This window comes from Sphingomonas sp. 1185 (assembly GCF_040544655.1).
Classification (GTDB): Bacteria; Pseudomonadota; Alphaproteobacteria; order Sphingomonadales; family Sphingomonadaceae; genus Sphingomonas.
Genome location: NZ_JBEPKL010000008.1, coordinates 55,151 through 112,821, shown reverse-complemented (window position 1 = coordinate 112,821; position 57,671 = coordinate 55,151). Strand labels below are relative to the sequence as shown.

The following is a 57,671-nucleotide window of genomic DNA, read 5'->3' as shown; positions in this document are numbered from 1 at the left end:
GCGCCGCAACGACGAGGGGCACCAGACCGGCCCGCGCGCGCCACAGATACCAGAGATGCGCGAGGCCGAAAAAGGCGCCCTCGACCAGCGGGGTATATTTGATCTGGATGGCGATCCCGGCCAGCAGGCAGGCGATCACCCCGCTGACCATGATCGCGCCGACCGCCCGGCGCTCGGCCAGGCGCGGCAGGTCCAGCGTCAGGACCGCCGCCGCCGTCATGGCGAGATTGTAGAAGACCGGCGACTGGCCGCTCCCGCCGCTGAGCAGCGGCATCCAGAGGATATAGGCCGCCCCCGCCGCCAGACCGGCGGGCCAGGCCAGCGCCATCCGCCGCGCCGCCAGCCAGATCAGCCAGCCGGTCGCCGCGACGCAGGCGGTGCCGACCAGCTGATAGGCGAGGAACCCGTCGCCGGGCAGCAGGCGGAACCCCGCGAACAACAGGAACAGCCCCGGCGGCTTGCGATCCCACAGGTCGATATAGAGCCGTGCCCCGTGGAGGATACGGTCGCCGACCAGCAGATAATATTGCTCGTCGACATGCGCGACCGGATTGCCGAAATCGCGGGCGCGGACCAGCACCGCAAAGACCAGCAGCGCGAGCGCGGCGCCGAGCGGCCGGTTCAGGAAGGCCGCGATGCCGGTCGCGTGTGGCGTGGCGGCGGGGCGGGGAAAGGAAGGCGTCATCAGGGGCTTGTCCGGGCAGGCGGGCATGGCCCGACCGGGCCGTTGCACCGCCGCCGCATGTCACCGATCGAGGCGCGCGCGCAAAGGAAATCGTGACGGTTCCCATCCGGATCAAAAATTTATGTTGGGCCATGTCCGGATGGCGGGCCCCGGCATCGTCCTAAGCCATGGAGCAATCAGGCGTCGGTCCGAAACGGTCGATCCGGTTGCGACGGGGGTGGGTTCGAATTTCTTGAGTGGGGTGGGTTGATGCTGCTCGATGCGGAAGGCGCGGCCTGGCGGAACGCCAGGGCCCGGGCCGATGCGGGGATGATCGAGGACAGGGGGGGCTATACGGCGTCCTGCTGGACCATCGTCGTTCCCTTCTTCAACGAAGAGGCCGTTCTGGCCGCGACGCTGGAGAGTCTGGCGGCGCAGACGGTTCGGTTCCGGCTGGTCCTGGTCGACAACGGGTCGGTCGATGCCAGCGCGCGGATCGCGACCGAGACGTGCGAGCGGCTGGAGCTGGATCATGTCCTGCTGCATCAGGGGATGCCGGGCAAGATCAACGCGTTGCGGATGGGGCTGGACCATGTCCATACCCGCTTCGTCGCGACCTGCGATGCCGACACCTGGTATCCGGCGCATTATCTGGCGGAGGCGCAGCGGCTGCTGGAGCGGCCGGGCTGCGTCGTGGCGGGGGCCTATTTCATCGCGCCGGGCGACGGCGAGGTGGAGCGTCGGCGCGAGTCCGCCAATATCCGGCTCGCCGCGCGGATGCTGCCGCGTCAATGCCATGCGGGCGGCGCGGGCCAGGCTTTCCGGACCGAGGCGCTGAAGGCGGCGGGTGGGTTCGATCCGCGCCGCTGGAACTATGTGCTGGAGGATCACGAGGTCATCCACCGCGTCCTGCGCCACGGCACGATGCGCTATGCCGATGCGCTGTGGTGCGTCCCCTCCGATCGCGAGCGGGATCGGGAATCGATCCGCTGGACGCTGGTCGAACGGCTGGTCTACAGCGCGGCGGCGCCGGTTGCGGGGGACTGGTTCTTCTATGATTTCCTCGCCCGGCGGCTGAAGGCGCGGGCGCTGACCACCGAACGGATGCGCGAGCGCGCCTATCAGCATCTGGCAGGAGTGGTGGGTGAACCAGCTTATTCTGTGCGCTGACGATTTCGCCTTTTCCACCGAAGACAGTCTGGTCATCGCCGAGCTGCTCCGCACGGGCAAGCTGAACGCCACGAGCTGCATGACCGTCCGGCCCAACTGGATGGCGGACAGCGCGATGCTGCACGACGTGCCCGACACGGCGCAGATCGGGCTGCATCTGGTGCTGACCGAGGAAGCGCCGATCCACCCCAATGGCTTTACGCAAGGCGGCGTGATGCCGGGGATCGATCCGCTGACCCGGCTGGCGGCGCGCGGCAGGCTGGACCTTGCTGAAATCGCGCGCGAGGTCGAGGCGCAGTTCGACCGGTTCGAGACGGCGATGGGCCGCCCTCCCGCCTTTGTCGACGGGCATCAGCATTCGCACGCGCTGCCCGGCATTCGCCCCATCGTGCTGGCCACCGCCCGCCGCCGTGCGCCCCAGGCCTGGGTGCGGACCTGCGAGGATCGGGTCGCCGCTCTGCTCGGGCGGCCATGGCGCGGCAAGGCGATCGGCAGCGCCTATCACTCGCGCGGGCTGCGGCGCGCGGCCGAGGCGGAAGGGCTGCGCTGCAATCGCGGCTTTGCGGGGCATTACGGCTTTGACGGCCGCTTTGCCGAGGCGCTGCCGCGTTTTCTCGACAAGGCGGGGACGCAGCATCTGGTGATGTGTCATCCGGGGGCGGGCAAGCGGGCGGGCGACACGATCGCGGCGGCGCGGCGCGACGAGGCGGATGTCTTGCGTGCGGTTTCGGTTTCGGACATGGCAAGGGAGCATGGGCTGGCCTTCGCGGCCTGATATGAGGGTGTCCGGTTGGGTAGCGAGGCTTTGGAAAGCCAATTCCTGGAGGCGCGGCCCCTGCTGCGTCGCCTGTTGGCCGCCCGGCTCGGCTCGGTCGAGGAAGCCGAGGATGCCCTTCAGGACCTCTGGCTGCGGGTCGCGGCGCTGGAGGATGTCGAGATCGTCCAGCCCATTCCCTTCTTCTGCCGGATGGCGACCAACCTGGCGACCGACCGGCGGATCGCGGCCACACGGCGCGGATCGCGCGACGGCGCCTGGGAAGAGGTCCAGCCCCAGTCGGACGAATATGCCGATCCCGAACGGATCGTCGGCGCGCGCGACGAACTGGCGCGGGCGCATGCCTTGATCGCGGCCATGCCCGACCGGATGCGCGAGGCCTTCACCCTGTTCCGCTTCGAGGAACAGCCGCAGCGCGTCATCGCCGAGCGGATGGGGGTGACGATCAGCGCGGTCGAGAAGCTGCTGCGGCGGGCCTATCATTATTTGCAGGAAAATCGTGACGGGGGTGCGGATCGGTCGGGCCGGTGTCGTCAACATGGTGAAGGGAGCAGGGGGGCGTGACGCGGGACGAACAGGCGATCGATTGGCACATCCGGCAGCGCACGATGGACGCGGCCGATTGGGAGGCCTTTGCCCAATGGCTGGAGGAAAGCCCGGCCAATGCGCGCGCCTATGACGCGGTGGCGATGGCCGACCATGTGCTGACCGCGCCCGCCATGGCCGAGCCGGTCGCGCCCCTGCCCGAGCCGGTCCTGCCCGCGCCGGTCCTGCCCGAGCCGGTCGCGGAGATCGAATATGCACCGGCGGCCGCCAACGACAATGGGGGCTGGGGGCGCTGGTGGCTGATGGGCGGCGTCGCGGCGGCGGTCGCGCTGGTCGCGGGGCCGATGCTGATGACCGCGCGGCCCGATATCCGGATCGAGCAGACCGCGCCGGGCGAGCATCGCAGCATCGCGCTGAACGACGGGACGACGGTGGAGATGGCGGGGGGATCGCGTCTTCGCTTCGACCGGAACGATCCGCGCGTCGCCACGCTGGAAACCGGGCAGGCCCTGTTCCGCGTCCGCCACGATCCGTCCGCTCCCTTCGAGCTGCGTTCGGGCGACGTCACGATCCAGGATGTCGGGACCGTCTTCGATGTCCGCCGCACGGGCGCGCGGCTGGACGTGTCGGTCGCCGAGGGCGCGGTGTCGCTGGCGCCGAAGGGGCAGCGGATCGCGCTGGCGGCCGGGCAGGGGGCCAGCCTGGACGAAGCCGCGCATAGCCTGCGCCTGACGCGGGTCGATCCGGCCCAGGTCGGCGACTGGCGCGGCGGCACGTTCGATTTCGATCGCGAGTCGGTGGGGGCGATTGCCGGACGATTGCAATCCGCCTATGGCGTGCGCATCGCGGTGGAGGGGCCCCTGAGCGATCGCAACGTCACCGGGGTGATCCGGATGACGGGCGATGCCGATCGGGATGTTCCGCGGCTGGCGAAGCTGATCGGAGCGGAGTGGCGCCAAAGCGGTGGGAATTGGATTTTGCGGGCGTCGGAGGGGAATCGCTGACCATGGCCTGATGGCCCTGGCAGCCCTTGCCATGCCCGCCGCCGCCCGCGCGCAGCCGCAGGGCCATGGCGGTGCGGCGACCGCCCCGCGCCGGATCGTGCTGGCCCCCGCGACGCTGGATTTCGCGCTGCGCGAACTGGCGCGGCAGGCTGGAATCACGATCGTCGCGACCGATGACCGGCTGAACCGCGTCCGCACCGCGACGCTCCATCTCACCGCCACCCCCGCCCGCGCGCTCGACCGGCTGTTGCGGGGCACCGGCTATCGCGCGGTGGCGATCGATCCGACCAGTTTCCGGATCGTCGGGGCGCCGCGTATCGCGCGACCGGCGAAGATCGCGCATCCCAAAACCGTGCCTCCGCCCGCGACCAACGGGCAGGACATCATCGTCACCGCCAGCAAACAGGGCACGGCGCTGGCCCGCTATCCGGGCAGCGTCTCGGTGGTCGGGCGCGGTGTCACCCTGCCCGCGGGTTCGATCAACCTTAGCGACGTAGCGGCGCAGACCCCGATCCTCCAGACGACCGCACTGGGGCCGGGCCGCAACAAGCTGTTCATCCGGGGCATTGCCGACAGCAGCTTCAACGGCGCGACCGAGTCGACCGCCAGCCTGTATCTGGACGATGTCCAGATCGCCTTTGCCGGGCCCGATCCGGGACTGAAACTCTATGACATCGGCACCGTCGAGGTGGCCGAGGGGCCGCAAGGCGCGCTGCACGGCTCGGGGGCGATCGGCGGCATCATCCGGCTGACCTCCAACCCGGTGTCGCTCGATCGCGACGGCGGGCATGTCGAGATCGGCGGCGCCCTGACCGCGCATGGCGCACCCAGTGCGGATATGGCGCTGGTCGCCAATCTGGTGGCGATCCCGCAGACGTTGGGACTGCGCGTCGTCGGCTATCGCGGGGTGACGGGCGGCTATATCGACAATAGCCGCACGAAGCGGAACGACATCAACCGGGTGCTGACCAATGGCGGCCGCGCGACGCTGCGCTTGGCCCCCGGCGACGGCTGGCGGGTGGAGCTGGGCGGCGGCGCCCAGTCGATCGTCGCGCGCGACGCGCAATATGTGACGCACGAGGACTCGCTGGTCACGCGTGCCGCGATTCCGCAACCGTCCTGGAGCGATATGAGCTTCGGCCGTATCCTCCTGTCGAAGGATTGGGCGAGCGGACTGCAATTCGTCTCCGCCACCGGGCTGGTGGACGGCGCGTCGTTCGAAAATTTCGACGCCAGCGCGGTGGGGGCGGTCGAATCCTATCAGCTGTCGAGCGACAAGACGCTGTTCTCGCACGAAAGCCGTTTGTCGCGGCGCCTGCCCGGCGGGGGATCCTGGGTGGTCGGCATCAACCTGGTGTCGGACCAGTCGGTGATGGGGCGCTCGCTGACCATCCGCCAGGGCGTGCGGCCGGTGATCGGCGTGACCAACGTCACCCGTAGCGGCGCGATCTTCGGCGAGGCGACGCATCCGGTGACCCGGGCGCTCTGGGTGACGCTGGGCGGGCGCGTCACCCTTGCGCGGGTCGATGGCGAGCCGTCGATCACGCCGCGCAGCGGCCAATATGTGCGGGGGCGGTCGACCGCGCGGGTCGATCCGACCCTGGGCTTCACCTGGCAGCCGGGCGGCGACTGGACCCTGTTCGGCCGCTATCAATCGGGTTTCCGCACCGGCGGTCTGGCCGTGGCGGCGGGGGTCGGGCGGGTCGCCAATTTCGACCCCGACTCGATCGCGATGGTCGAGCTGGGCCTGCGCCATCTGCGACGCGGCGATACCGGCCTGTCCGCCTCGGTCAGCGTGTCGCGCGCCAATTGGCGATCGATCCAGGCCGATCTGCTCGGGCGCGGCGGCCAGCCCGCGACCAGCAATATCGGCGATGCACGGGTCGACGCGCTGGAGGGCTGGGCCGACTGGGTGCCGCAGCAGGACTGGCATATCAACGCCGCCCTGTTCCTGACCGACAACCGGGTGACGGGATCGACCGCGATGCTCAGCCGGGCGCGCAATCGGCGCCTGCCGGAGACGCCCAGCATATCGGCGCGGCTGGGGGTGATCCGCGACCTGCGGGTGGTGCCGGAGCTGACGCTGTCGGGGCGGATCGATGCGGCCTTTGTCGGCCCCTCCGTGCTGGGGGTCGGGGATTTGCTGGACGTGCGGCAGGGGGGATATGGCGTCGTCGATGCCGGGCTGACCGCGCGCCATGGTCGCTATGCGCTGGCGCTGACGGTCGACAATCTGCTCGACGAGCGCGGCAACCGCTTCGCCTTTGGCAACCCGATCCTGCTCGGGCGGCACAATGTCTCGACCCCGGTCAGGCCACGGACGATGGGGTTGCGCCTGAGCGCCGACTTCTGATCGCCTCGCGGCCATAGCGGGCAAAGCCTGCGAGGATATGGCGCAGGCGAAAGGCGTGGAAATGCCGGATCTGCGGGACGGGCCCGGCGAACCGCGTCGCCAGGTTGCGCAGGTCGTCGCCGATCGTGCGGGCGATCCGGGCGTCCCGCCACAGATGCTTGGCATACAGCGCCCCGTCGCCATAGCCATAGCCCGCCAGCAGCGCGATCACCTCGTGCGCGGCTTTCCGGCCGTGATGATGATCCACGACGAAACCGGGATCGTACAGCACCGGAATATTCCGCCCCAGCGCGCGGAACAGGAAATCGGTATCCTCGGCCGCGCGGAAGGGGGCGCCCGCGCCGAACCGCTCGTCGAACGCGCCGACCTTCTCGCGGATATCGGCGGTGAAGGCCAGGTTGGCCCCCATCACGAAGCCGCCGGGAAAGGCATCGCGGCCCGCGATCATCGGATGATCCTCCAGCTTGACCGTGACCGGCAGGTCGGACGGATCGCCCAGCAGGATACGACCGCCGATGATGACCGGGCCGGGATGGCGCGCAAAGGCGTCGGCCAGCCGCCCGAAATAGTCGGCATGGAGCACGCAGTCGTCATCGGTCATCGCGACGATCCGCCCCCGCGCGGCCGCCATCGCGACGTTGCGCGCCCGCGCGAGCCCGGCGCGGGGTTCGACCAGCAGTCGCACCGCAAAAGCCTGTTCAGCGGCCCAGTGGCGGACGATCGCGGCGCTGTCGTCGGTCGACCCGTTGTCGACCACGATCACCTCCAGCCGCGTGGACCCCGCTGCCCTCGCGATCGAGGCGAGCGTGGCGGACAGGCTGTCGCGGCGATTGCGGGTGCAGATCAGCAGGCTGACGTCGATCATGCCGTCATCGCCGCACCGATCAGCGCCATCGCCTCGTCCGGGGTGGCGGCCTGACGGACCAGCGGCGAACCATGGGTCCATGCGCCGATATAGGCGGCGACCTTGCCATAGTCATTGTCGAGCACGACATGCGGCAGCCCGAGGAGCAGCGCCAGGATATGACCGTGCAGCCGGTCGGTGACGACCTGTTCCCCGCGCGACAACAGACGGAGCCCGCGCTCCACCCGCGCCCGCGCCCGTGCGGTGAAGTCGGCCTCGGTCGGGGGCGTCTCGTCCAGCCAGTCCAGCGCCACCGCATCCGGGCTTTGCCGCAACGGCCGGTCGTCCCGCGCGGCGCGTTCGGCATCGGTCCGCAACAGCATCAGGCTATGGCAGTCGGGCGTGCGGGGGCGCGGCAGCGACCCGAGCCCGAAGGCGGAGTCGGGGGACAAGGCGACCGGACAATCGAAATGCCGCCGCGCCAGTTCCAGGCTGGCGGCATCGCGGACGTGCAGGTGGAAGTCGCCATGCCCGGCGACCAGCGCGGCGAAGCGGTCGCGATGGGCGGGATCGCGGAAATGGATCGACTGGGGCAGCTGGACGATGCGGCGATCGGGGAAATCGCGGATCAGGCTTTCGCGGAAATGCTGATGGTGCGGCCAGATATCGCCCAGATTGCCGCCGCCATGGATCAGGATCGGCCCGACCGGGCAGGCGGCGACGAAGGCGTCCGCATCGAAATCGTCCCAGCGCGACCCATAGGCCGGATCGCCCGCGCCGACCGCATGGAGCATGGCGATCTCGCCCAGCCAGATCGCGCTGTCGCCGACATTGGGATGGTCGGGAAAGTCGACCAGCGCATAGGGCTCGCCGGGCGCGACATGGTGGCGATACAGGTCGCGCAACGCCGCCTGCTGCCGGGCGATGACGTCCTCGCTCATGCGGCGCACGTCACGCGCGCGCCGGCGCAGACCTCCGCATAGAGCGCCTCGCACCGGTCGAGCCAGCGGTCGCGGGCGAAATGCGTCTCGACCCGGTGGCGGGCGACCGTGCGGGGAATAGCCCTGGCCGTGTCGATCGCGCGGGCGAGCGCCTCCACATCGCCCGCCGGGGCCAGGCACCCCGCCTCACCGACGACTTCGGCCGCCGCGCCTTCGTCAAAGGCGGCGACGGGCAGGCCGCAGGCCATGGCCTCGATGGCGACCAGGCCGAAGGGCTCGTCCCAACAGGGGGTGAAGAGGAAGGCCGAGGCCCGCCCGAGTTCCCGCGCCAGCGCGGGGCCGTCGAGATGCCCGCCATAGCGGATGCCGTCGCCGAGCAGGGGCTCCACCGCCGCCCCCCAATAATCCGGGTCCTCGATGGCGCCGAACAGGGTGAGGGCGATGCCCGCCTTGCGCGCGGCGAGTGCGGCCAGATGCGGGCCCTTATTGGGAGTGATCCGGCCGCACCACACCGCCTCGCCATTGCCCTGCGCCACGAAGGGCCAGGCGGCGGGATCGATGGCGTTGTGCAGGACCGAGGCTTCGGGCGGTGCCCCCTGCGGCCACCAGGCGGCGAGCTGGCGCGCCGAAGTGACGGTCAGCCTGTGGGTCGGGCCTGGGCTGGCGGTGACGAAATAATGGAGCGCGTCATAGGGCGGAACGTGCAGCGAGGTCACGGTCGGCGTCGCGGCGGTGCGGCGCGGCTCCAGCGGGAAGCGGTGCAGGCTGTTGTTGTGCACCACGTCGAACCCGCCGCGCGCGATCCGGTCGCAGGCGGCGGCGTAACCGGCATCGACATGCGCGATCAGCTCGGGCTTGCCGCGATGCTCGGCCCAGGGGAACACCGCCTCGTAATGGACGGGCAGCACCGGATCGAGCGTGAAGCGCGGGTCGCTGTCGCCACTGGCGAACAGCACCACCTCATGCCCGCGTGCCGCCAGCCCCTCCGCCAGATACCAGCCATGCGCCTCCATGCCGCCGAGAAAGGGTTGGCGGATCGGCTGGCGGACATGGGCGAGCAGCGCGATCCTCATGCCGCGACGCGGGACCCGGCGGCGCGCTCCTCGAGCAGGCGGATGACGCTGGCGGTATTGGCATAGGGCTGGTGGCTCTGCTGGCCGGTCAGCGCCAGATCCTCGTCATCCGGGCGGCGCAGGATGCGGATCGGGCGGCCGGGCGTGTCATCGATCAGCCCCATCAGGCGAAAGGCGTGCAGCCAGTGCCCCATGGTGCGATAGCCCCATTTCGCCTCGAACAGCTCGGCATTGCGCACCACGCTGTCGATATGGTGGACGGGCGGCATGTGGTGCGGATGATATTGGTGATAGGCGAGCCCGCCCTTGATCCAGGCGATCGGCACGCCCGCCTTGTCGACCACCTTGCCGAAGTCGGTGTCCTCGCCGCCATAGCCCGCATAGCGTTCGTCGAAGCCGCCGGTCGCCAGGAAGGTCGCGCGCCGCATCGCGAAGTTGAGCGACCAGAAGCAGCGATAATCGGCGCAGCGCTCGATCCCCTCGGGCGGGGGGGCTCGCCGGTCGGAGTGGCGGACGGCGATGGCGGCGAAGTCCTCGTACCGCCATTCGCCCTCAGTCGCGCCGCCGGGCAGATACATCACCTCGCCCATCAATAGCCCGTCCATCTCATCGAGACAGCGGTCGTAATCGGCCAGCAGTTCGGGCGTCGGGATGCAGTCCATGTCGAGAAAGACGATCTTGTCGCCGACGCACGCCTTGGCCGCCGCGTTGCGCGCGGAGGCGAGCGGCAGGTGCGGGCCCGACACCATCATCTGGCGAATGGGAAAGGGCGCATCCGGTAAGTCATAGGGCGCGTCCTGGATGACCGCGACGATCAGTTCGGCGGGCATGGTCGTCTGGCGGCTGAGGCCGAGGACGACGTTGCGGAGATGATCGGGGCGGCCCCCGGCAAGCGTGACGACCGAGATCATGAATGGGCTCCGCTGGGGGTGGGGGTGGTAAGGGAAAGTTCGACCGGCCAGAGCCGCGCGGCAAGCGCCTCCAGCCAGTCGGCGGCGTCCTGTGCGGGCGTGTCGGCGATCATCGCGCGCTGGAGCGCGGGGCGGTGGGTGGCGCGCGTCTCGGCCAGCGCCGCCGTCCAGGCCTGGGCCGAGGAGGGCAGGTGCGGGCGGACGCACGCCGCCCCCGCCGCCGCCAGCGCCTCGGCCTTGCGGTGCTGTTCGTCGAAATAGCGCCATTCGGGAATGGCGAGCCAGGGCCGGGCGGCGGCCAGGATCTGCTGGCAGGTGGTGTTGCCGGTCGAGGCGATGACCAGGTCGGCGGCGGCGACATGGTCGGCCGGATTGTCGACCCAGCCGCGATGCTCGATATTGCCGGGCTCGGTCGCGTGCCAGTCGCGCACGACCGGGCCGATGGTGATCCAGCGCGCGCCCGGACGGCTGCGCGCGCCGACGCCCAGCGGGGCCTGCGCGAAACCGCCGCCGCCGCCGCCGGAGAGGATGAGGATGACCTCTTCCTCCGCGCCGACGCCGATCCGCTGGCGCGCCAGCTCGCGCTCGGGCACGCGGGTGTCGACGCCCAGCCCGCCCGCGAAACAGGTCTTGGACAGCATCCCATCGTCCCATTCGGGCTGGGCCAGCGCCTCGTCGAACGCCGCGAGCAGCCCCGCCGCGCCGTCATAGGCCGCGCGGTGCCCGGCATCGCCCCGGTCGCCATGCTGGAGGATCTTCACATGCGGCACCGAGCAGATGCGCGACAGCTGCGCGATTTCCGCCGACACGTCGCAGATCATCAGCGCGGGGTCGGCACGGTCGAACCAGCCCGCGATCACCGCCATGGCATGGCGGATGCCCGGCCAGCCGAGCGGCGCGCAATGCAGCGTCTCGGGCGTCGGGACCCAGTCCATCGTGCCCGCCTCGGCGCCCGTCGGCTCGAACAGCGACGGGATGACGATCAGTTCGACCTGCGGGGGGAGCGGCGGGAAGATGTCGTCGCGCGCGCAGAAGATCGTGACCGGGCGTTCGGGCGGCAGCGCGTTCAGGATGGCGGCGCAGCGTTCGGCATGGCCGCGCCCCTGATGATGGACGAAATAACCGAAGGGCCGCATCACGCCGCGCTCGCGCGCATCAGCATCGGCTCGGTCAGCCCCAGCCGCTCCAGCCCTTCCAGCACGCCATTGGCATGATGCCCGGCGACGCGCAGCAGCCCGTCGCGCGGGGCCAGCCCGTCCAGCTCGTCGCTGGCATTGCCGACGACGATGGCATGGCCGCACGCCTCCAGCATGTCGACATCGTTGCCGCTGTCGCCCGCCGCGATGCAGGCGCCGACCGGCAGGTCCAGCCGCCGCGCATAGGCCGCGACCGCCGCCGCCTTGCCGCCCAACGGAGCGAGCACGTCGATCAGCCGCCCGTGCGAATAGACGACCTTGGCGGCCAGCCCCTGTTCGGACAGGACGGCGCGGACCCGTGCGGCATCCTCGGCGGTGCCGAAGAAGCTGATCTTGTGCGGCCCCGCCGTGTCGCGGGGTTGCGGGCGCAGGCGCAGCGGCTTGAGCGCGGTCGCCACCGCCTTGCGGTTCCACCCCTCGTCCAGCCGTGCGGCATAGACCGGGCATTCCTGCCATCCGCGCTGGCCCTTCAGCATGATGCGGGTGCCGACATCGGTGATGAAGGCGTCGGGTTCGGGCAGGCCCCATTGCGACAGGATCATCCGCGCCATCGCGAAGGAGCGGCCCGTGGCGACGACGAAGGGCAGGTCGCTGCCCTGTCGCCACTGCGCAAAGCCATGCGCCCCCGCCGGACAGCCGGTCAGCGTGTGATCGATATCGCTGGCGAGCAGCCCCGGCGCGCGCGGCAGGCGGGCATAGAGCGCGACCGACTCCGCCGCATAACGGCCCCAGTCATAACGCGCCGCGCCCTCGCGTCCCGCCCGGCTCATCGCGGCATGGCGATCAGGAGAGGCGATGATCGACAGGCAGGCCTCGGCGATGGCCGCCTCGTCGCGCGGATCGACCAGCAGGCCATGGCCCAGATGGGCGACGATCTCGCTGGGGCCGCCATGCCGGGTCGCGACCACCGGCACGCCGGCGGCGGCGGCCTCGATCAGGGTCAGCCCAAAGGGTTCGTGCAGCGCGGGATTGGCGAAGACGCCCCCTTGCGCGGCGCGGTCGTACAGCGCGGCGACATCGTGTCCGTCATGTGCAGGCGGCAGCGCGACATGGCCGCGCAAGCCGGGTGCGTCGACCAGCGCCTGCAACTCCGCCAGGACCGCGCGTTCCTCGGCCGAGCCGGGGCCGTCATGCTGTCCGGCCAGGATGACCAGATTGGCCGCGCGCTGGAGCTTGGGAGAGGCGGCATAGGCGCGGGCCAGCGCGGCGAGGTTCTTCTTGGCGACCGGCCGGGCGATGGCGAGCACGATCGGCTTGGCCGGATCGTCGAGCCACTGGTCCAGCCGCGCGGCCAGCGACGGTCGCAACGATGGCCGCGAGTCGCGGCTGGGCACGCCGGGCGGGATGCAGTGGATGCGCCCCGCGACGGGCGTGTCATAGGCATGGACCTGCCGATCGGCCTCGTCGCGGGTCGACACGATGATCGCATCCGCCCCGGCGATCGCGGTCCGCTCGGCGGCGATACGGGCATCGAGCGCGGGGCAGGAGCCCTGATGCGTCTGCTTGTCGATGCCCAGCGCGTGCGGCGTATAGACGAAGGGAATGGCGAAGCGGCGGCGCGCTTCGGCCGCGATGGCGGCGGCGTCGGAGAAATGCGCATGGATGACGTCGGGAAGCCGGGGCAGCCGTGCCAGATGCGCGCAGAACGCCTCGGTAAAGGCGGACAAGTCTTCGGCCAGCGCTTCCTTTTCCAGATAGCCGCGATTGGCGGTCGCGATCCGGTCGATGGTCAGGCGGGGCGACAGGCGTTCGCTCGACAGGCCATGCTCGACGGCCAGACCTTCGCCCTCGAACAGCCGGGTGACGATCGAAACTTGATGCGTGTCAATATTGTCGGCCTGCGCGGCGGCGGCATCAAGAATATAGGCAATATGACCGCCCGTATCGGCGGTGATACCATAATGGACAGGTGGCGATTTCAGGCATCCGCCAAGCGCCAGATGAACAATGATCAAGCTCGCCCCTTTCGTTGTAGAGGGACAACGTCGGATATTTTGTTTGGCTCCCAGAACGATGATGGAAACATAAGCTAATTTTCACGGGGAGATGCGGCCCGGCGTCGATCTTGATATATATCTATATTACGGTCGTCAGCTGAGTGGCGGCTGGCCATTGGAGGCGCTCAGACCGCCATCCACGGGCAAATTGATGCCGGTGATGAACCGGGCATCCTCGCTGGCCAGAAAGGCGATGGCCCCGGCAATATCGTCGGGCTCGGCCCCCCGGCCCATCGGGATGCGCGCCTCGAACTTTGCGATCAGCTCGGGCTGTTCCTTCATGCCCTCGGTCAGCGGGGTGTAGGTCAGCGACGGATTGACCGCATTGACGCGCACGCCGTTCGCCGCCTCGTCCATCGCCAGCGCGCGGGTGAAGTTGGTGACCGCCCCCTTGGCGGCGCAATAGAAGCTGTGGTTCCAGTCGCCGCCCAGACCGGAGACGGAGGACATGTTGATGATGCACCCCTTTGCCGCGCGCAAGGGCGCGATCGCGGCGCGCGCCATCTGGACGACGCCGTACAGGTCGGTTTCGATGACCTTGGTGAAGGCCGAGAAATCGCCCTCGTCGAGCTTGCCGAGATGATCGATCCCGGCGTTGCTGACCAGGATGTCGACACGCCCGAACCGCTCGATCGCCAGCGCGACCAGCGCCTCGCAATCGGCCATTCTGGACACGTCGGTCGGCCGCGTCGCGACGGTCGCGGGGGCCAGCGCCTCGGCCAGCGTCGCCAGGCCGTCCTGGTCCGTGTCGCCGAGGACAAGGGTCGCACCCTCTTGCGCGAAGCGGCGCGCCGCGCCTTCGCCGATGCCCGAGGCCGCGCCGGTGACGATCACGATCTTGCCGTCGAAACGGGCCATGGCTGCATCTCCTGTCCTGTGCTCAGGCCCGGCTCAACCGCCCGGACCCCGCACTGTTCCGCATGACGGGACAGGAGGACGCCCCGCCGCGCCGGACGGTCCGGCCGCGACGGGGCGCAGGGAGGCTCAGCGCTTGGTGAAGGCGCCGATCCCCGCAATCGCCAGATTGGCGGCGGGCTTGGACATTTCGGCGAAGCTCAGCCGCAGATAGCGGACCGGCCGGACGCTGGTGAAGGGCAGGCGCTGGGTGGAAAGCGCATAGGCGATGTTGGAGAATTCGCCCGAGCCCGCCGGGGTCCAGTTCTTGCCGTCGACGCTCGTCTCCGCGACATAGCCGCGCGGCGGGGCGGCATCGACCATCACCTGGCGCGAGGGAGTCAGGCTGAAGCCCGCCACATCGCGGACCTGGCCCATGTCGACGGTGACGCTGGCGGGCTTGCCCGGCGTCGGCGCGGGCTGGATCCAGATGGTCTTGGCGTCATTGTCGAGCAGCTTTTCCGCGCCCGGCGCACTCGCCGAGACGATCGTCCAGTCGGTGGTCGCCAGCACCGTGGGATCGCTCGACACGATGGCGGGGACGGGGACCGGCGCGACGCTCCGGAACAGCGACACCTCGCTGATCGCCGGGCAGACCGGCGCGTCGACGATGCGCAGGCGGACCCGCTTGGCGGTGATCGGGGCGGGCAGGCGGATGATCCGCTGCGCGCTGATGCACTCATGCTCGGCAAGCTGCTGCCACTGGCCGTTCACCTCGGCATCGACCGCGAAGCGCGTGACCCGCACGCCGAGCGGCAGATATTCGCGGATTCGGATCAGGTCGAAGCTGCGGCCGGGCGGCAGGTCGAGCGTCAGGCTGGGGGTGGTCACACCATCGGGGGCCGACCAATAGGTGTCGCGGTCGCCGTCGAGGACGCGGGCCGCCTCGAACCCCTTGCCGCGCACATGGCTGGCGCTCGCCACCGACCCTTGCGCGAGGTCGGTCGCGAAGCTGGCGCGGATCGCATCGCCGAAGCTCTTCAGGATCTTGACGTCCTGATCGGGAATGCGGCCGCGCCGGTCGGGCGGCAGGTTCAGGTTCATGTTGGTGCCGCGCGCGACCGAGGTGTCGAAATAGCCGACGAGATTCTCGGGCGACCGGACCTTGGAATCCTCGTCGGCGTGATAGAACCAGCCGGGCCGGATCGAGGTGTTGGTCTCGGCGGGCCACCACAGCGCGCCGCCGCGCACGCCCGAATTGCCCTCCGACTGGACGTAAGGGTGGTCGGGCATGGTCGGCCAGCAGGGATCGCCCGCAATGCCGTCCTCATTGCCGACCCAGCGAATGTCCGCGCCCAGCGGGTCGAAGGTGCACGCCATGGGCTGATATTGATGGACCAGCGCGATGATCGAGGGCCAGTTGTAATATTTGGGCGCATCGATCTGCCGCGTCTCGCGCGCGCCGCCATAATAGCCGTCGCCGCCATTCGCGCCGTCGAACCAGAATTCGAACAGCTCGCCATAACCGGTGCAGAGCTCGACCACCTGCTTGCGATAATAGTCGATATAGGCGGGGGTGCCATAATCGGCGCGGTTGCGGTCCCAGGGGGAGAGATAGATGCCGAACGCGATCCCGCCGCGCTTGCACGCATCCGACATCTCGCGGACGATATCGCCCTTGCCGTCCTTGTAGGGCGAGTTGCGGATGCAATGCTCGGTCAGCCTGGTCGGCCACAGGCAGAAGCCGTCATGATGCTTCGCGGTCAGGATGATGCCCTTGAGGTTCCCCGCCTTGGCCGCCGCGACGATCTGGTCCGCGCTGAAGTCGGACGGGTTGAACATCTTGGGGTCTTCATCGCCGTAACCCCATTCCTTGTCGGTGAAGGTGTTCATGGCGAAGTGGACGAAGGCATATTGCTCGTGCTGGTGCCAGCGCCACTGACGCGCCGAGGGGACCGCGCCGTAAGGGGCGGGGGCACCGGCCCGCGCCTTGGCAAAGGCGGGCGTGGCGGACGCGACCAGGCCGGAGGCAAGGACGGCGCGGCGGGAGAAATCGATCATCTTCAACGTATCTCCGGGAGGGATCAGGCGGGCTTGTGGTCGAAGGACGGCGGCCGGTCCTTCGGATCGCGGCCGAAGGCGCGGTTCGGCCGCGCGCCCATGGTGAAGGACAGGGTGCCGCCCTTCGACAGGGTGGCATGGTCGATCCAGCTCTTCGTCCAGGGGCGGCCGTTCCAGGTCACCGACTGGACATAGGGCGTGTCGGGGCGATTGCCCTTCGCCTCGACGGTCAGCGTCCTGGTCCCGCCCAGCGACAGCCGCACCCGCTCGAACAGCGGACTGCCCAGGACATAGGCGCCGCTGACCGGATCGACCGGGTAGAAGCCGAGCGCCGAGAACAGGAACCACGCGCTCATCTGGCCGCAATCGTCATTGCCGATGATGCCGTCGGGCGCGTTCTTGTACATCTCGGTCAGCAGGCGGCGAACCATCGCCTGCGTCTTCCACGGCGCGCCGACATAGGCATAGAGATAGGCCGCATGCTGGTCGGGCTCGTTGCCATGGGCATATTGGCCGACCAGACCCGAAATATCGGGCGGCGCGTTCTTGGGCAGGGTCGAGGGCGCGTTGAACAGGCCATCCAGCTTGGCCTCGAACTTCGCGTCCCCCCCCATGTGGCGGATCAGGCCGTACACGTCATGCTGGTTCAGGAACGTCGCCTGCCAGCCATTGGCCTCGGTATAGTCGCGCCACCAGGGCTTGGGCATATGGCCGAGCTGGATGGGGTCGTAATCCTTCCACCAGCTGCCGTCGTTGAAGCGCGGGCGGGCAAAGCCGATCGCGCTATCGATGACGTTGCGCCAGTTGCCCGAGCGCTTGAGCAGCCGCTGGGCCTCGGCGGTCTTGCCCGCGTGCCGCGCGATATGCGACGCGGCCCAGTCGTCATAGGCATATTCCTGCGTCCGGCTGACGCTTTCCCACCAGATGTCGGCGGGGACATAGCCCTTGGCGTCGTACAGGTCGCGGCCCTTGCTATTGTCCATGTCGGGCGCCGAGAAGTCGAAGCTGCGCTTGGCGATGCCGGGCCAGGCGGCGGCATAGTGGGCGGGAATGCCCTTCACCATCGCCTCGGCCATGATCGGCGTGCCGTGCCAGCCGATCATGATCCCCGTCTCCTTGCCCTGGAGCGTCCAGACCGGCGGGCCATAGGCGCTCTGCTGGGTCTGGCGGATGACGTCGTCGATCAGCTTCTTGGCCTGGGCGGGCTGGGTCAGGATCAGCCAGGGGTGCAGCGCGCGGTACGTGTCCCAGGTGGAGTAGGTGCTATAGGCGGACTGCCCGGCGGGCAGGGTATGGACCTGTCCGTCCAGTCCGACATAGCGGCCGTCCACGTCGGAGAAGAGCGTGGGCGCGATCAGCGTGTGGTAATTGGCGGAGGCCATGATGACCTGCTGGTCGCTGGTGCCGCCTTCGACATGGATGCCGGAATTCTTCTCCCACCAGCGCGCCACGGCGGCCTTGCGGGTGCGCTCGAAATCCCAGTGATTTGCCTCGGCCGCCAGATTCGCCTTCGCCCCGGCCACATCGACCGCCGAGATGCCGCAACGGATCAGCAGCGGCGCATCACCCAGTTCGTCGAAGAACAAGGCGGCCTTCAGGCGGTTGCCCTTGACGGCGGTGCCGTTCGCGGGCGCGTCGCCATCGCCGTAAAGCTGGATGCGGCTGGGCTTCTTCGACAGCTGCATCGCAAAGAAGATGCGCCGCCCCTTGGCCCAGCGGAAAACGCGGCGCGTGCCGGTGATCGTGCCGTCGGGCTCGACGGTGATCTCGGCATCGGTGATCAGCGGCTTCTCGTCGCTCTTGTCGAGGACGAGGTGCGACAGGTCGACCAGGACATGGCCGGGCCCCTTGGGATAGGTGTAGCGGTGCCAGCCGGTCCGCTCCGTCACGGTCAGCTCGGCGAGCACACCGGACTCCAGCTTCACGCGGTAATAACCGGCTTGCGCCTGTTCGTCCGAATAACGCTGGCGATAGCCCGCATCCGGGTCCGACAGCGGCCCCGGCACCAGCTTCAGCTCCCCGCGCGTCGGCACGACCAGCACGTCCAGCATGTCGCCGATCCCGGTGCCCGACAAATGGGTGTGGCTGAACCCCATGATCGAGCTGTCGCCGTGGTGATAGCCCGAGCAGGTGTCCCAGCGCTCGACATCGGTGTCGGGGCTCAGCTGCACCATGCCGAAGGGCAGGACCGCACCCGGATAGGTATGGCCGTCGCCGCCCGTCCCGATGAACAGGTTCGGCAGAACGGGCGGGGTGTCGACGCGGGCGGCCAGCGTATCGAGCGGCAAGGTGGCGAGCGCGGTCCCGGCGAGGAGCGAGCGGCGGGTCAAAATCATGCGAACGTCTCCCGCAAAACTTCGGGCCGGGTGGCCGCGACATGGATGATCAGCTCGCCGAACAGGCCATTGGCCCAGGCGAACCAGTCGCGCGTGAACTTGGTGGGATCGTTGATATCGACCCCTTCGTGAATGAAGCCGGTATGGCCGTGCGACCGGCGGATCATCGTCAGACTGTCGCGCAGCAAGGCCGGATCGGTCGAGGTCAGCGCACGGGTGATGACCGACATCGGCCAGACCTGGCCCGGCCCGGTATGCGGGCCGCCGATGCCGCTGATCGCGGACCCCTCGAAATACCAGGGATTGTCCGTGCTCCAGCACGCCGCGAGCGTCCGTTGCCACAGCGGATCGGCCGGATCGACGCAGCCGAGATAGGCGAGGCCAGAAAGCGAGGGGACATTGGCATCGTCCATGAAGACGGCATTGCCATAGCCATCGACCTCATAGGCCCAGACCCGCTGTCCGTTGGGCAGCGTCATGGTGCCATGCTGCCGGAGCGCGGCCTCGACCTCGGCGGCCAGCGTGGTCGCATCCTGTGCCAGTGCGGGCTCGTCGACCGCGCTCGACAGCGCCGCGAGTTCGCGCAGCGTCGTCATCGCGAACAGATTGGCGGGCACGAACTGTTCGTACAGGCACGCATCGTCCGAAGGGCGGAAGCCCGAATGGATCATGCCGTTGGGACGGGTCGGCAGGCCATAGCCGCGATAGAGCGTCTCGGTCGGCTCCGGCGCGGAACGGCGGAAGCGATAGGGCCCCAGGCCCCCTTTCCGCTGCTGCTCGCGAAAGGTCTTCACGATCGACCGCGCCGAGGCCTTCCACTCCGCGTCGAACGGCGTCACGTCACCCGTCTCGCGCCAATAGCCATATGCCAGCCGGATCGCGTAGCAGAGCGAGTCGATCTCCCACTTCCGCTCGGCGACGCCGGGCTTCATCTCGGTATCGTCCTTCAGCGCCCAGCTCAGGTTCGTCCTGGCGTTCGGGTCCTGCATGAAGGCATTGGCGTACGGGTCGATCAGGATCGACCGCGCCTGCCGCCCGATCAGCCCGCGGAACAGCCGCCCGAGCGCGGGATCGCGCTTCACCAGATGCAGATAGGGCCGTAGCTGCGCCGCCGAATCCCGCAGCCACAGGCAAGGAATGTCGCCGGTGATGACGAAGGCGTCCGGCTTGCCGTTCACCTCGCCCAGCGACAGCACGGTGGTGTCGAGCGTGTTGGGATAGCAGTTCCCGAACATCCAGCGCAGTTCGGGATCGGCGATCATCTTGGAGATGCGGGTGATCTCCGCCTCGACCGCCTTCGATACGAAACGGCGCTCGGCGACCGGGGGACGCTTGCTGACGAAGCCGGGCGTGGCGGCGAAAGCGGGGGCGGCGGCGGAGGTGGCGGCGAGGGCGGCGGCCCCTGCGATCAGTTCGCGACGGTTCGGGGTCATTTCGGCAGGTCCTGCGCCGCGCCGGTCACGGTGAACTGGGTCCACTGGCCAGCGCCGTCACCCGGCTGACCGCCGCCGATATAGAGTTTGTACGTGCCCGGCAGGATGCGGCGCGTGCCGTCGCGCCACACCTGGCTCATCAGGCGCGGGTCGATGGTGAAGCGCGCCGTGCCCGCCTGGCCGGGCTTGAGCGGTATGCGGGTGAAGCCGACCAGTTGCCGCTGGAGCACGGGATCGGTCAGGACGAGCTTCTCGTCGGTGGCGGGCGGGACGAGATAGGCCTGCGCCACCTCTTCGCCGCTGCGCTGGCCGACATTGCGCAGCTGTACCGCGACCTCGACCGGCTGGCCCGCCGCGACGCTGGCGGTGATGGTCGGCTGGCCATAGTCGAACCGGGTGTAGCTCAGGCCATGGCCGAAGCCCCAGGCGGGCTTGCCGGTGAAGTAGCGATAGGTCCGCTCCTTCATGCCGTAATCGGCAAAGGCGGGCAGGTCGGCGGTCGAATGATAGATGGTGACCGGCAGGCGGCCCGACGGGTTCACGTCGCCCGCCAGGATCTCGGCCAGTGCGGTGCCGCCCTCGTTGCCCGGATAGAAGGCCGCCAGCGTGGCGGCGGGCTTGATGTCGCCCAGCGAGACGGCCGATCCCGAGACGATCACCGCGACGACGGGCTTGCCGGTCGCCTGGAGCGCGGCGAGCAGGTTGCGCTGCGGCTCGGGCAGGACGATCTCGGTGCGGTCGCCGCCCGCAAAGCCGGGGACCGAGACGCCCAGCGCCTCGCCCTCCAGATCGGGCGACAGGCCGATGACCGCGACCAGCACGTCGGCTGTCCCGGCGACCTTCAGCGCCTCGGCCTGAAGCGCCTCGGCGGGGGGCAGCCATTGCAGGCGGAAGCCCTCGTCGCCGCCCTTATGGTCGATCTCGACCCGGATGCGCCGGGGCGCGGTGCCGTCGATCATGGTCTCCAGGCCCTTGGCCCCGATCACGCCGTCGATGACCAGCCGGTCGTCGATCCACAGCTTGACCGGATCATGCGGCGGGCAGGCGTGCCAGCAGGCGGGGCCGTTGAGCTGGAGCTTGTACTGGCCCGGCCCCGGCGGGGTCAGCGTGCCGGTCCAGCGGCGGCGGAAGGGGGCCGTCTTGGTATAGTTGAAGTCGATGCGGGAATCCTGTCCGGCGGCGCTCCACTGGCCGTTCGCACCCATCGTCTCCACGGCCAGACCCGGCTTGCCGTTCGCCGACAAGGCGGTCTCGGGCACGTTGACGAACGCCCCCTCGGCCAGCACCGATCCTTGCGCATAGCGGATGTCGCGGCCGAACTTGCGGCGAATCCCCTCCAGCGGCGTCACCGGATCGATCGCCGACCCGTGATAATTGCCCTCCAGCACGCCCAGATCGTCGGCATTGGCCCCGAACACCGCCAGCCGCTTGCCCTTGAGCGGCAGCAGGTCGCCCGGATTGTCGAGCAGGATGATGCCCTTGCGCGCCGTCTCCAGCGCCAGCGCGCGGTGCGCGGGGGTGCCGAGCTGGCTGGGCTTGATCGCGTTCCACGGCGAATCGACCGTCAGCATCCGCCGCACCGCCAGCGCACGGGCGAGCGCGGTGTCGATCTCGCTTTCGGTGATCAGTCCGCGCTTCACCGCCTCGGGCAGCGCGCGATAGGTGTTGCCGCAATTCAGGTCGGTCCCTGCGCGCAGCGCCGCCGCCGCCGCCGCGGGCGCGTCGGGCTGGGCATGGTGGAACATCCAGATATTGCCGACCGCGTCGCAATCCGACACGACGAGGCCGTTGAAGCCCCAGTCGGTGCGCAGCCGCTGGGTCAGCAGCATCGGATTGGCGCAGACCGGCGTGCCGTGGATCGCGTTATACGCGCACATCAGCGACAGCGCCTTGCCCTCCGTCACCGTCGCGCGGAAGGCGGGCAGGTAGGTCGCCTCCAGATCGCGCGGGGACACCATCACGTCGAAGCTGTCGCGCCCGCCCTCGGGGCCCGAATGGACCGCGAGATGCTTAACCGTCGCGATGACCTTGGGATGCTTCAGGTCGGGGCCCTGGAGGCCGCGCACGAAGGCGATGCCGATCCGGCTGGTGAGGAACGGGTCCTCGCCATAGGTTTCCTGGCCCCGGCCCCAGCGCGGATCGCGGAAGATGTTGATGTTGGGCGACCAGATGGTCAGCCCTTCGAACAGGCCGCGATCGGCGTTCAGCGGCTTGGTGTTGAACTTGGCCCGCGCCTCGACCGCGACGACATCGCCGACCTTCTGGATCAGCGCGGGGTCCCAGGTGGCGGCCATGCCCATCGCCTGCGGAAAGACGGTCGCCGGACCGTTGCGCGCGATGCCGTGCAGCCCCTCGCTCCACCAGTCGAATGCGGGCAGGCCGAGCGCGGGTTCGGCCGGGGCCTCGTTGACCAGCTGCGCCGCCTTGCGTTCGACCGACAGCGACTGCGCGGCGGGGGGAAGGGCGGGAGCGGCGGCGGCCTGACCGGCGGCGGCGAGGAGGAGGAACGGGATCACTGGGCGTCCTTCGGACCGAGGGTATAGATGTTCAGCTCGCGCGCCAGGGTGGCCGCGTCCGCGTCGCTCTGGATGGTGAGCGTGATGCTCTCGCCGGGCAACAGGTCGAAGCCATCGTCGGACGGTTCGGCGGCGGTGGTGCCGAAATTGACCTGTACCTGTCGCGCGAGATGGCGCGCGGTCAGCGTCAGCTGCTTGCCCGCCCAGCGCGCGGTGATGCCCGGCGCCGGATAGGCCATGTCGCGCGGCACCTTCCGCTCGACGATCTGGCGGGCGATCACCTTGTCCCCATCGAACAGTTCGGCGACGGCATAGCTGCTCTCGGGCGCGGCACCGGCAAAGATCGCCGCATCGGGGATCGTCGCGACATCGCTCGCCGAGGCGGGGGCCATGGTCACGCTGCCCGATTGCGAGCCCAGCTTGCGCCCATCCATGGCATAGCCGGTGACGCGCCAGCCGAGCGGTTTGGGCGCCGTGGCGTCGGACACCAGCGCGATCCGGGTCGCGCCGGGCTTGGTCTCCGCCACGATCGTCTGGGGCGCGAAGAAGCGGCGCGCCTCGTGCTGGAGCATCTTGTCATGCCCGGTCCAGTCGATGCTCGACCAGCTGATCGCGGGCCAGCTGTCGTTGAGCTGCCAGTAGAGCGAGCCCAGCGTCACCGGACGGCAGGCCCGGTGATGCCGCGCCGCCAGGCCGATGGCGCGCGCCTGCATCGCCTGGCTCAGATAGACCAGATCGGCGAAATCGCGCGGGTCGCGCAGATTCTGCTTCAGGTAGAAGGTGATGCGGTCATTGCCTTCGCCCGCTAGGAACTTCTGGTGCGCCTTCATCACCGGGCTGTCGATACGGAAGTCCGCCGGGTCGGCGAAGGTCGCGATGGTCGACAGGTCGGGGAAGGCCTGGAAGCCATATTCCGACATGAAGCGCGGGCAGCTGTCGGTGTAACGCTCGACCGGCTTGGAGCCCGACCAGACGTCCCAGAAATGGCGGTCGCCGTCCTTGTCGGTGTCGGTCGGCCCCTCATAATCGGTCGAGGGCGAGCCGGGCCAATAGGGGATGCCGGGCGAATTCTTGATGACGGCATCGCGCAGCACGCGGTCGAACAGCACCGCCATGCCGGTGCCGATCCGTTCCTGCTCGTCGGGGCCGACCGCCTTCTTGAACGCCTTGCGGTCCGACCAGTTTTCCCAGCCCGACAGCACCTCGTTATTGCCCGCCCAGATGACCAGCGAGGGGTGCGACTGGAGCCGGGCGACCTGTTCCTCGGCCTCGACGCGGACATTTTCGCGGAACTTGGCGTCGGGGGGCGTCACGCTGCCGCCGAACATGAAATCCTGCCAGACCATCAGGCCCAGCGCGTCGGCGGCGTCGTAGAAGCTGTCCTCGGGATAATAGCCGCCGCCCCAGATGCGGACCATGTTCATGTTCGCCTTGACCGCCTTTTCCAGCATCTGGCGCTCGGTTGTGGCGGCCACGCGGGCGGGGAAGGCGTCGAAGGGGATGACGTTGCTGCCCTTGGCGAAGATGACGTTGCCGTTGATCTTCAGGCCGAAGCTGCCGTCCTTCCGGACAAGCTCGACGGTGCGCAGGCCGGTGCGCTTCTCGACCGCATCGGCCCCGGCCAGTACGGCTCCCACGGTATAGAGCGGATGCGCGCCGAAGCCGATCGGCTGCCAGCGTTGCGGCCGGGCGATCGAGACGGGGACGACCACGTCATTCTCGCCCGGCTGGAGCGCCACGTCGCGGCGGACGCGGATGCGGCGGCCGTCGGGGCCGGTGACGGTCACGTCCATCCGGCCGGTCTGCGCGCGGTCGGCCACCACCGAGGCGCGGGCGAGGATGCGCGCCTCGGCATCGGTCAGCGCCTCCTGCTCGATCCGCAGATTGTCGATCCGCGCGGCGTCCCACGCCTCCAGCCGGACTGAGCGCCAGATGCCGATATCGACGATGCGCGGCGCCCAGTCCCAGCCATATTGGTATTTGGGTTTACGAATATAGGGCGAGGTCTGCTTGCCCTTGGGCTCGTCGCCAAAGGGGGAGTCATATTCGCCGGGTAGCGGGTTCTTCTCGGCCAGCACCATCGGCTGGAGCGTCCTGATCGGCGAGGCGAAGCTGACCACCACCTCGTTCGCGCCCGCCTTCAGCAGCGGCTTGGCATCCGCCCGCCAGCGGCGATGCGCATTGTCGGCGGACAGGAGCGGCTGGCCGTTGACCGTGACGGTCGCGAAGGTGTCGAGCCCGTCGAACACCAGGTCCAGATGATCGCGCCGCAGCATCTCGGGCGTGACGTCCAGCGTGGTGCGATACTGCCAGCCGGTCAGGCCCGCCCACTGGATGGGGGCCTCGTTCGCGCCCTTATAGGGATCGGGCACGATCTTCGCGGCGATCAGGTCCTGCTGCACGCTGCCCGGTACGGTGGCGGCCAGCCAGTTCGCCGCCTGCGGATGCGCGCGCGCGGCGTCGGCGTCTTTGGGATCGATCCGCACCTGCCAGCGGTCGAGCGTCGCCACCGTCTTGGGCGCGGCGAGCGCGGGGAAGGGCAAGGCGAGCGCGGCCAGGATCAGGCCGAGACGATGTTTCAAGACGATTTCCCTGGAAGCTGCATCGGTGCGCGGACGAAGCCCCGCACGGCAAAGGACATGGAACCAAAAGGCCGGACCCGGCCGGACCGGCGGCGGGCACGCGCGACGGCGGCGGACATGGTCCCCGCTCGCATCAGGCTCTTTCTCGCCATCCGTCACCCCCGCAATCCACCGGCTTGTCGCGTGCCGGTATTCTCATGGTATGTTTTGGTATCATGGCAAGGCGGGAAGGGGGCGTCCACCCATTTTCTGGGGGGATCGCGAACCGGGCCGTGATGCAACCGATTGACGGGTCAATGCGCCATGCCGAGCGCCAGCAATGCGACGATCCAGATCAGCAGAACGGCCGCCGCCATCACCCCGACGACCAGCGTCATCACCAGCCCCGCCAGCGGACCCAGGCCATAGGCGCCGCGAATCTGGAGGAAGAGATGCACGGGAAAGGCGAGCATCAGCAATCCCAGGCCGGGCAGGTGGGCCAGCTTCGTCCAGAGGATCATGACGACCATCAGCAGGCTGACGAAGCTGAGCGAATAGGTGACGAAGACGGCATGGTCGAACATTGCCAGCCCGCGCTTCCACAGGAAGAACAGGCGCATGAACGGCATCGACAGCAGGATCAGCGCCCAGGAGAATTTATAGCCGTTCGCCTCCATCTTGAAGAGAAGGAATTCGGGATCGCGAACCGCATGGGCGATCTTTTCGTCGAGCGATTTCCAGCCGGTGATGACCTGGGCCTCCTGCGCGCCATGGCCCGACGCGGCCCCGCCGCCGCCCAGCGCCATGGCGGTGAATTCCAGATCATGCTGCCGCTTGACCAGGGTCGCGCGCTCGCCGTCGAGCGCCGCGGTATCGCGCTTTGCGGCGACGGCATCGGCGCGTTGCCGGTCGATCGCCGCGATCCGACGCTCGGTCGTGGCGACCTCGGCGCGGAGCTCGGTCGCGGCCTCCTGCGTGCCGGGGGCGTGGAAGGTCGCGAACCCGCCCAGCACCGAATAGGCGATGTAGAGCAGGAAGACGCTGAACAGATACAGCGCCAGCGGCGACAGGAAGCGACGGCGCTCGCCCGCGATATAGCGGCGGGTCAGCTCGCCGGGCCGGGTGACGAGCTTGGCCATGGTGCGCCACACCTGTCCCTCGATATGCAGGACGCCGTGGCTGAAGTCGTGCCACCAGGCGCCCAGCGTCCGGTGGATATGCGCCGACTGGCCGCAGTCATGGCAGTAAGGACCGACCAGGCTTGCCCCGCAATTCAGGCACTTGTTCGCGACGTCTGCGTGCATTCCACCCCCTGTCGATGCCGGACCCCGCCGACGAGACACGATAATTCGCCGCCCCGCGCAAGGGCAAAGATGCCCGGCCGAGCGGCCTCAGCCCTGCGTCGACAGGCGCGTGTCGATCAGGTCCAGCTCGCGACCCAGGCGCTGCGCGGTTTCCGACCCGATGGCGCGCGCGTTGAGCAGCTCGAACACCACCCGCCGCTCGGCACGGATCGCCGCCAGCCGCATCCGCCGCTCGACATCCTCCAGGCGGCGAGCGTCGGGATCGTCGTCGCCCTCCAGCGTGTCGATCCGGCTGCGATAGCCGTCCATCAGGCGCGAGGCGATCTCCACATATTGGTCGGCATCCTCGCGCCCCTCGGCCATTTCGTGCTGGAAGCGTTCCAGCTCGGCGATCGCGGCCTTGGCGGCGGCGACGCGGGTGCGGTCGAGCTCGCTGATCCCGTCCTCGCTGGGCAGCGCCAGCCCGCGCAACAGCAGCGGCAGGGTCAGGCTGGCGATCACCAGCGAACACAGGATGACCCCGCATGCCAGGAAGATCACCAGGTCGCGCGCCGGAAAGGGCGTGCCGTCGTTCAGCGTCAGCGGCAGGGTCAGCGCACCCGCCAGGGTGATCGCCCCGCGCGCGCCCGCGACCGACATGGCGGTGATGACCCGGCGCGGCGGGCTGGTCCGGTTGGGCAGATGCCGCTCGCGGAACAGCGTCAGGCGCAGCGCGACCCAGGTCCACAGGAAACGCAGCCCCGCCAGCCCGGAGACGATCGCGACGACGTACAGCCCCAGCCACCAGGGGCTGAGATGGCCGGTCAGCATCACCGTGTCGCGCGCGCCCGCAAAGACCTGGGGCAGCTGCTCGCCGAGCAGCACGAAGATGATGCCGTTCAGCGTGAATTGCAGCATGTCCCACACCGCCTGCCGCCGGATGCGCGTCGCGGCCTTGGCGCCCGAGGAGACGTTGGTGAACGACATGGCGATGCCCGCCGCCGCCGCCGCCAGCACGCCCGAACTCTCGACATGCTCGGCGACCATATAGGCGGCGAAGGGGATCAGCAGGCTGACCAGGATGTTCGAGCCGCTATCGTCGCCGAACCGCCGCGCGAAGACGCCCTTGGCGGTGACCGTGCCCCAGGCGATGGCGACGCCCAGCCCGACGCCCGACACCGCCATCCAGGCGAAGGTCAGCCCGGCATGGGCGAGCGAGAAGGTCCCGGTCAGCGCGGCGGCGACCGCAAAGCGCAGGCAGACCAGGCCCGAGGCGTCGTTGAGCAGCGACTCCCCCTCCAATATGTGCATCATCCGCTTGGGGATCGGCGCCTTTTGCGCGATCGCCGACACCGCGATCGGATCGGTCGGCGACACGACGGCGGCGAGTGCGAAGGCCACCGCATAGGGCACGGCCGGGATCATCCAGTGGATGAACAGCCCCATGCCCAGCACCGTCAGGAACACCAGCCCCAAGGCCAGCCCCAGCACCGCGCCCGCATCGCGAAACAGCTCGTCCTTGGGAATGCGCCAGCCATCGAGGAAGAGCAGCGGCGGCACGAACAGCAGGAAGAATATCTCGGGATCGAGTTCGACCCGGATCTGCGCGATCCCACCGATCACCGCGCCCAGCGCGATCTGGACCAGGGGGCGCGGCAGCGCGGAAGGCAGGATGCGCGAGACGACGCCGCTGATGACGACGGCGAGGAGAAGGAACAGGCTGAGCGTAACGACGTCCAATCGGGGACCTTTCGGGTGCAGCGGTTGGAGCGGCCGATGCGCGCCGAATGACGGACCGACCGAAGGATCAGCGATCGGCGGCCGATGGCCATGCCGAATCGCGCGAGCGGCGACCATGACATGGCGGGCAAGCCCGGTTCAACCCGTTAAACGGGGACGTCGGCCTGATCCATGTGCGATACCCGTCCGGAGGAGTCGGACGATCAGGCCGCCTCGCGCATCGTGCGGTCGATCCGTGCCAGCGCCGCCAGGAACTGCTCGGCGCTGCGCCGCCAGGAAAATTCCTGGCCGAATGCCGCACAGTTCGTCCGGTCGAGCGTCAGCGCCTGCGTGATCGCCTGCTCCAGCGCCTCGTCCATCACCCCGACCTCGGGGCTCAGCACGTCGAGCGGCCCCTGCACCGGCAGGGCGGCGACCGGCGTGCCGCAGGCCAGCGCCTCGATCATGACCAGTCCGAAGGTGTCGGTCCGGCTGGGGAAGACGAACACATCCGCCGAACGGTAGATCGCCGCCAGGTCCTCGCCGAACTTCGCGCCCAGGAAATGGACATTGGGATATTGGGCGGCCAGTGCGGCGCGCGCCGGGCCGTCGCCGACCACGACCCTGGTTCCCGGCACGTCGGTCGCGAGGAAGGCGGCGATATTCTTCTCGACCGCGACCCGCCCGGCATAGAGTTGCACCGGGCCGGGCAGGCCCGCGACAAAGCCATCGCGCGGACCGTCCGGCCGGAACAAGGCGGTATCGACCCCGCGCCCCCAATGGCGGCTCTGGGGCAGGTCATGCGCGGCCAGCGTCGCGGCCACGCTGGGCGTCGAGGCGAGGATCGCGGTCGAGGGCGCGTGGAACCAGCGAACATAGCGCCAGACGAATTCGGGATCGATCGCCCGCACCCGCGCGGCGACATACTCAGGGAACTGGGTGTGATAGGCGGTGGTGAAGGGCAGCCCCTGCGCCAGCGCCCAGCGCCGCGCCAGCAGACCCAGCGGCCCCTCGGTCGCGATATGGATGGCATCGGGCAGGAACTGTCCCAGCGTCCGCCCGACCACGCCGGGGCCCGGCAGCGCCAGCCGGATTTCGGGATAGGTCGGGCAGGGGACCGAGACATAGCGATCGGGCGAGACGATGCACAGCTCATGCCCCATCGCGCGCAGCTCGGCCGCGACCGATTGCAGGGTGCGGACCACACCGTTGACCTGCGGGCTCCAGGCGTCGGTGACGATCGCGATGCGCATTCGGTGTGTCCTTCCCCGGTCAGGCGGCGATGGCGGCGGCGACCGGCTGGTTGCGGCGCGCCTCCATCTCGTCACCCCAGTGCAGGATCTCCATCGTGCCGTCGAAATGCTCGACCAGCGCGGTACAGCCCTCCACCCAATCACCGTCATTATAATAGGTGACGCCGTTGATGTCTCGGATTTCGGCGGTGTGGATATGGCCGCAAACCACGCCATCGACGCCGCGCGCACCCGCCGCATGGGCGACGACTTCCTCGAAATGCGAGATGAAGGCGACGGCGTTCTTCACCTTGGCCTTGGCGTGCTTGGACAGCGACCAATAGGGGCGCTTCATCCACCGCCGGACGATGTTCACCCAGCGATTGACCTCCATCAGCGCGGTATAGGCGAAGTCGCCGACATGGGCGAGCCAGCGATGCGCCAGCGTGATCGCGTCGAACTCGTCGCCGTGCAGCACCAGCAGGCGGCGGCCGTCCGCCGTCTCGTGGATCGCCTTGCGGCAGATGGCGATGCCGCCGAAATCCATGCCGGTGAACTGGCGGAAGATCTCGTCGTGGTTGCCGGGGATATAGACGACACGGGTGCCGCGCTTGGCGCGCTTCAGCAGCCGCCACACCACGTCGTTGTGCGCGGCGGGCCAGTAGAATTTCTTCTTCAGCCGCCAGCCGTCGATCATGTCGCCGACCAGATACATGGTCTCGCTGTCGACATGGTCCAGAAAGTCGATCAGCATTTCCGCATTGCAACCGCGCGTACCGAGATGGACGTCGGAAATCCAGATCGTGCGATAGCGGCGGCGCGCCTGGCCTTCGGGTTCGGGGGGCGCCGGCGCGCGGGGGATGAAGTCGAGAATGGCGGCGTCTTCGTGCAGCGAGCCATCGATCGGAATGCTGGTCATCGGCATCGGCGTTCCCCCACGCTAGGCGTTGGGAATGTCATGCCCGTCATCTGTGACGTGCGCGTCGCAGATCGGTGACAGGCGCGCAGCATTTTGATGACTCGTTAAAGTCACCGATCGCGAAAAAGCCCGCCGATCCTGGATCGACGGGCCTTTCCGTATCGTAAAGACGGAGGCGCGTTTTTTAGAAGCGCACCGCCACCGACGCCGCATAGGTCCGGCCGTTCTTGTAGAAGGCGGTCGATCATGCGGAAATAGCTCGAACAATAATTGTAGCGGAGCCGCGCCTGGAAGATCCCACTTTCGAAATAGGGGATCACATTGACGGTGGGCGGCGACAAATAGGGCAGGTTACGGAGGCCTCGGTCGGGTTGACCGACCAACGTGTAACCAAACTGACATTGGTCCGTAAACGGAAAAAATCAGGCCGATCCCGTCATGGGACCATTGGGCTGGCACATCGTGGGACATGCTGCTTAAATGGCAGGGTTCCGGTCGTTCCTGGGGAGGAGGACTGGCTATGGCTATCATGACGAGGGGATGCCCATGACGGCGATGCCGCGACCGCTTCTGGAAATCTGTGTCGATGATGCCGACGGCGTCGCGGCGGCCGTGGCGGGGGGCGCGGATCGGATCGAATTGTGTGGCGCGCTGGGGCTGGGCGGGCTGACCCCCTCGGCGGCGCTGGTCGCGCGGGCGGTGCGGTCGGGGGTGCCGGTCCATGCGATGGTCCGTCCGCGCGAGGGCGATTTCCGTTACGACGCCGACGAGGTCGCGATGGCGACCGACGAGATCCGGCGGATGATCGCCATGGGCGTCGCGGGTGTCGTGGTCGGGGCGATGGCCGACGACCGGTCGCTCGATCTGGACGTGCTGGCGGCCTGGCGAGACGCGGCGGACGGCGTGGCCATCGCGCTGCACCGTGCCATCGATCTCGTCGCCGATCCGGTCGCGGCGGTCCATGCGGTCGCGGCCATCGGCTATGACCATATCCTGACCTCGGGCGGCGCCGCGACCGCCCAGGCCGGGGCCGAGACGATCGCGGCGATGGTCGCGGCGGCGGATGGGCGGTTGGCGATTATCGCCGGATCGGGCGTTTCGGCCGACAATGCCGCCGCGCTGGTCGCGCGGACCGGCGTCGATGCGGTCCATGCTTCGGCCAGCGTCCGGCAGGATTGGGGGGACCTGCGGATCGCCGCCATGGGTTTCGGGGGCGGCGACCGGCGCCGGACCAGCCCCGAAAAGATCGCGGCGTTGCGGCAGGCTATCGGAAGGAAATAACATCCAATGTATGCCAAATATAATACCTATTGCCCACATGGTCCTGCTGCGATAAGCCTTTGTGCGAAGCGGGGCGCGGCATGAGCGACGTCCGGGCAAAGGGGGATGGCGCGGCCATGACATTCTCGGCGCAGGTCGGCTCCTTCCGAAAGGGGAACCCCGCGCCACTGTACCTTCAGCTCCAGCAGCTGCTGCGCGACGCCATCACCAGCAATGTCCTGGCCGAGGATGACGCGATCCCCGCCGAGCGCGATCTGGCGATCGAATATGACGTGTCGCGGATCACGGTGCGCAAGGCGATTGGCGGCCTGGTCGAAGAGGGGTTGCTGACCCGCCGGCGCGGTGCCGGGACCTTCGTCGCGGGCCGGGTGGAGAAGAGCTTCTCCAAGCTGTCCTCCTTCTCCGAGGACATGATCGCGCGCGGCCGCACGCCGAGCAGTCAGTGGGTCAGCCGCGCACCGGGCACGGTGACGCCCGAGGAGGCGCTGTCGCTGGGCCTGTCGCCGGGCGCGCCGGTCTATCGGTTCCAGCGGGTCCGCTTTGCCGACGAGGTGCCGATGGCGATCGAGGTCTCGACCATCGCCGGTTTCGCGCTCCCCTCGGTCGAGGCGGTCGACCGGTCGCTCTATGCGGCACTGGAGCGGACCGGCAACCGGCCGATCCGCGCGCTCCAGCGGCTGCGCGCGGTGCCGTTCGGGGCGGACCATGCCAAGATGCTGGATGTCGATCCGGGCCATGCGGGCCTGTTGATCGAGCGCCGCGGATTTCTACGCGATGGACGGGCGGTGGAATATACCCAGTCCTTCTATCGCGGCGATGCCTATGATTTCGTCGCGGAGTTAACCGATGTCTGATGTGATGACCGCCGGTAGTGCGGGGACCAGCACCCTGATGGGAGCGGAAGCGGGGGAGGCGCCGCAGGCGATTGCCCGGCTGCTCGCGCGCAATGCGCCGACCGTCAAGGCGCTGGCCGAACGGCTGCGTGCCGCCCCGCCGCCGGTGATCGTCACGATCGCCCGTGGATCGTCGGATCACGCCGCGACCTACGGCAAATATATCCTGGAAACCAAGACCGGCGTGCCGGTGTCGTCGGCGGCGCCCTCGGTCGCGTCGATCTTCGAGACGCCGATGAAGGTGCAGGGCGCGCTGGTCATCGCCATCTCGCAGTCGGGGCGCAGCCCGGACCTGCTGGCGACGGTCGAGGCGTATCGCGCAGGCGGCGCGCATATCGTCGCGCTGGTCAATGACGAGGAATCGCCGCTGGCGACCGGCGCCGACACCTTCCTGCCGCTGTCGGCCGGTCCCGAAAAGGCCGTCGCCGCCACCAAGTCGTGCCTGACCGCGCTGGCGGGTCTGGCGCAGCTCGCCGCCGCCTGGGCGGGTGACGAGACGCTGGAAGCGGCGCTCGCCGATCTGCCCGGTCAGGTCGAGCAGGCGCTGCGCCTCGACTGGTCCCCGGCGGTCGAGGGCCTGCGCGAACTCAGCCAGATGTTCGTGCTGGGTCGCGGCTATGGCTACGGCGTGGCGCAGGAAGCCGCGCTGAAGCTCAAGGAAACCTGCTCGATCCAGGCCGAGCCGTTCAGCGCCGCCGAGGTTCGCCACGGCCCGATGCGCATCGTCGAGCCCGGCTATTCGGTGCTGGGCTTCGCCACCTCGGACGTGGCGGGCAAGGATGTGAAGGCGGTCGCCGACCAGTTCGAGGCGCGCGGTGCAAAGCCGTTCGTCGCCGGGCAGGGCGGTGCGCTGCCCATGGTCGCCGGCCACCCCGCGCTGGAGCCGATTTCGATGCTCGCCAGCTTCTACCGCATGGTCGAGGCGCTGGCGCTCGCCCGTGGCATGGACCCCGACTCGCCGCCGCATCTGCAGAAAGTGACCCGCACGCTATGACCCGCTTCCGTTTCGTCAACGGCCATGTCGCGACCTCCGGCGGCGTCCTGCCGGGTGCGGAGATCGTCGTGGACGGCGATCGCATCGCGTCGATCGGCGCGGTCGAGGGTTCGGACGACACGATCGACCTGAACGGCGGCTGGGTCGTCCCCGGCTATATCGACACCCAGGTCAATGGCGGCGGCGGCGTGCTGTTCAACGACCGGCTGGACGTGGACGGCATCGCGACCATGGCGGCGGCGCATGCCGTCTATGGCACCACCGCGATGCTGCCGACCTTGGTCAGCGAAACCCCCGACAAGATCGCCCGCGCGCTCGACGCGATCGACGAGGCGATCGAGGCGAAGGTGCCGGGCGTCATCGGCATCCATGTCGAAGGGCCGGTGCTCAACCCGGCGCGCAAGGGCATCCACGATCCGACGCGGTTCCGCGATCTGGACGAGGAGATGATCGCCGTCCTGACCCGCCCGCGCCGTGGCAAGGTCATGCTGACCATCGCGCCCGAGCGGGTGCCGGTCGACACGATCCGCCGTCTGGTCGAAGCGGGCGTGCTGGTCAGCGCCGGGCACACCGAGGCCAGCTATGAGCAGGCGATGGCGGCGTTCGATGTCGGGCTGTCCGGCATCACCCACCTCTACAACGCCATGCCCGCCATGCAGCAGCGCGTGCCGGGGCTGGCGGGCGCGACGCTCGACGATCCGCGCCCCTATTCGGGGCTGATCATCGACGGCTTCCACGTCTCCGCGCCGATGCTGCGGCTGGCGCTGAAGGCGCGGCCGTTCGACAGACTGATGCTGGTCACGGACGCCATGTCGTCGGTCGGCGCGGTCGAGAAGGACTTCGTCCTGCACGGTCGTCATATCGACGTGTCTGGCGGCAAGTGTACCTATACCGACGGCACGCTGGCGGGATCGGATCTCGACATGGGTTCGGCGGTCGCCAATGCGGTCGAGCAGTTGCGGATCACCGTCGACCAGGCCGCTGCGATGGCGGCGACCAACCCGGCGGCGTTCCTGGGCCTGTCGGACGAGCGGGGCGCACTCGGCATCGGCCTGCGCGCCGACTGGGTGGTGTTAGACGCCGCGCTCAAGCCCGTCGATACGCGGATCGCCGCATGACGGTCGCGCGCCGCGACCTTCTGCTGGGCAGCGCGGTGGTGGGGCTGGCGGGCGGCATTCCGTCCGCCCCGCTCTTCGCCGCCGATCGCCGCCCGGCGGACGGCGCGGGCGCGCTTCCCATGCCCGCCCCGGTGGACCGGCTGCCGCCCGCGCTGCCGGTGCAGGATGCGGGCCGGGTCCTGATGGATCGCGGCTGGCTGTTCCACGAGGGCGATGTCGAGCCCGCGCGGCTCGATACGCACAATGCGACCTATCTGTCGGTCAAGGCGGGCAATGCGCGCGGCGCGGCGGCGGTCGATTATGACGACAGCGACTGGCAGGCGGTCGACTTGCCGCACGACTGGGCCTCGTTCCAGCCCTTCGTGGAAAACGCCAATGTCGCGCAAGGCTATCGCCCGCGCGGGATCGGCTGGTATCGGCGCAGCTTCCGGCTGGACCCGGCCCTGCGCGGGCGGCGGATCGAGCTGGAATTCGGCGGGATCGCGACCTTTGCGACCATCTGGGTCAATGGCAGCGTCGTTTCGCACAATTTCTCCGGCTATAACGCCGTCCGTATCGACCTGACCCCGTTCGCGCGGTTCGGCGACGAGGCCAATGTCGTGGCCGTCCGCGTCGACGCCGATGCGATGGAGGGTTGGTGGTATGAAGGCGCGGGCCTTTATCGCCATGTCTGGCTGGGCGACTATGCGCCCGTCTCGATCGCGACCGACGGCGTCCATTGCGACCCGCGCAAGCGCGACGGCGGCTGGCATGTCCCCGTCGCGGTGACGCTGGCCAGCATCGTCGAAACCGACAGTCCCGTGACGGTCGAGGCGCGGCTGCTCGATCCGCAGGGCAAGGTGGTGGCGCAGGGCCAGGCCCAGGCGACCGTGCCGTCACTGGACGAAGGGCGCGCCGCGCTCGACCTGTCCGTGGCCGATCCCATGCTCTGGTCGGTCGAACGGCCGACGCTGTACACGGTCGATGTGCGGTTGCTGCGCGACGGACAGGTGGCGGACGAGCGCCGCGTGCCGATCGGGTTCCGCACGATCCGCTTCGACGCGAACCGGGGTTTCTTCCTCAACGACCGGCCCGTCAAGCTGAAGGGCGTCTGCCTGCATCAGGATCATGCGGGCGTGGGCACCGCACTGCCCGACGCGCTGATCGGCTGGCGGCTGGAGCGGCTGAAGGCGATGGGGTGCAACGCGGTGCGTTCCAGCCACAATGCGCCGACGCCCGAGCTGCTCGACTGGTGCGACCGGCTGGGCCTGCTGGTCATGAACGAGAACCGGCAGTTCAATCCGGCGCCCGAATATCGCGCGCAGCTGGAATGGCTGGTCCGGCGCGACCGCAACCATCCCTCGGTCATCCTGTGGTCGGTCTTCAACGAGGAACCGATGCAGGGCACCCCGGCGGGGGTCGAGATGGTCAGGCGCATGGCGCATTGGGTGCGCGCGCTGGACGACAGCCGCCCGGTGACGGCGGCGATGAACGGGGCCTTTTTCGATCCCGTCAACGTCGCGCAGGTCGTCGATGTGACCGGGTTCAACTATTATCAGGGCGATTACGACCGCTATCACCAGCTGAACCCGGCCAAGCCGATGACCAGCTCGGAGGATACCAGCGCGTTCATGACGCGCGGCGCGTTCGAGAGCGACCCGGCGCGCCACATCGCGTCGAGCTACGATATCGAGGCGGCGAGTTGGGGCGACACCCATCGCGGCGCCTGGAAGAAGATCGCCGATCGCCCCTTCGTCGCGGGCGGGTTCGTGTGGACCGGCTTCGACTATCATGGCGAGCCGACGCCCTATGAATGGCCGACCATCGCCAGCTTCTTCGGTATCCTGGACCTTTGCGGCTTTCCCAAGACCGCGTTCGACATCCACCGCGCCGCCTGGGTCGATGACGCGCCCGTCGTGGCGATCGCACCGCACTGGAGCTGGCCGGGACGCGAGGGCAAGCCGACCAAGGTCATGGTCCTGTCGAACGCCGAGCGCGTCGTCCTTCGCCTGAACGGCAAGACGGTGGGCGAGGGCGCGGTCGACCGGCTGATGGGCAATGAATGGACCATCCCCTATGCGCCGGGCCGGATCGAGGCGATCGCCTATCGCGGCGGGCGCGAGGTCGCGCGTGCCGCGCATGAGACGGTCGGCGTGCCGGTGGCGCTGCGCCTGACGCCCGCGCGCACCGTGATGGCGGGCGATACCGAGGATGCGCAGGCGATCACCATCGATGCGATCGACGCGCATGGACGCCATGTCCCGACCGCCAACCTGATGACCCGCTTCACCATTGAGGGCGGGGCGATCATCGGCGTCGGCAATGGCGATCCCAACAGCCACGAGCCCGAAAAGGGCGATCGGCGCTCGCTGTTCAACGGGCTGGCCCAGATGATCGTGCGGCCCGACACCGGGCGCGGGCGGATCACCATCCGCGCGACGGCGGAGGGGCTGAGGCCCGCCACCCTGCGGCTCGACCGGCTGGGCGTGACGCCGCGCGCGCAGGTGCCGGTGCTGGCCGGAGACATGGACGTGCGCGACTGGCGGCGTTCGCCCCGGCTGGACGCCAGACCTTCGCCCGATCTTGCGCCCGCCGCCAGCGACAATAACGGCTGGGCCTTTGTCCGGGCGGGAACGCCGACCCCGGCGGAGGGGGCGGGGTGGCGCGTCTATCGCACCGTCCTCACGCCCCGCCGCGCCGTCGCGGCGCGCGGCGGCACGTTGAGCTTCGCCTCGGTGGGCGGCATGGCCAGCCTGTGGGTCGACGGACGGCTGGTCGCCGAGAAGCGCGATCCCCGGCCGGGCCCGCTGACCGCCGCGCTGCCGGCCGGGTCGGGCAAGCGGACGATCGCGCTGATCGTCGCGGGACTGGGCAATATCGAAAGCGGTCTGCTGGGCCGGGTGACGATCCGTCCACGCTGATGCGGGGGGCGGGCGATCGTCGCGGGGGAAGGAATGCAGTTTGGCAAAGAGTGACGTGCGATGAGTGACCTGACCATTTTTGCCCCGCTGGCGGGTTGGGTGATGCCGTTGGCGCAGGTGCCCGATCCGGTTTTCGCCGAGAAGATGCTGGGCGACGGCATCGCCATCGATCCGGTGAACGACGCGCTCTGCGCCCCGTGCGACGCCACGGTGCTGACCGTGCACGAGGCTGGGCATGCGGTGACGCTGCGCAGCACCGAGGGCTTCGAGCTGATCTGCCATATCGGCATCGACACCGTGTCGCTGGGCGGCCAGGGTCTGACCCCGCAGGTGCAGGCGGGCGCCAAGGTGCTGGCAGGTCAGCCGCTGATCCGCTTCGACCTCGATTATCTCGTCCGCCACGCACCCGCCGTGGTGACGCCCGTCATCGTCGCGGACGCCACCCGCTACGGCGTCGAGCCGATCGCCACCGGGCTGGTCGCGGTCGGCGATCCGCTGCTTCGCGTCGTGCCGCTTGCCGCCGAGGCCCTGGTCGCCGAGGAGAGCGGGGAGACGCTGATCGAGGAGATGACGGTCGCGCTGTCGCACGGCCTCCACGCCCGTCCCGCCGCCAGGCTGGTCGAGACGGTCCGGCGGCACGAGGCGCGCGTCACCCTGTCACATGGCGAGCGCAGCGCCTCGGGCTTGAGCGCGGTCGGCCTGCTCGGGCTGGGGCTGGGTCATGGCACGACGGTACGGATCGAGGCGAACGGCCCGCAGGCCGCCGCCGCGCTGGCCGAGGTCGTCGCCTTTCTGGGCGACGCGACGCCCGAGGAAACCCCGGTCGAGGCGCCCGAACCCGCACGCGGCGAAGGACCGGGCCTGGGCGGCGTGCCCGCCGCGCCCGGCCTGGCGGTCGGGCCGATCCACCGGCTGACCCGCGCGGCGATTCCGGTCGAGACCGTCGCGGCAAGCGCCGAGGAAGAGCGCGCCAGGCTGACCGATGCGCTGGCACGGGTCCGCGAAGGACTGGTGCTGGCGGCTGCGGCCGGTGGCGCGCGCGGCGGCGTGATGGCGGCGCATGGCGCGATGCTGGCCGATCCCACGCTGACCGAGGCCGCGCTGGCCGGGGTCGCGCGCGGCCTGAGCGCGGGCGTTGCCTGGCAGGAGGCGATTGCCGAGCAGGTCAAGGTGCTGGTGTCGAGCGGCGACCGCCGCATCGCCGAGCGCGCGGACGATCTGCGCGATCTGGAACGTCATGTCCTGGCCGCGCTGGCCGGGCTGCCGATCGAGGGGCCGAGCGTTCCCGCCGGGGCGATCCTGGTCGCCGAGGACCTGTTGCCCAGCCAGGTGGCGGCGCTGGACGCGGGCGTCGTCGCGGGGATCGCGCTGGTTAAGGGCGGCCCGACCTCGCACGCCGCGATCCTGGCGGCGGGCATGGGGCTGCCCATGGCGGTGGCGTTCGGCGATCCGCTCGCCGCGCTGGAGGATGGCCGGGTGATCGTGCTCGACGCCGATCGTGGGCTGATCGATCCCGAACCCGATGCCGACGCACAAGGCCAAGCCCGCGACACCATCGCGCGCCGCAAGGCCGAGATGGAGGCGGCACGCGCCGCACAGGGGCCGTGCCGCATGGCGGACGGCACCCGGATCGAGATGTTCGCCAATCTGGGCTCGGTCGCCGATGCCGAGGCGGCGGTGGCCGAGGGAGCGGAGGGCTGCGGCCTGCTGCGCACCGAATTCCTGTTCCTGGAACGCGCGACCGCGCCGACCCGCGACGAACAGGCCCGCGATTACCAGGCGATCGCCGATGCGCTGAGCGACCGGCCGATGATCGTCCGGCTGCTCGATGTCGGCGGCGACAAGCCCGCACCCTATATGGACCTGCCCGTCGAGGAGAATCCGGCGCTGGGCCTGCGCGGCATTCGCGTGTCGCTCGCCGATCCGCAGCTTCTGGAGGATCAGGTCGGCGCGATCCTGGCGGTGCGCCAGCCCTGCCGGATCATGGCGCCGATGGTCGCCAGCCTGGCCGAGCTGGAGGCGGTTCGCGCCGTCGTCGAACGCCAGGGGGGCAAGGCCGAGGTCGGCGTCATGATCGAGACGCCCGCCGCCGCCATTTCCGCCGATATCCTCGCGCGCAAGGCCGACTTCTTCTCGATCGGCACCAACGACCTGACCCAATATACCCTGGCCATGGATCGCGGCAACGCGGCGGTGGCGGCGGGGGTCGACGGGCTTCATCCGGCCGTGCTGCGGCTGATCGGCACGACCTGCGAAGGCGCGGCCAGGCATGACACGCCGGTCGGCGTCTGCGGCTCGCTGGCCGCCGATCGTCTGGCCGTGCCGATCCTGCTGGGGCTGGGCGTCACCGAATTGTCGGTGCCCCCCGCGCGGGTCGCCGCGATCAAGGCGCTGGTCGGCAAGCTGGACATGGTCCGTTGCCGCGCCGCCGCGCTTCAGGCGACCGCCTTGCCCTCGGCGGCGGCGGTTCGCGCGCATATCACCACCATGCTTCAGGAGATCGGCGCATGAGCTCGCCCATGGCCTCGCTTCAGTCGCTCGGGCGGGCGCTGATGTTGCCTATCGCGGTCCTGCCGGTGGCGGGGCTGCTGCTCCGCCTGGGCCAGCCGGACATGCTGAACATCGCCTTCATGGCGAATGCGGGCAATGCGATCTTCGACAATCTGGGACTGCTCTTCGCGGTCGGCGTCGCCACCGCCTTTGCCCGGGACGGCAATGGCGCGGCGGCGCTGGCGGGGATCACCTGCTATCTCGTCACGATCAAGGGGGCCGAGACGCTGATCGTCCCGCCCGCCGGGACCGGCGCGGGGCTGGCCAAGGACATCGCGGCCACCGTCGAGGCGGCCTGGCGGAGCAAGTCGGTCCATCGCTTCGACGTGCCGGTGGGGATCGTCGCCGGGTTGATCGGCGGCAGCTTCTACAACCGTTTTGCGACGATCAAGATGCCGGAATATCTGGCCTTTTTCGGTGGCCGTCGGTTCGTGCCGATCATTTCGGGCATTGTCGGCCTGGGACTGGCGGCGCTTCTGGGCGTCGCGTTCGGGCCGGTCAATACGGGCATCGATGCGATGAGCCAGGGCATCGTCCAGGCAGGCGGGCTGGGGCTGTTCGCGTTCGGCGTGCTGAACCGGCTGCTCGTCGTCACCGGGCTGCACCATATCCTGAACACCGTCGCCTATTTCGTGGTCGGCGACTATCAGGGCAAGACCGGCGACCTGACCCGCTTCTTCGCGGGCGATCCGACCGCGGGCGCGTTCATGAGCGGGTTCTTCCCGGTGATGATGTTCGGCCTGCCCGCCGCCTGTCTCGCCATGTATCACGAGGCGCTGCCCGAGCGGAAGAAGGCGGTCGGCGGCATGTTGTTCAGCCTGGCGCTGATGTCGTTCCTGACCGGCGTGACCGAGCCGATCGAGTTCAGCTTCATGTTCCTGGCGCCGGTCCTCTATGCCTTCCACGCGATCCTGACCGGCGTGGCGGAGGCGCTGATGAACGCGCTGGGCGTGCGGCTGGGCTATACCTTCTCGGCGGGCCTGTTCGACTATGTCATCAATTTCGGCAAGGCGACCAAGCCGCTGATGCTGATCCCGGTCGGCGCGGTCTATGCGCTGCTCTATTACGCGGTCTTCCGCTTCGCGATCCGCCGCTGGAACCTCCAGACGCCGGGCCGCGAGGCCGAGCCGATGGTCGAGAGCGGCGAGGCGGCGGGCGATCAGCCGGTGGTCGAGGGCGGGCGCGGCGCGTCCTTCGTCGCGGCGATGGGCGGCGGCGCCAATCTCAGCGAGGTCGCGGCCTGCACCACCCGGCTCCGGCTGGTCGTCAACGACCCCGCACGGGTCGACGAGCCCGCGCTGAAGCGGCTGGGTGCGCGCGGCATCCTGCGCCCCTCCGCCAATGGCGTTCAGGTGGTGCTGGGTCCGGTCGCGGACACGGTCGCGATGGAGATGCGCGCCGCCATCCAGGCGGGCCATGGCCAGCCAGTCTCCGCGCCGGTCGCGGTTGCGCCGACCCCCGCCGCCCCGGCGGCGGCCCCTGTGGCGAGCCTGCCCGACGCGCTGCTCGGCCTGCTGGGCGGGGCGGGCAATGTCCGTGCGGCCAGCCATCATGCGGGACGGTGGCGTGTCGAGCTGGCCGATCCGGCGCTCGTCGCCTCGGCCCCGGTCGCGCCGGTGCGGGCCATCGCCCATGTCGAGCGGAACGTCGTTCACCTTCTGGTCGACTGACGGGCAGGTGAATTGAACGTTAATGATATTGCTGCGGCCTGACCAAAGGATGTAGATGCGAACACTCTGATGTCATGGCGAATCTGTCGGATCTTTCGGTCGGGTTGCGGTGGAGAGTGTGCTTGGTTACGTTAACAGAGGGCAGCTTGGACGATAAGCGGCTCTACCGCGCCCCCGCGCTCGAAAAGGGGCTCGACATTCTGGAGCTGCTGGCGGCCGAGGAACATCCGCTGACCATGAGCGGGATCGTCAACCGGCTGGGCCGGTCGACGGGCGAGCTGTTCCGGATGATCCAGGTGCTGGAGCATCGCGGTTATGTGTCGCAGGGGCCGGACGGCTATGTCATGACCTCGCGGCTGTTCCATCTGGGGTTGAAGCGTCCGCCGGTGCGCAGCCTGATGGAACAGTCGCTTCCCGAAATGCGGCTGCTGGCCGACACGATCGGCCAGTCCTGCTATCTCTCCGTCCCGTCGGGCGCGGCTTCCTCGGTCATCGCGCGGATGGAGGCGTGCACGGCGGTCGGCTTCTCGGTCCGCGTTGGCTATCGTCGGCCGCTCTACGACACCCCGTCGGGCGTCCTTCTCTATGCCATGCAGCCCGAACAGACCCGACGCGAATGGGAGGGGCTGTTCGACCCGCCGCTGTCGGAAGAGGCGCGCGCCCGGTTGGTGGCGCAGGCGGATGCGGTGCGCGAACAGGGTTTCACCCGGGTCGACAGTCCCGATCTGGTCGGCATGGTCGAACTGGCGGCCCCGATCATGCGCGGCGATCAGGCCATGGCGGTCCTGGCGGTTCCGTTCATCCGCATCACCGACGCGCCCGTCGACGAGGCCGCCGCGCTGAATCATCTGCGTGCGACCGCCGACCGCATCACCAATCAGCTGATCGGCAACGACGCGCGCATCTGACCCGCGCCTGGCTCCCCTCCCGCGTATCTTCGCGTGCAAAGCCGCTTGTCCCGACTGGGCCCGGCGGCGATAGAGCCGGTGCCTGATTGAACAAAAGCATGGAGCCGGGCTTTACCGGGCTGCGGAGCTTGTCGATCGGCCGCGTACAGGGGGAATAGGTGCTGCTGAAATATTATAAGGGATCGTTCCTCTTCACCGCGATCTGTCTGGCGATCGCGGCATGGCTGGGCTTTGAGAGCACGGGCACGCTGGCGGGGACGCTGGGCATATTGTGGATCGTGCTGGTGCTCGGCGTGCTGGAGGTGTCGCTGTCGTTCGACAATGCGGTGGTCAATGCCACCGTGCTGCGCGACATGGACGACAAATGGCGGCGGCGTTTCCTGACCTGGGGTATCCTGATCGCGGTGTTCGGGATGCGGATCGTCTTCCCGCTCGCCATCGTCGCGATCGCCGCGCATATGGGGCCGATCGAGGCGGTGAAGCTCGCCGCGGGTGATCCGGTCCGCTACGAACAGATCATCACCTCGGCCCATGTCGGGATTTCGGGGTTCGGCGGCAGCTTCCTGGCGATGGTCGGGCTGAACTTCTTCCTCGATGACGAGAAGGAGGACCATTGGCTCCCCGCGATCGAACGGCCGCTGGCGGCGCTGCGCGACATTTCGGGGCTGGCGATGGGGATCGTGCTGCTCGCGCTCTATGGCATCGGCCGGTTCATTCCGGCCCAGGAGGCGATGACCTTCCTGACCGCCGGGATCTTCGGCCTGCTGACCTATATCGCGGTCCATGCGGTCGGCGTGCTGCTGGAGGGCGATGGCGATGCGGCGACGGGCGCGGCGGCCAAGTCGGGCTTTGCCGCCTTCCTGTATCTGGAGGTGCTGGACGCCAGCTTCTCGTTCGACGGGGTGATCGGCGCTTTCGCCCTGTCGAACAATCTGTTCATCATCGCGCTGGGCCTGGGGATTGGGGCGATGTTCGTCCGGTCGATGACGATCATGCTGGTCGATCACGGCACGCTGACCCAGTATCGCTATCTGGAGCATGGCGCCTTCTATGCGATCCTGGCGCTGGCGGCGATCATGCTGTTGTCGGTGCGTTTCCATATCCCGGAGACGATCACCGGCCTGATCGGCGCGACCGTCATCGGCCTGTCCTTCTGGGCCTCGGTGCGCAGCAACCGCAAGCATCCCGACCAGGCGCTGGCCTCCGCCGATCCGGTCAAGGGCACCGGACGCTCGCCCCGCCACTGATCGCGCGCCATCGTCGCGCAGGGGAACCGTTTCGCATCGCGAAGGATTTCCCCTGCGAACGGTTGGAGCGAGGGATCACGGCATGGCGGCAACTGCGATCGATGCCCTGCATCTGGACAAGGCCACGGCCGACCGTCCTCCCCTGACCGGCCTGTTCCTGAAGAAGCGCGGGCGCGACGTCATGACGGCGGACGACGTCGCCGCGCTGGAGTCCACGATCGACGAGGTGGTCGACCTGCCCGCGCGCCGGATCGTCATCCGCCGGGACGAGCGGGTCCGGCACAGCAGCCTGCTGCTCGAAGGGGTGATGTGCCGGTATATGGACGACCGGCACGGCAACCGACAGATCGTCGCCTTTCACGTGCCGGGCGATTTCGTCGATCTCCATGGCTTCGCGATGCGCTATCTCGACCATGAGGTGGCGACGCTGACCCGCGCCAAGGTGGCGCTGGCGGGCCATGACCGGCTGGACGAGATCGTCTTGCATCGACCACGCCTGACGCGGCTCTTGTGGTTCTCGACGCTGCTCGACGCGGCGATGCACCGCGAATGGGTGTTCCGGCTGGGCCGATTGGAGGCGGACGGGCGCGTCGCGCATCTGTTCTGCGAACTTCATGCGCGGCTCGCCATGGTCGATCTGGTGCGCGACGGGACGTTCCGCTTTCCGGTGACGCAGATCGATCTGGCCGAGGCGGCGGGGGTTACCCCGGTGCATCTGAACCGCGTGCTGCGGTCGCTGCGCGAGCGCGGGCTGATGACCTTTCGCAGCGGGGAGGTGCGGATGCTCGACATCGACGCGCTGGCGGCGCTGGCCGATTTCGACCCGGGCTATCTCTATGGCGGCGGCCCGAACATGATGGGCAAGGACATATGAGCGCGTCCCCCGGTCATCCCGGTATCCGATCCGATGCCGGACGGGCGACCGCGGAGGAGGGGCTGGTCATGCTCGACGGCCCCGATGGCGTCGCGGTCACGATGACGGCCGGAGCCGCGCGCCGGACGGGCGAGGCATTGATCGCCGCTGCCGGAGTGGCGGAGGAGCAGAATCGGCGGCAAGGGTGATCCCGCGCGGAGGGATCGGGACTTTACCCCTTTGTTCAGGCGCTTATGGTGATGACTTCCGTGTCATGTCCGGGAGTTCCCATTGCGTCATTTGTCCATTGCCCTCGTCCTGTCCACGCTGTTGAGCCAAACCGCCATGGCTGCTCCCCCGCAGGCGGCGCAGGCGCCCGCCACCAATCCGCTGCTTTTCCCCTGGACCGGCCCCTATGGCGGCGTGCCGCCCTGGGACAAGGTGAAGCCCGAGCTGTTCCCCGCTGCGTTCGAGGCGGCGCTGGCCGAGCGCAGGCAGGAGTATGACCGGATCGCCAACGATCCCGCCAAGCCGAGCTTCGCCAACACCTTCGTGCCGATGCAGAATGCCGGACAGACGCTGAACCGCGTGATGACGCTGTTCGGGGTGATGACTGGCAACATGAACAATCCGGCCTATCAGGCGCTGGACCGCGAATGGTCGCCCAAACTGTCCAAGGCGTCGGACGAGATCACCTTCAACCCCAAGCTGTTCGCGCGGATCGAGGCGATCTACCGGACACGCGACACGAGCGGCCTCGACGCGCAGCAGAAGCGGCTGGTCACGCGTACCTATGACAGCTTCGTGCGCCAGGGGGCCAAGCTGACCCCGGCGCAAAAGGCCGAACTGTCCGCCTTTAACCAGAATCTGGCGATCAATTTCAGCGAGTTCTCGCAGCGGCTGCTGGCGGACGAAGGCACCGCGATCATCGTCACCGACGAGGCGCGCCTTGCGGGCCTGCCCGACAGCGTGAAGGCGGTCGCCAAAGCGGCGGCAGCCGAGCGCGGGCAGCAGGGCTGGGCGATCGTCAACACCCGCTCGGCGGTCGATCCGGTGCTGACCTTCGCCACCGACCGGGCGCTTCGCGAGCAGGTGTGGCGCGCCTTCACCAAGCGCGGCGACAATGGCGACATCAACGATACCAAGGCGACGATCGCGCGTATCGTCCGCCTCCGCGCGAACCGGGCGCACCTGCTGGGCTTCAAGACGCATGCCGACTGGCGGATGCAGGACACCATGGCCAAGACCCCGGCCGCCGCGATGGACCTGATGATGCGCGTCTGGCCCGCCGCCAAGGCGCGCGTCGCCGAGGAAGTCCGCGACATGCAGGCCATCGCCGATAAGGAAGGCGCCAAGATCACGATCGAGCCCTGGGACTATCGCTTCTATCAGGAAAAGGTCCGCAAGAGCCGCTACGATCTCGATCAGGCCGAGCTGAAGCCCTATTTCGAGCTGAACAACATCATCCAGGGTTCGCTCTACGCCGCGAACCGGCTCTATGGGCTGGAGTTCAAGGAGATCACCGGCACGGTGCCCGTCTTCGAGCCGAACATGCGCGTCTGGCACGTCACGCGGAACGGCAAGGAGGTCGGCCTGTTCTACCGCGACGATTTCGCGCGGACCGGCAAGCGTTCGGGCGCCTGGGCCAACACCTATCGCGGCCAGCGCAACCTGCCGCCGGTGCAGAATGTCCTGTCGTCCAACAACAACAACTTCGCCAAGGGCGCGCCCGGCGAGCCGGTCCTCATCAGCCTGGACGATGCCGAGACGCTGTTCCACGAATTCGGCCACGCGATCCACGCGATGTTGCAGAACGTCACCTATCCGGGGCTGGCGGGCACGCCGCGCGACTTTGTGGAATATCCCAGCCAGGTGAACGAGCATTGGCTGCTGACCCGCGACGTGCTGGATAAATATGCCCGCCACTACAAGACCGGCCAGCCCATGCCGCAGGCGCTGCTCGACAAGATCAAGGCGTCGGAGACCTTCAACCAGGGCTTTGCGACGACCGAATATCTGTCCTCGGCGATCGTCGACATGAAGCTGCACACCGTGCCCGACGGCGTGGTCGACCCGGCGGCGTTCGAGGCGACGACGCTGCGCGAGATCGGGATGCCCCGGGAGCTGGTGATGCGGCACCGCCTGCCGCAGTTCAATCACCTGTTCTCGTCGGACAGCTATTCGGCGGGCTATTACAGCTATCTCTGGTCGGAGACGATGGACGCCGACACCTTCGCGGCGTTCGAGGAAGCGGGGAGTCCGTGGGACAAGGCTACGGCGGACCGCTTCGCGCGAGTGCTGTTGTCGACGGGGAACGAGACGGATCGTGCGGAGGCCTATCGCGCGTTCCGGGGCCGCGACCCGGATGTAAACGCGCTGCTCAAGCAGCGGGGTTTCCCGACGAAGTAACGACCTAATCCTCCCCATCGTCAGATGGGGAGGGGGACCGCGCCCGAAGGGCGTGGTGGAGGGGCATGGCCGGTCCGTCCGCCCCTCCACCATCGCTGACGCGATGGTCCCCCTCCCCAAGCGAGCTTGGGGAGGATTGGGCTTACAGCGCCTTCAACCGGATCGCCTGGCCGCCGCCGGGGGCGAGGGAGAGCGTCAGCGTGTCGCCCTTCTTCACCCGCTTCGTCTCGAATGCGATCGCGTGCCGCGCCTCGGTCGCATAGGTCGCGCCGGGGCCGTCCTTATAGACCTGTGCCTCATAGGACTTGCCCGGATCGAGGAAGTCGAGCGTCACGGTCAGCTCCCGCGAATTCTCGTCGGTGATCGACCCGATATACCAGTCGCGGCTCTTCCGGTCGCGCCGTGCGAAGGTGACGTAATCGCCGACCTCGCCGTTCAGCACGCGGCTATCCTCCCAGTCCACCGGCACATCCGCGATGAAGCGGAAGGCTTCCGGGTATTTCGCATAATTCTCCGGCGTGTCGGCCGCCATCTGCACCGGCGAGTAGAGCACGACATAGAGCGCCAGCTGCTTGGCGATGGTCGACTGGATCGGGCTGTTGTCGCTGCCCGTCAGGCTCAGCACGCCGGGCGTGAAGTCCATCGGCCCTTCCAGCATCCGGGTGAAGGCCAGGTTCGCCTCATGCTCGGGCGGGTTCTTGCCGGGCCAGGCGTTATATTCCATGCCCCGCGAGCCCTCGCGCGCCAGCCAGTTGGGATAGGTGCGGCGCAGACCCGTGTCCTTGACCGGTTCGTGGCTGTCGATCGACACCTTATACTTGGCGGCGGCCTGAAGCACGCGGAGATGGTGGTTCACCATCCACTGGCCCTCATGCCATTCGCGGCTGACCGAGCCGTCCGGGTTCATGCGCTCGATCTGCCCGGCATCGGCGACATAGCCGGTCTTGACGACATGCTCGCCATGATCGGCGGCGAATTTGAAGGCGGGGTCGAACTGGCTCTCATAATGGCTGACCGCGCCGCCGGTCTCGTGATGGCCGATCAGCGAGACGCCCTTGGATTTCGCATATTTCGCCAGCGCGTCCGCGTCGAAATCCTCCGCCGGGGTCGCGAACTGCATCGCCGAGCCATTGCCCGCCCAGTCGCCGTCCCAGCCGATATTCCACCCCTCGACCAGCACGCCGGGGATGCCGTATTTGGATGCGAAGTCGATATAGGTCTTCACATTAGCAGTCGTCGCGCCGTGGCGGGGCCCGCGTGCCCAGCTCCATTCGCCCTTGATCATCTTCCACCAGACGCCGACGAACTTGCCCGGCTTCACCCAGGATACGTCGCCCAGCCTGTTGGGCTCGTTCAGGTTGAGCATCAGGTGGCTCATATAGAGGCCGCCCGCATCGGGTGCGATCAGGAAGGTCCGCCACGGCGTCGTCCACGCGCCCGTCTTCACCACCTTGGGCGCGCCCGAGCCGGGGGTCAGGACCGCCTTGAAGCCGTTCCCCTCGGTCTTCATGACGCCCATGCTGGCATAGTCGACCAGCGCCGCCTCATGGATGGCGATATGGGTACCGTCGTCCAGCTTCATGGTGATCGGCGTCGCCGCCGTGCCGACCGCGCCGATGGCCGTGCGGTTGTAGAGATATTCCTCGCGGTTCCACAGGAAAGCAGGCTTCCACCAGGCGGTGCCGCCCTGCGCGATGTTGAACTCGGTCAGTTCCTCGGCGATGTTCGCCTTGGGCAAAGCCTGTTGCTCGGGAAATTCGTAGCGGAAGCCGACACCGTCGTCCTGCACCCGGAACACCACGTCATAGCGGCGATGCAGCGCACTCGATTCCATCAGGCGGACGCGCATCTCGCGGTGATTGTCGTGGATGGTGCGCCATTCGCCCCAGGGCTGGGTCCAGCTGGTGTCGGACTTTGCGTGGGCGACCGACTCGATCTTCATGCCGCGCTCGATCTTGGGCGCGTCGGTGAACATCATGCCCAGGCGCGAGGGCGCGACGATCGTCTTGCCGCCCCTGGCGATCATATAGACCGCGCGGCCGTCATTGTCGGTCGAGACCTGCACGGTGATCCGGCCGTCGGGCGAGGTTTCGATCGCGTCGGGCTGTCCGGCGGGTTTGGCGAATTTGAACGTCTCGTTGACCGCCGGATCGGCGGGGCCGTTCTGGGCCTGGGCGACAGAGGCCATAAGGCCCAGCCCGATGGCGATAGTCGTCTTCATGCAGTCATCTCCCGGATCGCCGCCCCGAACGCGCCCAGGCGTTCATCGGTGGCGTTATTGATCTGGACCAGCACCCGCCCGCCCCGTGGCAGGGCGGCGGGAAGCTGGACAGGCGTATCGCCCAGATTGAACAGACAGAGCAGGCGCTGGTCGCCCTCGCGCCGCTGGAAGGCGAGCAGCTGGTCGTCGGCGTGCAACAGCGTCAGGTCGCCGACCGCCAGCGCAGGCGTATCGGCGCGCAAGCGAACGAGGCGGCGGGTGAGGTTCAGCAGCGAGTCCGGATCGCCATCCTGTCGGTTGACCGCCAGCGCGGCGTGATCCGGCCCGACCGGCAGCCATGGCTCGGCATCCGAGAAGCCGCCATTTGCCGCATTGCTGCTCCACGGCATCGGCGTGCGCACGCCATCGCGCGACAGGGTCAGCGGCCAGTTGGCGATGGCTTCCGGGTCGACCAGCCGCTCGAAGGGGACATCCACCTGGGTCAGCCCCAGCTCCTCGCCCTGATAGACAAAGGCGTTGCCGCGCAGGGACAGCAGCAACAGCATCTTCATCCGTGCGAACGCGTCGCGATGCTCCGGCGTGGTCCAGCGCGACACGGCGCGCGGCGCGTCATGGTTCTCGAACGCCCAGCTCGGCCAGCCCACCCCCGGCTCGGCCGGCCATTTCGCGACCGCCTCGGCGACGATGCGTGGGGTCAGCCGGTCGGCATAGAGGAAGTCGAAGCCATAGGCGGTGTTCAGCCGGTGATCCCCGGCAGTGAACAGCTTCATCTCGCGATCGGCCTCGTCGCCGCCGACCTCGGCCACGGTAAAGCGGTCGCCATAGCCGTCCAGCGTGGTGCGGATCCGCTCCAGGAAGGGCACGATATCGGCATGGCTCTGGTTGTAGAGCTTGACCTGAAAATCGAACGGCCGGGTCCGCGTCTTGCCCGTGTCGGGCGCGGGCGGGTTATCCCGCAGGGTCGGCTCATGCATCATGAAGTTGATCGCATCGAGGCGGAAACCGTCCACGCCCCGATCCAGCCAGAAACGCGCGGTCGCCAGCAATTCGGCCTGCACGTCCGGATGGTGGACGTGGAGCTGCGGCTGCTCCTTCAGGAAATTGTGCAGATAATATTGCCCGCGCCGCGCGTCCCAGGTCCAGGCGGGGCCGCCGAATACCGACTGCCAGTTGGACGGCGGCGAGCCGTCGGGCTTGGGATCGGCCCAGACATACCAGTCGGCGCGGGGATTGGTGCGGCTGGACCGGCTTTCGGTGAACCAGGGATGCTCGTCCGAGGTGTGGCTGTACACCTGGTCGATGACGACCTTCAGCCCCAGTTCGTGCGCGCGGGCGACCAGCGCGTCGAAATCCTTGAGCGTCCCGAAGATCGGATCGACGTTGCGATAATCCGCCACGTCATAGCCGAAATCCTTCATCGGCGAGGTGAAGAAGGGCGACAGCCAGATCGCATCGACGCCCAGGCTGGCGACATGGTCCAGCCGGGCGGTGATGCCGGGCAGGTCGCCAATGCCGTCGCCATTGCTGTCGGCAAAGCTACGGGGGTAAATCTGATAGATCACCGCGCCCTTCCACCAGGGACGCGGAGCGATGCGGGCAGTCTCGGTCATCAACGGGTCTCCGCCGCGCAGACGGCATAGCCGAAGGCGGGCAAGTCGAACATCAGGCTGCCGGGCGCGGCGGCCTTGGGGGCGCAGGGGCCAGCCATGGCAGTGAAACGTTGCGATGCCGTTTCGACCTGCACGGCCTGGGCGATGGGCTTGGCCGAGGTGTTGAAGGCGATCACAAATTCGCGCCCCGTATCGGGGTCGAAGCGCGAGACCGCGAACAGCCCCGGCGCATCGCCGCGCGCGCGGATCACCTGCCGCCCGCGCGTGAGGGCGGGGTTGGCGACGCGCAGCCGGGCGAGCGTCGCGATCTCCCGATAGAGCGGGTGGGAGGGGACGAAGCTGTCGGTCGCGGTCGTCTTCATCGTGCCGACCAGCCGGTTGTCGTTATAGCTGGCGACCTTGCTGGCGAACATGTCCTCGCGCGCATCCTGGTCGTTGCCGTCGCCCGCGAAACCCTGTTCGTCGCCCGAATAGATGGTCGGCACCCCGCGCAGGGTCAGCAGCATCGCATGGCCCAGTTCGACGCGCTTCTGGATCTCCTCCTCCGAGGCATTGGGGTTTGCGACCCGAACGTCGCGCGCGAAGCGGCCATGATCGTGATTGCCGAGGAAGGTCGGCAATATGTCCGCCGTCGCCTCGCCCTTGGCATAGAGCACATCGCCCTCGAACAGATTGGACAATATGCGGGTCGGCTTGTTCTCCGCGACCGTCTGGATGACCGCGTTCATGAAGGCGAAGTCGAGGACCGCCGGATAGTCGGCGATCTTGGTCCAGCGCGCGAGCGTGCCCGGCTCCATCCCCGCCGTGACCTCGCCGAAGATATGGAAGTTCGGGATGCCCTTGGCCTTGGCGCGCTCCACCATGGCGGGCACGAAACTGCGCCAAAATTCGGGGTTCACATGTTTGGCGGTGTCGATGCGGAAACCATCGATGCCGAAGCGGTCGATCCAGCCGCCATAGATGTCGATCATACCCGCAATGACACGCGGATTCTCGGTATAGAGATCGTCCAGCCCCGAAAAATCGCCGGTGGTCGAGCTCTCATCCTCAAAGCTCGTATTGCCGCGATTGTGGTAATAGATCGGGTCGTTGAGCCAGGCGGGAGTCTTGGCCTTTGCCTCACCCGCCGGGACATAAGGGGTGTAGGCGTAGTTGGGATCGGTCAGCTTGGCGAAGTTCGCCGCCGTCTGCACATCGTCACCCTGGAAACCCGGATTGATCGCCCCTCCCGTCAATCCGCCGCGCCGCTGATAGGGATAGGTCGCACGGTCGCGATAGGGGCAGGGCGAGCCTTCGGCGCATTCGCGATACTGGATCACGTCCGCCGTATGGTTGACGATGATATCCATATAGACCTTCATCCCCCGACCATGCGCCGCCGCGATGAAGGTGCGCAGGTCCGCCTCGGTCCCCAGATGCGGGTCGACGGTGGTGAAGTCGGTGATCCAGTATCCGTGATAGCCTGCGCTCTCCTGGCCCTTGGCGCCCTGAACCGGCTTGTTCTTGAAGATCGGCCCCAGCCAGATCGCGGTCGCGCCCAAGCCCTGGATATAATCGAGCCGCTTGGTCAGCCCCTTCAGGTCGCCGCCATGATAGAAGCCCTTGTGCGTGGGATCGAAGCCGGTGGTCAGCGGCCCACCCTTCAGCCCGCCGCGATCATTGGCGGTGTCGCCATTCTCGAACCGGTCGGGCAGGACGAAATAGATCACCTCGTCCTGGGGCAGGCGCTGGCGATAATCCTGCGCGGCCAGCGGCGTGGCGGTGGCGAGCAAGGCGAGCAGCAGCGTCTTCATGGGCAGACCTTTGGAACGGGCGCGGCGCAATGCGCGGTGAGGAAGGCGTCGTGCGTCGGCAGCCGGGCGGCGACCTGCGCCGCATGACGCCGGGTGAGGGTGAGGAGATCGTCCAGCTCGTCCGCCGACAGCATATCCGCCAGCGCATGATGGCCGGAGGGCAGGATGCCCTGACCGATCAGGACCTGGATCCAGGCGGGTTCGGCAAACAGCTCCTCGCCGTCGCGCAGCACGCGGCCGCTGGCGCGGAACAGGGCGATGCGGGCGGCAAGGCCGTCGGGCAAGGGCACCGCGCGCCGCTCGGCCCAGAAGGGCTCGGGCCGCGCATTGGCGTGGTAATGGAGGATCAGGAAGTCGCGGATGCCCCGCCATTCGACTTCGGTCAGGCGATTATAGGCGTCGAGCTCGACCGGCTGGAGCGTCGGCCCCGGCCAGAACTCCAGCAGCCGGGCGATGCCCGATTGGATCAGGTGGATGCTGGTCGATTCCAGCGGCTCCATAAACCCCGCCGCCAGGCCGAGCGCGACGCAATTGCCCACCCAGGCGCGCTGCCGCCGTCCGGTGGTGAAGGCCAGCAGGCGCGGCTCCCCCACCGCCTCGCCATGGAGCGCAGAGAGCAGCCGGTCGGCCGCCTCGTCGTCCGAGAGATGGCGACTGTCATAGACCAGCCCGTTGCCGGTCCGATGCTGAAGCGGAATGCGCCAGCGCCAGCCCGCGCCGTGCGCGATGGCGCGGGTATAAGGGGGCAGGGGGCTGGTCCGCTCGCCCGCCACCGCCAGCGCGCGATTGCAGGGGAGCAGTTCGGACCAGTCATCAAAGGGCTCGGCCAGCGTCTCGCCGATCAGCAGCGCGCGAAAGCCGGTGCAGTCGATGAACAGGTCGCCCGCCTCGCGCCGGCCGTCCTCCAGCACGACATGATCGATCCGCCCGCCGGTATCGCGCGCGACCGAGGCGATCCTGCCCTCGATCCGCACTACCCCCGCCGCCTCGGCATGACGGCGGAGCAGCGCGGCATAGAGGCTGGCGTCGAAATGATAGGCCCAGGCCAGGCCGCTCGGCAGGTCGGGGCGGCCGGGATCGGGGGCGAAGCGGCCCGCCATCGCGGCTTGGGCACTGGCCATATGCCCCCAGAGCGAGGCCGGATTGGCCCCGCCGCCGCCACGCAGCCAGTAATGGTGGAAGGGCACCAGCCCCAGCGCGCGCCCGATGCTGCCGAACGCATGGAGATAGCCGCTGTCCGCACCCGACCAGCCCTCGAACCGGATGCCCAGCTTGAAGCTGCCTTGGGTGGCGCGAAGGAACTCGGCTTCGTCCAGGCCCAGCATCTGGTTGAACAGGCGGATGCCGGGAATGGTCGCCTCACCGACCCCGACCGTGCCGATCGCCTCGGACTCGATCAGGGTGATGCGGGAGGCGGCGGGCAGGAACCGCGCCAGCGCCGCCGCCGCCATCCATCCGGCGGTGCCGCCGCCGACGATCACCACCCGCTGCGTGACGGGGGCGGGCGCGATGGGGGCTGTCGAGGGTGCGGCGTCCATGCGGCGTCTCACGATACCCCGCGCCAGCCGAAGACCGGCGCGGGGCGAGGGGCATCAGAAGCGATAGGTAAACCCGGCGAGGAACCGGCGGCCATAGCTTTGATAGTCGATCACCTGATCGCGCTGTCCGCCATTGGTGGTGACGAACGGCGTGTCGGTCAGGTTCTGGCCCTGCAGGAACAGCGACAGGCCCTTGAACGTGCCCTCCTGGAAGTCATAGCCGATCTGCCCGTCGACGATCGTCTCGTCGATGGCGCGGCGGCGGACGCGGTTGGCGCCGAAGCCCGACAACTCACCCACGAAGGTCGAGCGGTAGCGCACCGATCCGCGGATGTTCAGGCCCCATTTCTCGAAAAAGGCGGTGCCGTTCGCCACCCAGCGCGAATAGCCGGGAATATCCTCGGGCTCGCCGCCCGGCGTCGGCACGATCTCGGTCTTGGTGTACGACCCGCCACCCGTCAGGCCGAAACCGTCGAGGAAGCTCGCCACCTGGCCGAGCGGGAGCGTGCCCGCCAGCTCGACGCCATAGATGGTCCCGCCCGAGCCGTTGATCGGCCGGGTGATGCGGCCCAGCGTCGGCGTGCCGACCGGCACAGCGGCGGGCAGGGGCAGGCCCGCATAATCATAAGGCTGCTCAAGATTGTAAACGAAGCTCTTGAGATCCTTGTAGAAGCCCTGCGCCGCTAGATAGCCGCGCGTGCCGAAATACTTCTCGACCGTGACGTCGAACGAATTGGCGCGGATCGGGCGGAGATAGGGATTGCCGCCATTGCCGGAGATGATCCCCTGCGCCGCGTCGAAGCCATAGGATAGCGCGACGCGCATGTCGTCGAAGCGCGGCCGCATCATCTGGCGCGCGGCGGCGACGCGGAACACCCAGTCGCTGGGCAGGCGCAGCGACAGATTGGCGCTGGGCAGGATGTCCCAATAATCGTCGCCCTGGACGATGCTGGTATAGCCCGATCCGTTATAGATCAGCCCGCGCGACTTCTGCTCGGTGCCGACCGCCTGCACGCCGATATTGCCGGTCAGCTCCGCCGCGCCAAGCTGCGTGCGCAGGTCGGTCTGGAGGTAAGCGGTCATCAGATGCTCGGTCGTGGTGTACGCCTTGGCGGGCACGTCCGGGCTGGTATTGGGGGTCAGCGTATAGACCCCGCCCGCCAGCAGCGCACGCGGATCATAGCTGAGCATCGGCCCCAGCCCCAGATAGGTCAGGTCGGTCGGCGTCTGGCGATATTGCTGGGGCAGCGGCGCGATGGTCGCCCCGTTCGGCAGCGTGACGAAGGATTCGTTGGGCGCCAGCGATTTGCTGTGGTCGGTATAGTTCAGGCCGAAGCGGATCGCGTGGACGATCGGCGTCTCGACCTCGCGCTCGATCTCGACCCGGTATTGCTTGATCTGGTCGGTGATCTTGCGGTCGTTGAAATAGCCCGCTTGCCGCGTCGTTCCGCCCCAGCCCAGCGGATCGGTCAACTGAATCAGATTGGGGTCGGAATAGTTCAGCGTCGGCTTGAAGACGGTGCCGGTGCGCCCCGTGGTGAAGCCGATCGTATCGGTCGCACCATTGCCCTGGCCGTATCCGGTGCCGCTATAGGTCTCCAGCGTCACCTCGTCGCGATCGGTGCGCGAATAGCTGACGTCGATGAACGCGCTCCAGCCGTCATCGCCCTTATACTTGCCGTTATAGCCGAAGGAATAGAGTTTGGCCTTGCGCTGGAACGAGTCGTTGCGGACGACGCCTTCGACATTGTTGAACGTGCCCGAGGTGACGAGGCCGTTATTGACCACCGCATTGGTCAGCGTCGTGCCGCTGCCCCAGGCCAGCGGCAGCTCGATACCGCGCTTGATCTGATCGTCGTTGAAGTCGGAATAAAAGCCGTCGAGCGTGCTGGTGAAGGTGTCGCTCATTTTCCACTGGAGCGTGCCCGAAAGGCCCAGCCGCTTCAGCGTGGTCGAGGTGACATAGGATTTGGAGCCGCCGATGACATTGGCCGAGGCGCCGTTCACCGTGACCGGCGCATAGCCCCAGGCATTGCCTTCCTGAATCTGGTACGGCTCGTTCAGATAGCTGGCGGACAGCGCCACGCCGATCGTGTCGTCAGCGAACTGGTCGACATAGGTGGCCGAGGCGCGATAGCCGAAGTCCTTCGATCCGGCATTCAGCTTGCCGATATCGGCATAGGTGCCGCGCGCGCCGACCGAAAAGACGCGCTTGCCATAGTCGAGCGGGCGGATGGTCTTCAGGTCGACCGTGCCCGACAGGCCCTGGCCGATCAGCCCGGCATTGGCGGTCTTGTAGATCAGGACCTGGTTGACGACCTCGGCGGGGTACTGGTCATATTCGACCGCGCGATTGTCGCCGGTCGAGGTCTGCTCGCGGCCGTTGAGCAGGGTGGTCGAGAAATCGGGCGCGAAGCCGCGGATCGAGATGGCGTTGGAGCGGCCGTTGACCCGTTGCGAGGTGACGCCGGGCAGGCGGGCGATCGACTCCGCGATCGAGGCGTCGGGCAGCTTGCCGATATCCTCCGCCGAGACGGACTCGACGACGAGGTCGCGGTTCTTCTTCTCGGCGACGGCATTTTCCAGCGCGGCGCGGAAGCCGGTGACGACGATATCGCCCGAACCCACACCATCCTGCGTCTGCGGATCGGCGGCGGCTCCGTCATTGGGGATGGCGGCGGTGGTGCTGGCGGCCGGATCGGCGGGCGTGGTCGCGACCTGCGCGAACACCGGCGCGGCGATGACCATGGCCAAAGTGCTGACGCCGAGCTTCAGGAACGAGCGCGCGGCATCGGCCGGCGCCACAGGGCGAACCGTCATGAAAATCCCCTCCAGGAAACCCCGTCTCTGTTCGACGAACGGGTATGGTTGTTACAGCCTCCATGAAATCGATGGCGCAAAATGCCAACAAAGCCGCATACGTATTCAATGCGGCCAGATCGGCCTGTTGCATTATTACGACAGGGTTGCTGCTTAACCGATGTGCGCAATGCCGGTATGCAGCAGGGAGAGGAGGAAGCGCGCGTCTTGGTCGGCCAGAGAAAGCCCACATCGTTCGACATCGCGCAACTGGCGGGGGTGTCGCAGCCGACCGTCAGCCGGGCCCTGCGCGGCAGTCCTTCGGTGAGCGCGGCCACGCGCGCCCGGATCGAGGCGATCGCCAAGACGCTGAACTATACCGTCGACCGGGCCGCCTCCAACCTGCGCAGCGGGCAGACGCGGACGCTGGCGCTGTTGCTGTTCCGCGATCCTTCGCCGGGCCGCACGCTGATCAATCCCTTTTTTCTCGGCATGTTGGGCTCGATCATGGAGAGCTGT

At 68.2% G+C, this 57,671-nt stretch carries 40 protein-coding genes (2 of these 40 running past the window's edge); 18 read left to right on the top strand and 22 right to left on the bottom strand.

Annotated features, from left to right (window positions below; translation table 11 throughout):
* Positions 1 to 685, bottom strand: partial view of an ArnT family glycosyltransferase gene (locus tag ABIC44_RS08390; RefSeq protein ID WP_354294809.1) — the 5' end (the start) only. 830 nt of this gene lie to the left of the window's left edge; only the first 685 of its 1,515 coding nucleotides appear in the window; it begins with the start codon at positions 683 to 685; its stop codon lies beyond the left edge, outside the window.
* 249 nt (positions 686 to 934) lie between these two features.
* On the opposite strand from ABIC44_RS08390, the gene ABIC44_RS08385 reads away from it, so the two are divergent.
* Genes ABIC44_RS08385 through ABIC44_RS08365 form a run of 5 tightly spaced genes read left to right on the top strand, consistent with a single transcriptional unit; the run spans position 935 to position 6,512 of the window.
* The gene (locus ABIC44_RS08385; RefSeq protein WP_354294808.1) at positions 935 to 1,834 is read left to right on the top strand and encodes a glycosyltransferase family 2 protein; all 900 of its coding nucleotides are present in this window, start codon (positions 935 to 937) and stop codon (positions 1,832 to 1,834) included.
* A complete protein-coding gene (locus tag ABIC44_RS08380) occupies positions 1,809 to 2,609 on the top strand; it encodes a ChbG/HpnK family deacetylase (protein ID WP_354294807.1) in 801 nt (266 codons plus the stop codon). Before ABIC44_RS08385 ends, ABIC44_RS08380 begins: the two co-directional genes overlap by 26 nt.
* A gap of 30 nt (positions 2,610 to 2,639) precedes the next feature.
* Positions 2,640 to 3,173, top strand: a complete 534-nt coding sequence (locus ABIC44_RS08375) for an RNA polymerase sigma factor (RefSeq protein WP_354294806.1) — start codon at positions 2,640 to 2,642, stop codon at positions 3,171 to 3,173.
* Positions 3,170 to 4,159, top strand: a complete 990-nt coding sequence (locus tag ABIC44_RS08370; RefSeq protein WP_354294805.1) for a FecR family protein — start codon at positions 3,170 to 3,172, stop codon at positions 4,157 to 4,159. The genes ABIC44_RS08375 and ABIC44_RS08370 overlap by 4 nt, the downstream gene beginning before the upstream one ends.
* A 10-nt stretch (positions 4,160 to 4,169) precedes the next feature.
* Positions 4,170 to 6,512: a TonB-dependent receptor gene (locus ABIC44_RS08365; RefSeq protein WP_354294804.1), complete on the top strand. Its 2,343-nt coding sequence runs from the start codon at positions 4,170 to 4,172 to the stop codon at positions 6,510 to 6,512.
* Here ABIC44_RS08365 and ABIC44_RS08360 read toward each other — a convergent pair.
* The 16 genes from ABIC44_RS08360 to ABIC44_RS08285 all read right to left on the bottom strand — a co-directional run bounded on the left by ABIC44_RS08360 (position 6,469) and on the right by ABIC44_RS08285 (position 30,374).
* Entirely contained in the window at positions 6,469 to 7,377 is a 909-nt protein-coding gene (locus ABIC44_RS08360; RefSeq protein WP_354294803.1) for a glycosyltransferase family 2 protein, read from the bottom strand. The genes ABIC44_RS08365 and ABIC44_RS08360 overlap by 44 nt on opposite strands.
* Positions 7,374 to 8,297, bottom strand: a complete 924-nt coding sequence (locus ABIC44_RS08355) for a polysaccharide pyruvyl transferase family protein (protein ID WP_354294802.1) — start codon at positions 8,295 to 8,297, stop codon at positions 7,374 to 7,376. Before ABIC44_RS08355 ends, ABIC44_RS08360 begins: the two co-directional genes overlap by 4 nt.
* On the bottom strand, positions 8,294 to 9,370 hold the full coding sequence (locus ABIC44_RS08350; protein ID WP_354294801.1) for a glycosyltransferase: 1,077 nt from the start codon (positions 9,368 to 9,370) through the stop codon (positions 8,294 to 8,296). The genes ABIC44_RS08355 and ABIC44_RS08350 overlap by 4 nt, the downstream gene beginning before the upstream one ends.
* Complete coding sequence (locus tag ABIC44_RS08345; protein WP_354294799.1) at positions 9,367 to 10,281, bottom strand: galactosyltransferase-related protein; 915 nt, start codon at positions 10,279 to 10,281, stop codon at positions 9,367 to 9,369. The genes ABIC44_RS08350 and ABIC44_RS08345 overlap by 4 nt, the downstream gene beginning before the upstream one ends.
* Positions 10,278 to 11,417, bottom strand: coding sequence for a glycosyltransferase (locus tag ABIC44_RS08340; protein ID WP_354294850.1), 1,140 nt, complete (start codon positions 11,415 to 11,417; stop codon positions 10,278 to 10,280). The genes ABIC44_RS08345 and ABIC44_RS08340 overlap by 4 nt, the downstream gene beginning before the upstream one ends.
* Positions 11,417 to 13,432, bottom strand: a complete 2,016-nt coding sequence (locus ABIC44_RS08335; RefSeq protein WP_354294798.1) for an HAD-IIB family hydrolase — start codon at positions 13,430 to 13,432, stop codon at positions 11,417 to 11,419. The genes ABIC44_RS08340 and ABIC44_RS08335 overlap by 1 nt, the downstream gene beginning before the upstream one ends.
* A 135-nt stretch (positions 13,433 to 13,567) precedes the next feature.
* Complete coding sequence (gene budC / locus ABIC44_RS08330; RefSeq protein ID WP_354294796.1) at positions 13,568 to 14,332, bottom strand: meso-2,3-butanediol dehydrogenase; 765 nt, start codon at positions 14,330 to 14,332, stop codon at positions 13,568 to 13,570.
* Between the two features lie 126 nt (positions 14,333 to 14,458).
* A complete protein-coding gene (locus tag ABIC44_RS08325) occupies positions 14,459 to 16,369 on the bottom strand; it encodes an alpha-L-fucosidase (protein WP_354294794.1) in 1,911 nt (636 codons plus the stop codon).
* Positions 16,370 to 16,392: 23 nt separating this feature from the next.
* Positions 16,393 to 18,705 carry a GH92 family glycosyl hydrolase gene (locus ABIC44_RS08320; RefSeq protein WP_354294793.1) on the bottom strand — a complete coding sequence of 771 codons (2,313 nt, stop codon included), beginning with the start codon at positions 18,703 to 18,705 and terminating at the stop codon, positions 16,393 to 16,395.
* Positions 18,702 to 20,138: a glycoside hydrolase family 125 protein gene (locus ABIC44_RS08315; protein ID WP_354294791.1), complete on the bottom strand. Its 1,437-nt coding sequence runs from the start codon at positions 20,136 to 20,138 to the stop codon at positions 18,702 to 18,704. The genes ABIC44_RS08320 and ABIC44_RS08315 overlap by 4 nt, the downstream gene beginning before the upstream one ends.
* Positions 20,135 to 22,654: a glycoside hydrolase family 3 N-terminal domain-containing protein gene (locus tag ABIC44_RS08310; RefSeq protein ID WP_354294789.1), complete on the bottom strand. Its 2,520-nt coding sequence runs from the start codon at positions 22,652 to 22,654 to the stop codon at positions 20,135 to 20,137. The genes ABIC44_RS08315 and ABIC44_RS08310 overlap by 4 nt, the downstream gene beginning before the upstream one ends.
* On the bottom strand, positions 22,651 to 25,236 hold the full coding sequence (locus ABIC44_RS08305; protein ID WP_354294788.1) for a beta-mannosidase: 2,586 nt from the start codon (positions 25,234 to 25,236) through the stop codon (positions 22,651 to 22,653). Before ABIC44_RS08305 ends, ABIC44_RS08310 begins: the two co-directional genes overlap by 4 nt.
* 293 nt (positions 25,237 to 25,529) lie before the next feature.
* Complete coding sequence (locus ABIC44_RS08300) at positions 25,530 to 26,519, bottom strand: DUF3667 domain-containing protein (protein WP_354294786.1); 990 nt, start codon at positions 26,517 to 26,519, stop codon at positions 25,530 to 25,532.
* Positions 26,520 to 26,606: 87 nt separating this feature from the next.
* Positions 26,607 to 28,238, bottom strand: coding sequence for a Na+/H+ antiporter (locus ABIC44_RS08295; RefSeq protein ID WP_354294785.1), 1,632 nt, complete (start codon positions 28,236 to 28,238; stop codon positions 26,607 to 26,609).
* A gap of 203 nt (positions 28,239 to 28,441) precedes the next feature.
* Positions 28,442 to 29,470 (bottom strand): glycosyltransferase family 4 protein, encoded by a 1,029-nt coding sequence (locus ABIC44_RS08290; RefSeq protein WP_354294784.1) that lies wholly within the window; start codon positions 29,468 to 29,470, stop codon positions 28,442 to 28,444.
* A 19-nt stretch (positions 29,471 to 29,489) separates the two neighbouring features.
* A complete protein-coding gene (locus ABIC44_RS08285; protein ID WP_354294782.1) occupies positions 29,490 to 30,374 on the bottom strand; it encodes a UDP-2,3-diacylglucosamine diphosphatase in 885 nt (294 codons plus the stop codon).
* Positions 30,375 to 30,914: 540 nt separating this feature from the next.
* Here ABIC44_RS08285 and ABIC44_RS08280 point away from each other — a divergent pair.
* From ABIC44_RS08280 to ABIC44_RS08225, 12 genes are all read left to right on the top strand, one after another.
* Positions 30,915 to 31,649 (top strand): copper homeostasis protein CutC, encoded by a 735-nt coding sequence (locus ABIC44_RS08280; RefSeq protein WP_354294780.1) that lies wholly within the window; start codon positions 30,915 to 30,917, stop codon positions 31,647 to 31,649.
* 116 nt (positions 31,650 to 31,765) lie between these two features.
* On the top strand, positions 31,766 to 32,503 hold the full coding sequence (locus ABIC44_RS08275) for a GntR family transcriptional regulator (protein ID WP_307104579.1): 738 nt from the start codon (positions 31,766 to 31,768) through the stop codon (positions 32,501 to 32,503).
* Positions 32,496 to 33,536, top strand: coding sequence for an SIS domain-containing protein (locus ABIC44_RS08270; RefSeq protein ID WP_354294778.1), 1,041 nt, complete (start codon positions 32,496 to 32,498; stop codon positions 33,534 to 33,536). Before ABIC44_RS08275 ends, ABIC44_RS08270 begins: the two co-directional genes overlap by 8 nt.
* Positions 33,533 to 34,654: an N-acetylglucosamine-6-phosphate deacetylase gene (gene nagA, locus ABIC44_RS08265; protein ID WP_354294777.1), complete on the top strand. Its 1,122-nt coding sequence runs from the start codon at positions 33,533 to 33,535 to the stop codon at positions 34,652 to 34,654. Before ABIC44_RS08270 ends, nagA begins: the two co-directional genes overlap by 4 nt.
* Entirely contained in the window at positions 34,651 to 37,554 is a 2,904-nt protein-coding gene (gene galA / locus ABIC44_RS08260) for a beta-galactosidase GalA (RefSeq protein ID WP_354294775.1), read from the top strand. Before nagA ends, galA begins: the two co-directional genes overlap by 4 nt.
* A gap of 60 nt (positions 37,555 to 37,614) precedes the next feature.
* The gene (gene ptsP, locus ABIC44_RS08255) at positions 37,615 to 40,065 is read left to right on the top strand and encodes a phosphoenolpyruvate--protein phosphotransferase (RefSeq protein ID WP_354294774.1); all 2,451 of its coding nucleotides are present in this window, start codon (positions 37,615 to 37,617) and stop codon (positions 40,063 to 40,065) included.
* Complete coding sequence (gene nagE / locus ABIC44_RS08250; protein ID WP_354294772.1) at positions 40,062 to 41,774, top strand: N-acetylglucosamine-specific PTS transporter subunit IIBC; 1,713 nt, start codon at positions 40,062 to 40,064, stop codon at positions 41,772 to 41,774. The genes ptsP and nagE overlap by 4 nt, the downstream gene beginning before the upstream one ends.
* 146 nt (positions 41,775 to 41,920) lie before the next feature.
* A complete protein-coding gene (locus ABIC44_RS08245) occupies positions 41,921 to 42,682 on the top strand; it encodes an IclR family transcriptional regulator (protein WP_309701798.1) in 762 nt (253 codons plus the stop codon).
* A gap of 161 nt (positions 42,683 to 42,843) precedes the next feature.
* Positions 42,844 to 43,929 (top strand): DUF475 domain-containing protein, encoded by a 1,086-nt coding sequence (locus ABIC44_RS08240; RefSeq protein ID WP_354294848.1) that lies wholly within the window; start codon positions 42,844 to 42,846, stop codon positions 43,927 to 43,929.
* A gap of 82 nt (positions 43,930 to 44,011) precedes the next feature.
* Positions 44,012 to 44,803: a Crp/Fnr family transcriptional regulator gene (locus ABIC44_RS08235; protein ID WP_502959833.1), complete on the top strand. Its 792-nt coding sequence runs from the start codon at positions 44,012 to 44,014 to the stop codon at positions 44,801 to 44,803.
* Complete coding sequence (locus tag ABIC44_RS08230) at positions 44,800 to 44,991, top strand: hypothetical protein (protein WP_354294770.1); 192 nt, start codon at positions 44,800 to 44,802, stop codon at positions 44,989 to 44,991. Before ABIC44_RS08235 ends, ABIC44_RS08230 begins: the two co-directional genes overlap by 4 nt.
* A gap of 136 nt (positions 44,992 to 45,127) precedes the next feature.
* The gene (locus tag ABIC44_RS08225; protein ID WP_354294769.1) at positions 45,128 to 47,191 is read left to right on the top strand and encodes a M3 family metallopeptidase; all 2,064 of its coding nucleotides are present in this window, start codon (positions 45,128 to 45,130) and stop codon (positions 47,189 to 47,191) included.
* Between the two features lie 142 nt (positions 47,192 to 47,333).
* Here the strand turns inward: ABIC44_RS08225 and ABIC44_RS08220 are convergent, their stop codons facing one another.
* The 5 genes from ABIC44_RS08220 to ABIC44_RS08200 are packed head-to-tail and all read right to left on the bottom strand — an operon-like array spanning position 47,334 to position 57,173.
* Positions 47,334 to 49,412 (bottom strand): glycoside hydrolase family 97 protein, encoded by a 2,079-nt coding sequence (locus tag ABIC44_RS08220; protein ID WP_309696399.1) that lies wholly within the window; start codon positions 49,410 to 49,412, stop codon positions 47,334 to 47,336.
* Positions 49,409 to 51,022, bottom strand: a complete 1,614-nt coding sequence (locus tag ABIC44_RS08215; protein WP_354294767.1) for an alpha-glucosidase — start codon at positions 51,020 to 51,022, stop codon at positions 49,409 to 49,411. Before ABIC44_RS08215 ends, ABIC44_RS08220 begins: the two co-directional genes overlap by 4 nt.
* Positions 51,022 to 52,815, bottom strand: a complete 1,794-nt coding sequence (locus ABIC44_RS08210; RefSeq protein ID WP_354294765.1) for an alpha-amylase family glycosyl hydrolase — start codon at positions 52,813 to 52,815, stop codon at positions 51,022 to 51,024. The genes ABIC44_RS08215 and ABIC44_RS08210 overlap by 1 nt, the downstream gene beginning before the upstream one ends.
* Positions 52,812 to 54,353, bottom strand: a complete 1,542-nt coding sequence (locus tag ABIC44_RS08205) for a tryptophan halogenase family protein (protein WP_354294764.1) — start codon at positions 54,351 to 54,353, stop codon at positions 52,812 to 52,814. The genes ABIC44_RS08210 and ABIC44_RS08205 overlap by 4 nt, the downstream gene beginning before the upstream one ends.
* A gap of 54 nt (positions 54,354 to 54,407) precedes the next feature.
* A complete protein-coding gene (locus ABIC44_RS08200; RefSeq protein WP_354294762.1) occupies positions 54,408 to 57,173 on the bottom strand; it encodes a TonB-dependent receptor in 2,766 nt (921 codons plus the stop codon).
* A gap of 207 nt (positions 57,174 to 57,380) precedes the next feature.
* Here ABIC44_RS08200 and ABIC44_RS08195 point away from each other — a divergent pair, with 207 nt between their 5' ends.
* Positions 57,381 to 57,671 carry the 5' portion of a LacI family DNA-binding transcriptional regulator gene (locus ABIC44_RS08195; RefSeq protein ID WP_307099756.1) on the top strand. It continues 741 nt past the right edge of the window, so 291 of the gene's 1,032 nt are visible here — the first part of the coding sequence; the start codon lies at positions 57,381 to 57,383; its stop codon lies off the right edge, out of view.

Excerpts from the sequence above, each read along its gene's own strand:
- ABIC44_RS08385 (WP_354294808.1), top strand. The coding sequence starts at position 935 with ATGCTGCTCGATGCGGAAGGCGCGGCCTGGCGGAACGCCAGGGCCCGG.
- ABIC44_RS08365 (WP_354294804.1), top strand. The coding sequence starts at position 4,170 with ATGGCCCTGGCAGCCCTTGCCATGCCCGCCGCCGCCCGCGCGCAGCCG.
- ABIC44_RS08360 (WP_354294803.1), bottom strand. The coding sequence starts at position 7,377 with ATGATCGACGTCAGCCTGCTGATCTGCACCCGCAATCGCCGCGACAGC.
- ABIC44_RS08355 (WP_354294802.1), bottom strand. The coding sequence starts at position 8,297 with ATGAGCGAGGACGTCATCGCCCGGCAGCAGGCGGCGTTGCGCGACCTG.
- ABIC44_RS08350 (WP_354294801.1), bottom strand. The coding sequence starts at position 9,370 with ATGAGGATCGCGCTGCTCGCCCATGTCCGCCAGCCGATCCGCCAACCC.
- ABIC44_RS08345 (WP_354294799.1), bottom strand. The coding sequence starts at position 10,281 with ATGATCTCGGTCGTCACGCTTGCCGGGGGCCGCCCCGATCATCTCCGC.
- ABIC44_RS08340 (WP_354294850.1), bottom strand. The coding sequence starts at position 11,417 with ATGCGGCCCTTCGGTTATTTCGTCCATCATCAGGGGCGCGGCCATGCC.
- budC (WP_354294796.1), bottom strand. The coding sequence starts at position 14,332 with ATGGCCCGTTTCGACGGCAAGATCGTGATCGTCACCGGCGCGGCCTCG.
- ABIC44_RS08325 (WP_354294794.1), bottom strand. The coding sequence starts at position 16,369 with ATGATCGATTTCTCCCGCCGCGCCGTCCTTGCCTCCGGCCTGGTCGCG.
- ABIC44_RS08320 (WP_354294793.1), bottom strand. The coding sequence starts at position 18,705 with ATGATTTTGACCCGCCGCTCGCTCCTCGCCGGGACCGCGCTCGCCACC.
- ABIC44_RS08315 (WP_354294791.1), bottom strand. The coding sequence starts at position 20,138 with ATGACCCCGAACCGTCGCGAACTGATCGCAGGGGCCGCCGCCCTCGCC.
- ABIC44_RS08300 (WP_354294786.1), bottom strand. The coding sequence starts at position 26,519 with ATGCACGCAGACGTCGCGAACAAGTGCCTGAATTGCGGGGCAAGCCTG.
- ABIC44_RS08290 (WP_354294784.1), bottom strand. The coding sequence starts at position 29,470 with ATGCGCATCGCGATCGTCACCGACGCCTGGAGCCCGCAGGTCAACGGT.
- ABIC44_RS08285 (WP_354294782.1), bottom strand. The coding sequence starts at position 30,374 with ATGCCGATGACCAGCATTCCGATCGATGGCTCGCTGCACGAAGACGCC.
- ABIC44_RS08280 (WP_354294780.1), top strand. The coding sequence starts at position 30,915 with ATGACGGCGATGCCGCGACCGCTTCTGGAAATCTGTGTCGATGATGCC.
- ABIC44_RS08275 (WP_307104579.1), top strand. The coding sequence starts at position 31,766 with ATGACATTCTCGGCGCAGGTCGGCTCCTTCCGAAAGGGGAACCCCGCG.
- ABIC44_RS08270 (WP_354294778.1), top strand. The coding sequence starts at position 32,496 with ATGTCTGATGTGATGACCGCCGGTAGTGCGGGGACCAGCACCCTGATG.
- nagA (WP_354294777.1), top strand. The coding sequence starts at position 33,533 with ATGACCCGCTTCCGTTTCGTCAACGGCCATGTCGCGACCTCCGGCGGC.
- galA (WP_354294775.1), top strand. The coding sequence starts at position 34,651 with ATGACGGTCGCGCGCCGCGACCTTCTGCTGGGCAGCGCGGTGGTGGGG.
- ptsP (WP_354294774.1), top strand. The coding sequence starts at position 37,615 with ATGAGTGACCTGACCATTTTTGCCCCGCTGGCGGGTTGGGTGATGCCG.
- nagE (WP_354294772.1), top strand. The coding sequence starts at position 40,062 with ATGAGCTCGCCCATGGCCTCGCTTCAGTCGCTCGGGCGGGCGCTGATG.
- ABIC44_RS08235 (WP_502959833.1), top strand. The coding sequence starts at position 44,012 with ATGGCGGCAACTGCGATCGATGCCCTGCATCTGGACAAGGCCACGGCC.
- ABIC44_RS08230 (WP_354294770.1), top strand. The coding sequence starts at position 44,800 with ATGAGCGCGTCCCCCGGTCATCCCGGTATCCGATCCGATGCCGGACGG.
- ABIC44_RS08225 (WP_354294769.1), top strand. The coding sequence starts at position 45,128 with ATGGCTGCTCCCCCGCAGGCGGCGCAGGCGCCCGCCACCAATCCGCTG.
- ABIC44_RS08220 (WP_309696399.1), bottom strand. The coding sequence starts at position 49,412 with ATGAAGACGACTATCGCCATCGGGCTGGGCCTTATGGCCTCTGTCGCC.
- ABIC44_RS08215 (WP_354294767.1), bottom strand. The coding sequence starts at position 51,022 with ATGACCGAGACTGCCCGCATCGCTCCGCGTCCCTGGTGGAAGGGCGCG.
- ABIC44_RS08210 (WP_354294765.1), bottom strand. The coding sequence starts at position 52,815 with ATGAAGACGCTGCTGCTCGCCTTGCTCGCCACCGCCACGCCGCTGGCC.
- ABIC44_RS08205 (WP_354294764.1), bottom strand. The coding sequence starts at position 54,353 with ATGGACGCCGCACCCTCGACAGCCCCCATCGCGCCCGCCCCCGTCACG.
- ABIC44_RS08200 (WP_354294762.1), bottom strand. The coding sequence starts at position 57,173 with ATGACGGTTCGCCCTGTGGCGCCGGCCGATGCCGCGCGCTCGTTCCTG.